The sequence below is a fragment of the Vallitalea sediminicola genome, from assembly GCF_054408565.1.
The window spans coordinates 1-57,671 of record NZ_BTPT01000025.1 but is presented as its reverse complement, the minus strand read 5'-3'; the positions used below and the strand labels follow the sequence as shown (position 1 = coordinate 57,671).

At 30.6% G+C, this 57,671-nt stretch carries 58 protein-coding genes and 1 pseudogene (1 of these 59 running past the window's edge); 4 read left to right on the top strand and 55 right to left on the bottom strand.

The window, feature by feature from the left end; translation table 11 throughout:
* From dxs to spoIIIAA, 16 genes are all read right to left on the bottom strand, one after another.
* Nucleotides 1-1,244: the 5' portion of a 1-deoxy-D-xylulose-5-phosphate synthase gene (dxs, locus tag ACX6CF_RS10960; protein ID WP_458785366.1), read on the bottom strand. 625 nt of this gene lie to the left of the window's left edge; the window shows 1,244 of its 1,869 coding nt (coding positions 1-1,244); it begins with the start codon at nucleotides 1,242-1,244; the stop codon falls past the left edge of the window.
* A gap of 74 nt (nucleotides 1,245-1,318) precedes the next feature.
* The gene (locus ACX6CF_RS10955) at nucleotides 1,319-1,906 is read right to left on the bottom strand and encodes a hypothetical protein (protein WP_458785365.1); all 588 of its coding nucleotides are present in this window, start codon (nucleotides 1,904-1,906) and stop codon (nucleotides 1,319-1,321) included.
* 762 nt (nucleotides 1,907-2,668) lie between these two features.
* A complete protein-coding gene (locus ACX6CF_RS10950) occupies nucleotides 2,669-3,112 on the bottom strand; it encodes a divergent PAP2 family protein (protein WP_458785364.1) in 444 nt (147 codons plus the stop codon).
* 10 nt (nucleotides 3,113-3,122) lie between these two features.
* Nucleotides 3,123-4,019: a polyprenyl synthetase family protein gene (locus ACX6CF_RS10945; RefSeq protein ID WP_458785363.1), complete on the bottom strand. Its 897-nt coding sequence runs from the start codon at nucleotides 4,017-4,019 to the stop codon at nucleotides 3,123-3,125.
* A gap of 41 nt (nucleotides 4,020-4,060) precedes the next feature.
* Nucleotides 4,061-4,270 carry an exodeoxyribonuclease VII small subunit gene (xseB, locus tag ACX6CF_RS10940; RefSeq protein ID WP_458785449.1) on the bottom strand — a complete coding sequence of 70 codons (210 nt, stop codon included), beginning with the start codon at nucleotides 4,268-4,270 and terminating at the stop codon, nucleotides 4,061-4,063.
* Nucleotides 4,245-5,465 (bottom strand): exodeoxyribonuclease VII large subunit, encoded by a 1,221-nt coding sequence (xseA, locus tag ACX6CF_RS10935; protein ID WP_458785362.1) that lies wholly within the window; start codon nucleotides 5,463-5,465, stop codon nucleotides 4,245-4,247. Before xseA ends, xseB begins: the two co-directional genes overlap by 26 nt.
* 20 nt (nucleotides 5,466-5,485) lie before the next feature.
* A complete protein-coding gene (gene nusB, locus ACX6CF_RS10930; protein ID WP_458785361.1) occupies nucleotides 5,486-5,881 on the bottom strand; it encodes a transcription antitermination factor NusB in 396 nt (131 codons plus the stop codon).
* Between the two features lie 170 nt (nucleotides 5,882-6,051).
* The gene (locus ACX6CF_RS10925; RefSeq protein ID WP_458785360.1) at nucleotides 6,052-6,426 is read right to left on the bottom strand and encodes an Asp23/Gls24 family envelope stress response protein; all 375 of its coding nucleotides are present in this window, start codon (nucleotides 6,424-6,426) and stop codon (nucleotides 6,052-6,054) included.
* A gap of 179 nt (nucleotides 6,427-6,605) precedes the next feature.
* On the bottom strand, nucleotides 6,606-7,391 hold the full coding sequence (locus ACX6CF_RS10920; RefSeq protein WP_458785359.1) for a SpoIIIAH-like family protein: 786 nt from the start codon (nucleotides 7,389-7,391) through the stop codon (nucleotides 6,606-6,608).
* Nucleotides 7,392-7,393: 2 nt separating this feature from the next.
* Entirely contained in the window at nucleotides 7,394-8,008 is a 615-nt protein-coding gene (locus ACX6CF_RS10915; RefSeq protein WP_458785358.1) for a hypothetical protein, read from the bottom strand.
* Nucleotides 8,009-8,160: 152 nt separating this feature from the next.
* Complete coding sequence (locus ACX6CF_RS10910; protein WP_458785357.1) at nucleotides 8,161-8,778, bottom strand: stage III sporulation protein AF; 618 nt, start codon at nucleotides 8,776-8,778, stop codon at nucleotides 8,161-8,163.
* 27 nt (nucleotides 8,779-8,805) lie between these two features.
* Nucleotides 8,806-9,966, bottom strand: a complete 1,161-nt coding sequence (locus ACX6CF_RS10905; protein WP_458785356.1) for a stage III sporulation protein AE — start codon at nucleotides 9,964-9,966, stop codon at nucleotides 8,806-8,808.
* Between the two features lie 49 nt (nucleotides 9,967-10,015).
* Nucleotides 10,016-10,402, bottom strand: coding sequence for a stage III sporulation protein AD (gene spoIIIAD, locus ACX6CF_RS10900; protein WP_458785355.1), 387 nt, complete (start codon nucleotides 10,400-10,402; stop codon nucleotides 10,016-10,018).
* Between the two features lie 52 nt (nucleotides 10,403-10,454).
* Entirely contained in the window at nucleotides 10,455-10,649 is a 195-nt protein-coding gene (spoIIIAC, locus tag ACX6CF_RS10895) for a stage III sporulation protein AC (RefSeq protein ID WP_458785354.1), read from the bottom strand.
* Nucleotides 10,650-10,693: 44 nt separating this feature from the next.
* Nucleotides 10,694-11,215: a hypothetical protein gene (locus ACX6CF_RS10890; RefSeq protein WP_458785353.1), complete on the bottom strand. Its 522-nt coding sequence runs from the start codon at nucleotides 11,213-11,215 to the stop codon at nucleotides 10,694-10,696.
* A 16-nt stretch (nucleotides 11,216-11,231) separates the two neighbouring features.
* Complete coding sequence (spoIIIAA, locus tag ACX6CF_RS10885) at nucleotides 11,232-12,188, bottom strand: stage III sporulation protein AA (RefSeq protein ID WP_458785352.1); 957 nt, start codon at nucleotides 12,186-12,188, stop codon at nucleotides 11,232-11,234.
* A gap of 243 nt (nucleotides 12,189-12,431) precedes the next feature.
* Between spoIIIAA and ACX6CF_RS10880 the strand changes: the two genes are divergently transcribed.
* Nucleotides 12,432-13,562, top strand: a complete 1,131-nt coding sequence (locus ACX6CF_RS10880; RefSeq protein WP_458785351.1) for a YibE/F family protein — start codon at nucleotides 12,432-12,434, stop codon at nucleotides 13,560-13,562.
* 111 nt (nucleotides 13,563-13,673) lie between these two features.
* On the opposite strand, the gene ACX6CF_RS10875 is transcribed toward ACX6CF_RS10880, so the two are convergent.
* The 18 genes from ACX6CF_RS10875 to ACX6CF_RS10790 all read right to left on the bottom strand — a co-directional run bounded on the left by ACX6CF_RS10875 (nucleotide 13,674) and on the right by ACX6CF_RS10790 (nucleotide 31,002).
* Nucleotides 13,674-14,282, bottom strand: coding sequence for an HD-GYP domain-containing protein (locus tag ACX6CF_RS10875; protein WP_458785350.1), 609 nt, complete (start codon nucleotides 14,280-14,282; stop codon nucleotides 13,674-13,676).
* Between the two features lie 146 nt (nucleotides 14,283-14,428).
* Nucleotides 14,429-14,986, bottom strand: a complete 558-nt coding sequence (efp, locus tag ACX6CF_RS10870; RefSeq protein WP_458785349.1) for an elongation factor P — start codon at nucleotides 14,984-14,986, stop codon at nucleotides 14,429-14,431.
* Between the two features lie 147 nt (nucleotides 14,987-15,133).
* Nucleotides 15,134-16,204: a M24 family metallopeptidase gene (locus ACX6CF_RS10865; protein WP_458785348.1), complete on the bottom strand. Its 1,071-nt coding sequence runs from the start codon at nucleotides 16,202-16,204 to the stop codon at nucleotides 15,134-15,136.
* A gap of 50 nt (nucleotides 16,205-16,254) precedes the next feature.
* Entirely contained in the window at nucleotides 16,255-16,683 is a 429-nt protein-coding gene (gene aroQ / locus ACX6CF_RS10860; protein ID WP_458785347.1) for a type II 3-dehydroquinate dehydratase, read from the bottom strand.
* A gap of 24 nt (nucleotides 16,684-16,707) precedes the next feature.
* Nucleotides 16,708-17,211 (bottom strand): shikimate kinase, encoded by a 504-nt coding sequence (locus ACX6CF_RS10855; protein ID WP_458785346.1) that lies wholly within the window; start codon nucleotides 17,209-17,211, stop codon nucleotides 16,708-16,710.
* A 14-nt stretch (nucleotides 17,212-17,225) separates the two neighbouring features.
* Nucleotides 17,226-18,089: a shikimate dehydrogenase gene (locus tag ACX6CF_RS10850; RefSeq protein WP_458785345.1), complete on the bottom strand. Its 864-nt coding sequence runs from the start codon at nucleotides 18,087-18,089 to the stop codon at nucleotides 17,226-17,228.
* The gene (locus tag ACX6CF_RS10845; protein ID WP_458785344.1) at nucleotides 18,073-18,591 is read right to left on the bottom strand and encodes a YqeG family HAD IIIA-type phosphatase; all 519 of its coding nucleotides are present in this window, start codon (nucleotides 18,589-18,591) and stop codon (nucleotides 18,073-18,075) included. Before ACX6CF_RS10845 ends, ACX6CF_RS10850 begins: the two co-directional genes overlap by 17 nt.
* 135 nt (nucleotides 18,592-18,726) lie before the next feature.
* A complete protein-coding gene (locus ACX6CF_RS10840; RefSeq protein WP_458785343.1) occupies nucleotides 18,727-19,197 on the bottom strand; it encodes a hypothetical protein in 471 nt (156 codons plus the stop codon).
* A 27-nt stretch (nucleotides 19,198-19,224) separates the two neighbouring features.
* Nucleotides 19,225-19,788 (bottom strand): cysteine hydrolase family protein, encoded by a 564-nt coding sequence (locus ACX6CF_RS10835; protein WP_458785342.1) that lies wholly within the window; start codon nucleotides 19,786-19,788, stop codon nucleotides 19,225-19,227.
* A gap of 18 nt (nucleotides 19,789-19,806) precedes the next feature.
* Nucleotides 19,807-20,259, bottom strand: coding sequence for a hypothetical protein (locus tag ACX6CF_RS10830; RefSeq protein ID WP_458785341.1), 453 nt, complete (start codon nucleotides 20,257-20,259; stop codon nucleotides 19,807-19,809).
* Between the two features lie 489 nt (nucleotides 20,260-20,748).
* The gene (locus ACX6CF_RS10825) at nucleotides 20,749-20,955 is read right to left on the bottom strand and encodes a hypothetical protein (protein ID WP_458785340.1); all 207 of its coding nucleotides are present in this window, start codon (nucleotides 20,953-20,955) and stop codon (nucleotides 20,749-20,751) included.
* A 145-nt stretch (nucleotides 20,956-21,100) separates the two neighbouring features.
* Nucleotides 21,101-26,020: a DNA repair ATPase gene (locus ACX6CF_RS10820; protein WP_458785339.1), complete on the bottom strand. Its 4,920-nt coding sequence runs from the start codon at nucleotides 26,018-26,020 to the stop codon at nucleotides 21,101-21,103.
* A gap of 11 nt (nucleotides 26,021-26,031) precedes the next feature.
* Entirely contained in the window at nucleotides 26,032-28,053 is a 2,022-nt protein-coding gene (locus ACX6CF_RS10815; RefSeq protein WP_458785338.1) for a flotillin family protein, read from the bottom strand.
* A gap of 106 nt (nucleotides 28,054-28,159) precedes the next feature.
* Nucleotides 28,160-28,765, bottom strand: coding sequence for a hypothetical protein (locus ACX6CF_RS10810; RefSeq protein WP_458785337.1), 606 nt, complete (start codon nucleotides 28,763-28,765; stop codon nucleotides 28,160-28,162).
* A 314-nt stretch (nucleotides 28,766-29,079) separates the two neighbouring features.
* Nucleotides 29,080-29,871 carry a class I SAM-dependent methyltransferase gene (locus ACX6CF_RS10805; RefSeq protein ID WP_458785336.1) on the bottom strand — a complete coding sequence of 264 codons (792 nt, stop codon included), beginning with the start codon at nucleotides 29,869-29,871 and terminating at the stop codon, nucleotides 29,080-29,082.
* Between the two features lie 239 nt (nucleotides 29,872-30,110).
* A complete protein-coding gene (locus tag ACX6CF_RS10800; protein WP_458785335.1) occupies nucleotides 30,111-30,284 on the bottom strand; it encodes a hypothetical protein in 174 nt (57 codons plus the stop codon).
* A 104-nt stretch (nucleotides 30,285-30,388) separates the two neighbouring features.
* A complete protein-coding gene (locus ACX6CF_RS10795; RefSeq protein ID WP_458785448.1) occupies nucleotides 30,389-30,523 on the bottom strand; it encodes a DUF4291 family protein in 135 nt (44 codons plus the stop codon).
* Entirely contained in the window at nucleotides 30,520-31,002 is a 483-nt protein-coding gene (locus ACX6CF_RS10790; protein ID WP_458785334.1) for a methyltransferase family protein, read from the bottom strand. Before ACX6CF_RS10790 ends, ACX6CF_RS10795 begins: the two co-directional genes overlap by 4 nt.
* 325 nt (nucleotides 31,003-31,327) lie before the next feature.
* On the opposite strand from ACX6CF_RS10790, the gene ACX6CF_RS10785 reads away from it, so the two are divergent.
* Nucleotides 31,328-32,884, top strand: coding sequence for a hypothetical protein (locus ACX6CF_RS10785; RefSeq protein ID WP_458785333.1), 1,557 nt, complete (start codon nucleotides 31,328-31,330; stop codon nucleotides 32,882-32,884).
* A 130-nt stretch (nucleotides 32,885-33,014) separates the two neighbouring features.
* Here the strand turns inward: ACX6CF_RS10785 and ACX6CF_RS10780 are convergent, their stop codons facing one another.
* The 17 genes from ACX6CF_RS10780 to ACX6CF_RS10700 all read right to left on the bottom strand — a co-directional run bounded on the left by ACX6CF_RS10780 (nucleotide 33,015) and on the right by ACX6CF_RS10700 (nucleotide 53,930).
* On the bottom strand, nucleotides 33,015-35,639 hold the full coding sequence (locus ACX6CF_RS10780) for an S-layer homology domain-containing protein (RefSeq protein ID WP_458785332.1): 2,625 nt from the start codon (nucleotides 35,637-35,639) through the stop codon (nucleotides 33,015-33,017).
* Between the two features lie 11 nt (nucleotides 35,640-35,650).
* The gene (locus ACX6CF_RS10775; protein WP_458785331.1) at nucleotides 35,651-36,529 is read right to left on the bottom strand and encodes a hypothetical protein; all 879 of its coding nucleotides are present in this window, start codon (nucleotides 36,527-36,529) and stop codon (nucleotides 35,651-35,653) included.
* Between the two features lie 66 nt (nucleotides 36,530-36,595).
* Nucleotides 36,596-37,408, bottom strand: a complete 813-nt coding sequence (locus ACX6CF_RS10770) for a TIGR00266 family protein (RefSeq protein ID WP_458785330.1) — start codon at nucleotides 37,406-37,408, stop codon at nucleotides 36,596-36,598.
* A 214-nt stretch (nucleotides 37,409-37,622) separates the two neighbouring features.
* Nucleotides 37,623-40,781, bottom strand: coding sequence for an AAA family ATPase (locus tag ACX6CF_RS10765; protein ID WP_458785329.1), 3,159 nt, complete (start codon nucleotides 40,779-40,781; stop codon nucleotides 37,623-37,625).
* Nucleotides 40,781-41,947: an exonuclease SbcCD subunit D gene (locus ACX6CF_RS10760; RefSeq protein WP_458785328.1), complete on the bottom strand. Its 1,167-nt coding sequence runs from the start codon at nucleotides 41,945-41,947 to the stop codon at nucleotides 40,781-40,783. Before ACX6CF_RS10760 ends, ACX6CF_RS10765 begins: the two co-directional genes overlap by 1 nt.
* 162 nt (nucleotides 41,948-42,109) lie before the next feature.
* Entirely contained in the window at nucleotides 42,110-42,526 is a 417-nt protein-coding gene (locus ACX6CF_RS10755; RefSeq protein ID WP_458785327.1) for a hypothetical protein, read from the bottom strand.
* Nucleotides 42,520-42,726, bottom strand: coding sequence for a helix-turn-helix transcriptional regulator (locus ACX6CF_RS10750; RefSeq protein ID WP_458785326.1), 207 nt, complete (start codon nucleotides 42,724-42,726; stop codon nucleotides 42,520-42,522). Before ACX6CF_RS10750 ends, ACX6CF_RS10755 begins: the two co-directional genes overlap by 7 nt.
* Before the next feature lie 220 nt (nucleotides 42,727-42,946).
* Nucleotides 42,947-43,216: a hypothetical protein gene (locus tag ACX6CF_RS10745; RefSeq protein WP_458785325.1), complete on the bottom strand. Its 270-nt coding sequence runs from the start codon at nucleotides 43,214-43,216 to the stop codon at nucleotides 42,947-42,949.
* Entirely contained in the window at nucleotides 43,213-43,524 is a 312-nt protein-coding gene (locus tag ACX6CF_RS10740) for a hypothetical protein (RefSeq protein WP_458785324.1), read from the bottom strand. Before ACX6CF_RS10740 ends, ACX6CF_RS10745 begins: the two co-directional genes overlap by 4 nt.
* Before the next feature lie 208 nt (nucleotides 43,525-43,732).
* Complete coding sequence (locus tag ACX6CF_RS10735) at nucleotides 43,733-44,257, bottom strand: hypothetical protein (RefSeq protein ID WP_458785323.1); 525 nt, start codon at nucleotides 44,255-44,257, stop codon at nucleotides 43,733-43,735.
* 140 nt (nucleotides 44,258-44,397) lie between these two features.
* A complete protein-coding gene (locus tag ACX6CF_RS10730) occupies nucleotides 44,398-44,922 on the bottom strand; it encodes a GNAT family N-acetyltransferase (RefSeq protein WP_458785322.1) in 525 nt (174 codons plus the stop codon).
* A 301-nt stretch (nucleotides 44,923-45,223) separates the two neighbouring features.
* Entirely contained in the window at nucleotides 45,224-48,589 is a 3,366-nt protein-coding gene (locus ACX6CF_RS10725; RefSeq protein WP_458785321.1) for a leucine-rich repeat protein, read from the bottom strand.
* 234 nt (nucleotides 48,590-48,823) lie between these two features.
* Nucleotides 48,824-49,441 carry a CPBP family intramembrane glutamic endopeptidase gene (locus ACX6CF_RS10720; protein WP_458785320.1) on the bottom strand — a complete coding sequence of 206 codons (618 nt, stop codon included), beginning with the start codon at nucleotides 49,439-49,441 and terminating at the stop codon, nucleotides 48,824-48,826.
* Nucleotides 49,442-49,489: 48 nt separating this feature from the next.
* Nucleotides 49,490-50,164, bottom strand: a complete 675-nt coding sequence (locus ACX6CF_RS10715; protein ID WP_458785319.1) for a class I SAM-dependent methyltransferase — start codon at nucleotides 50,162-50,164, stop codon at nucleotides 49,490-49,492.
* A 22-nt stretch (nucleotides 50,165-50,186) separates the two neighbouring features.
* On the bottom strand, nucleotides 50,187-51,797 hold the full coding sequence (locus tag ACX6CF_RS10710) for a S41 family peptidase (protein WP_458785318.1): 1,611 nt from the start codon (nucleotides 51,795-51,797) through the stop codon (nucleotides 50,187-50,189).
* A gap of 196 nt (nucleotides 51,798-51,993) precedes the next feature.
* Nucleotides 51,994-52,620 carry a DUF6273 domain-containing protein gene (locus ACX6CF_RS10705; RefSeq protein ID WP_458785317.1) on the bottom strand — a complete coding sequence of 209 codons (627 nt, stop codon included), beginning with the start codon at nucleotides 52,618-52,620 and terminating at the stop codon, nucleotides 51,994-51,996.
* A 575-nt stretch (nucleotides 52,621-53,195) separates the two neighbouring features.
* On the bottom strand, nucleotides 53,196-53,930 hold the full coding sequence (locus tag ACX6CF_RS10700; RefSeq protein WP_458785316.1) for a Fic family protein: 735 nt from the start codon (nucleotides 53,928-53,930) through the stop codon (nucleotides 53,196-53,198).
* A gap of 225 nt (nucleotides 53,931-54,155) precedes the next feature.
* On the opposite strand from ACX6CF_RS10700, the gene ACX6CF_RS10695 reads away from it, so the two are divergent.
* A complete protein-coding gene (locus ACX6CF_RS10695; RefSeq protein WP_458785315.1) occupies nucleotides 54,156-54,368 on the top strand; it encodes a hypothetical protein in 213 nt (70 codons plus the stop codon).
* Nucleotides 54,369-54,415: 47 nt separating this feature from the next.
* On the opposite strand, the gene ACX6CF_RS10690 is transcribed toward ACX6CF_RS10695, so the two are convergent.
* A complete protein-coding gene (locus ACX6CF_RS10690) occupies nucleotides 54,416-54,907 on the bottom strand; it encodes an NUDIX hydrolase (RefSeq protein WP_458785314.1) in 492 nt (163 codons plus the stop codon).
* A 224-nt stretch (nucleotides 54,908-55,131) separates the two neighbouring features.
* Nucleotides 55,132-55,254 (bottom strand): hypothetical protein, encoded by a 123-nt coding sequence (locus ACX6CF_RS10685; protein ID WP_458785313.1) that lies wholly within the window; start codon nucleotides 55,252-55,254, stop codon nucleotides 55,132-55,134.
* Nucleotides 55,255-56,221: 967 nt separating this feature from the next.
* Here ACX6CF_RS10685 and truA point away from each other — a divergent pair.
* On the top strand, nucleotides 56,222-56,971 hold the full coding sequence (truA, locus tag ACX6CF_RS10680; RefSeq protein WP_458785312.1) for a tRNA pseudouridine(38-40) synthase TruA: 750 nt from the start codon (nucleotides 56,222-56,224) through the stop codon (nucleotides 56,969-56,971).
* A gap of 79 nt (nucleotides 56,972-57,050) precedes the next feature.
* Here truA and ACX6CF_RS10675 read toward each other — a convergent pair.
* A pseudogene (locus tag ACX6CF_RS10675) lies at nucleotides 57,051-57,192 on the bottom strand (IS256 family transposase); the annotation flags it as partial.
* Nucleotides 57,193-57,336: 144 nt separating this feature from the next.
* Nucleotides 57,337-57,671, bottom strand: a 335-nt coding sequence (locus tag ACX6CF_RS10670) for a hypothetical protein (protein WP_458785311.1), incomplete at its 5' end; no start/stop codon positions are given.

Here is a 57,671-nt window from a genome sequence, read left to right as displayed (position 1 = left end):
ATTGCGAATATTACAGGAAGACGTTGCATACATACATCATGTAATATCTGATCATAAGCTCTCTGTAAGAATGATGAATATAATGCCACTACAGGTTTAATTCCGCTAGCAGCCAATCCAGCTGCATAAGTTACAGCATGTTGTTCTGCTATTCCAACATCTATAAATTTATCAGGAAATTTTCTTGCGAATTTGTCTAGTCCTGTACCTTCAGGCATTGCAGCAGATATAGCCACCAACTTTTTCTTATCATTAAGTAAATCTATCAATGTATCACCAAGTACTCTAGAGTAAGTGTCTGTACAGGATACGCTCTTGGGTCTACCATTTTTAATGTAAAATGGATTGGTTCCATGATATTTGGTAGGGTTCAATTCTGCTGGCTTAAATCCCTTACCTTTTATTGTATTAACATGTATGAGTACTGGTTCATTTAGTCTTTTAGCTTGATTGAATGTTTTAATTAGTGCAGATATGTTATGTCCATCTATTGGACCTAGATAAGTAAATCCTAATTCTTCAAATAGCATTCCAGGTATGACCAACTGTTTAATACCAGATTTGACATCTCTAATTACCTTAACAACTTCCTTACCTATTTTAGGAATTTTAGTGAGAGCTTTTTCAACTTCTTCTTTCATTTCTTTATATACTGTACCTGTTCTTATTGTATCTAAATAAGACGATAATCCACCTACATTTCTTGAAATGGACATTTGATTATCATTAAGTATCACAATAAAATTAGAATCAAGTCTTCCAGCATTGTTTAATGCTTCAAAAGCCATTCCTCCTGTCATAGAACCATCGCCTATTATAGGTACTACATAATTATTTTCATTCAATAATTCTCTAGCTTTTGCAAAACCAAGAGCCGCTGATATAGATGTTGAGCTATGTCCTGTTTCAAATACATCATGCTCACTTTCTGCTCTTTTAGGGAATCCACTTAGCCCATGAAATTTTCTAACAGTCTTTATTTCTTCTTTTCTACCAGTAATCATCTTATGAATATACGTCTGATGACCTACATCCCATACCAACTTATCGTATGGTGAATTAAAGCAATAATGCAGAGCTAATGTTAGTTCTACGACTCCTAGATTAGAACTTAGATGTCCACCAGTATTACTTACCACTTTTATTAAATATTCTCTAAGTTCTTTTGCTAGTAGATTCAGTTGGTCAATTTCCAAAGCTTTAATATCACTAGGACCATTAATCCCATCTAATATTTCATTCACTTTTTTTCAACACCTTTACTTATCTTTTAAAATACAACTAATTTTCTAATATATATAAGTTCAATATATATACCTTATGATTTATTGTTCTTATTTTGTTTCCTGACCAAACTATAGATTACACCTAATTTATAAACTATTAAGTTAGAGTGCCTTAGTGCAATTTCTTTACCTATAGCTTTCCCCCCTACTGTAATTGCAGCAATCATTCCAGTAAGAAGTACATTTATAATAGTATTTTGTATCTCAAATTTAGATATTAATTTGATAACAATGACTCCAGTAGCAAGTCCTGATATAATCCCCGATATATCTCCTATTACATCATTAAAGAAGTTAGCTACAGCTCCAGCATTCCTAATAATAGTTATACTCTCTTTTGATCCTCTTACCTTGCTAGCAGCCATAGAATGAAACGGCGTTTCTTCTGCTGCAGTAACCGCAATACCTAGCAAATCAAAAAATACACCTAACAACACTATTAATAATACAATAAAAATAGCACCATATAGGCTTACCTTATCCATAAGTACTAGTGAAATATATCCAAGTATTATGGCTGTTATAAATGTAATGATGGTTATTATCAAAATCCATAAAGTATTTATTTTTTTATGGGTATATAAACTTCTAAACTTTACTTTAGCTTTATTTTTACTCAAATTATTTTACCTCGATTTGTATTCAATAAAATCTTTTTATGTAATTAAATATTAACATGAATTAATACTAAAGATAGCAAATTTAGTAAATTTTGCGGCTTATAGTCCAGCAGGTTTTCCCGAATTAATACTTTCTTGTCGCCAAAAAAGTGGTTCCCCATTAAATTAATTCCTACTATGTCACCATAAGTAGCGCTAGATCACCTTACAACCACACTGTAATCCTAAATGAGCTTCATAAAAATGAACAGCCTAGGAGTTTTCCTCAGCGATATCATTTAATCCCTAGCCTCTTTAGCGAAAAAAAGTTTCAAGTAACAATATCTGCTCAACTTTTGGCCAAAAGTTTTGCTCTTAATTTACTATTCCCTTTATTCCACGCAAGGCAGGCTACTCTGTCCACAGCTTTCGCCGCATGACAGGTTTACTCCCGCGCCGTAGATAGCTGTATCTAACAGTTTCCACATACGCAGGTCTCCACGACAAAAGGGTCCACGCCCACATGCCATTGTGGATCGCCCTTATGTCTTAACTCCCAGCATAAGCCCGCGACTGGGCGTCACCAGCCAACACCAGGAACTTCATCGATATGCCCTTTTACGGATTTTTAGGCCCGTCTTCGAGATTAGTGATACCAACTAGGATACCGCATCTTTAGTATATCCAATAATATATCATATTTCAAAATAAATCAAGTATCATTAATTAACAAATTTACATATTTATATTTTATATTAACATTTTTTACACAATAGGTATAATTTAATTGATCAAAAGGGCTATAACAACACCTAGAGCAGCTCCAACTAATACTTCCATATATGTATGTCCAAGCAATTCCTTTAACTGCCCGTCAATCTTTACTCTATAAGTTCCCAAGGCTTCAACTATATTGTTAATTGCTCTTGCTTGTTTTCCTGCCGCCATTCTAACTCCAGCAGCATCATACATAACAATAAAAGATATTATCATCAATCCTCCGAATATAGGATTCCCATATCCTAAGATTTCCCCAACTGAAAAAGTGGCTGCCATCACAGAGGCTGTATGTGAACTAGGCATACCCCCAGAGCCCATAATTCTATCCATTCTAATTTTCTTTGTTTTAATTAGACAAGTAAAAAATTTAATACCCTGTGAAACAAACCAAGCAACAACTGCAGCTAATAAAACTCTATTCTCTGTAATAGTATAAAAGTTTTCCACCAAATACACCTCATTTTTTTCTGTTTCTCAGATATAAAATAAATTCTTCTAAAAATTCTTTATCGTTACTTTCAAAACTATTCAAACTATCTAATGCTTTTTCAATTAATTCATTCACTATCTGTCTTGATTCATCTATCTCTTTTATAGTGACATAAGTATTTTTGCCATTCTTATTATCACTACCAACTTGTTTTCCTAGTTCTTCTGTTGTACTAACAATATCAAGTATATCATCTTGAATCTGGAATGCTAATCCAATGCATCTGCCAATTTTTCTAAAAGTTTCTACTTTTTGCCCACTAGCATTAGCAAGTATTGCACCCGCAGTCAATGACGCTTCTATTATAGCAGAAGTTTTATGGATATGAATATAGTTTATTACATCCATAGTAATTTCACTTTGGATAACATCCACTACTTGTCCGCCTATCATTCCTTTTACTCCAGCAGCTTTTCCTATCTCTTTACAAGCTGTCAATTTTTGCTTAGACTTGGATTTATTTTCTTTCATACAAGCATCAATCATTATTTCATATGCACTATTAAGAAGAGCATCTCCCGCTAGAATAGCAATATCTTCACCATATTTTTTATGGCAAGTTAAAATACCTCTTCTATAATCATCATTATCCATGGCAGGTAAATCATCATGAATCAAGGAATATGTATGAATCATTTCCATTGCTGCCATAAAAGGCTCTATCTCTCTTATATCATTACCGCCACATATTTTATATGCTTCTAACATTAATACAGGACGTATTCTCTTACCTTTTGCCATTAGACTATACTTCATTGCATTATAAACTACTTGGTCATATAATGAAGTGCTTTCTGGCATATATTTTAATAAAATTTCTTTTACTGTTTTCTGTTTTTCATTTAGTTCCTTACTACAATTCATTATTCTGTTCATTTCCTTCCGTAAATAACATTACACAATCTTTAGTTTTCATCTTGTACGATTTCTATTTCTTTTTGGGTTTTATCTATTTTATTATTACATTCTTTTAAAAACAACATACCTCGTTTGTATAACTCAAGGCTTTCTTCAAGAGTTGTTTCTCCTGACTCTAGTTGTTCAACTATTTTCTCCAAACTATCTAAGTTTTCTTGAAAAGTTAATTTATTACTCATAGCTACCCCACTTTCCACTTTCAATCTTTTTAACCTGAGCCTCTACTTTTCCATCATGTAATTGTATTAATAGAGTCTCTCCCATATTAACATCAGTTATACTTTTCACCTGACCATCCACATTTTCTATATAAGAATAACCTTTTTCTAAATTAGTTACAGGAGATAATACACTTAATTTGTTTTGTAGTAAACTAACATAGTTTTTATTATTATTAATCAATTCCTTTATTCTTCTATTTAATCTGTCTTCAAGTTCTGCCAGGTATTGTCTTTCCTTTAATACTCTCATCGAAGGACTATTAAAATCAAGCTTAACCTTATTAAGTTCAATAGCCTTTATACAGGATTCAATCTTCTGATTTATGCTGTTTGTCAACTTGTAATTATATTTTTCTAATATGCTGTCTATTTCATCAAAAGCTGGAATAGCAAGTTCAGCGGCAGATGAAGGGGTTGGTGCTCTAAGGTCAGATGTAAAATCTGATATTGTAAAATCTGTTTCATGACCAACTGCTGATATTATGGGGGTATCAGCTTCATAGATAGCTTTTGCAACTATTTCTTCGTTAAAACACCAGAGATCCTCTATAGAACCTCCACCTCTACCAATAATAATAACGTCAACATCTGCAATACCATCTAGATATTCAATTCCTCTTACAATATTACTTGCCGCTCCCTCTCCTTGTACGAGGGAAGGATATAATACAAGACCTATATACGGGTTTCGTCGTTTTGATACATTGATAATATCACGAACAGCCGCTCCTGTATCAGAAGTTACTATACCTACTTTTCTTGGGTATCTAGGAATTAACTTCTTATTATCCAAGTCAAAATATCCTTTTCTTTGGAGATCTTCTTTTAATATCTCGAATTTCTTATACAATTCTCCCATACCATCTGATTTTATTTGCTGTACATAAAGTTGAAATGTTCCTGCTCTTTCATATACAGAAATATAACCTCTAGCAGTAATGTTAATTCCATCTCTTAATTCACATTCTACAAAGTCACGATAGTTCTTAAATACAACACAGGACATTGCACTATTATTATCCTTCAAAGTAAAATAAACGTGTCCTGAACGATGTATTTTACAATTGGAAATCTCACCTTTTATCCAAATATCATTTATAACATAATCATTTACAAATATTTTCTTAATATAGGCATTAACCTGTGATACTGAAAAAATGCTTTTTTTCATTAATATCCCCTCTTATGGTTTTAGTTCACAACTTTAGCAAGTATTCCGTTTACAAAAGATGATGAATGGTCTCCACCATACTTTTTAGCAATCTCAACTGCCTCATTTATTGCTACATTAGTAGGTATCTCTTCGTCAAATTTTATTTCGAAAATAGCTACTCTAAGTATACTTACATCCACTTTGGACATTCTACTTATGGACCAATTCTCAGCACACCCGTTAATCATTTCATCTATAGTCTCTAATTTTTCATATATAGATATAGCTTTATCTTTTATATATTCCTTTGCAGTATCACTTGTTTCTAACTCATTAATGTATACCTCTACTCTATCAGTAAATCTTTCTTCTTCATTAAATTCCATGGCAAATATTAGTTTAAAAATATGCTCTCTCATGATCCTTCTATTCATAATGTACCTCCTGGGATTAAATATATATTGAATAAATATTTTCATTACATTTTAATACCCTTAAATATAAATATCTAAGGGTATCTTTATTATACTATATTTAGTTAATTGTACAAGCAAATATTAAAAAAATTAAGGTTATAGCCTATTTTTCAAGTTATAAACTACATCTAATTGCTTTTTTCAACGTTAACACCAGCTACTCTTATGTTAATTTCATCAACATCAAGCCCTGTCATAGTCTCAACAGCATTCTTTACTTTTTCTTGAACACTGTTAGTTACTTCAGGAATACTACTTCCAAAATCAACAATTAGAGACAGTTCTAGTGAAACATCTTTTTCTCCAACATCAACTAAAACACCTTTTGCCAAATTCTTTTTACCAAGCATTTCAACTAAATCGCCAGTAAAATTACCTACCATACCAGCTACTCCTTCTACTTCAGTAGCAGCTAATCCAGCTATTATTGCTATAACTTCATCAGCAATATGGACTTCTCCGACTTTATCCTTTTCATGTATTTTAACGGTTTGTCTATCCATTTAATAAATCCTCCTATCTCAGCTATTATTTTATTATATGAATTCATTCATGCTATTTTAATAAAACCATTTCTAGGTTAATTATAACAAATCTCATAGCTTTTGCAAATTATTTTTTCTATAATTTTAGGCTTCTATGTAATAGTATTCTTTACATAAAAGCCTAATTTTATATTTATTTATTGTGATTTGGTAACATCCAATAATGTAATCACAATATTTTCTGCATTGACTCCTGTTTGTCTTCTTACAACATCTTCTACTTTTGCAAGATCTGCTTGAGATAATTCTTTTGCATTTATAACAACATCTACTTTATCATCAATCATTCTAACAAAGACATCTTTAAATCCTTTAGCCTCTAATATTGATTCTGCAGCAGCTTCTTTTTCAATTCTATCTTGAAGATCAATCATTTCTTTAACTGCTTCTACTTTATTTTCATCTTTTAGATTCTGGTTATCAATAACTGATAGATATCCTTCTTTTAATTTTGAATAATCTTGTTCTCTATCAATTTTAGCTTGTAAGAAATAACCTGCCTGTATTGTATTACCACTTGTTAAAACAGCTTCTCCTACATTATTATCATTTTCTTCTGAAGAAGTTTCTTTTACTTCTTCCTTCTTATCCACTTTATTTTCTGGAGCAGTTGAAGCTGGTTCTGTTGATTTATTTTCTCCTTCTGGTTGTTTTTGCTCTGGTTGAGCCACATTATCTTTTGATGGTTCTTGTTTTGATACATCATCTGCATTTTCGTCAACTTTTATATCCGTATTCGCATTATCACTATTAGGTACCAGCGCTGTTGGTGTTGTAATATTATCTTCCTTTTGTTCTTCACTCTGATTATTTGCTACTTCTTGTATAGGAGTACCATCCTTTGTAAAACTAAGATATCCTGCTATCGCAATCATAATAACCAAAGCAGTAATTATAATTTGATTCTTTTTAAAAGTTTGCATAATTATTCCCCCTTATTTTGAACCATTTTCATTACTTCTATTTTATGCATAGGAACGTCTAATAATACTTTAGCCGCATTAATTAAGTTTTTTTTAACAAGTATATCATCACCGCCTTCAGCTATTATTACAACGCCACTAATCTCTGGTTCAAGTTCTTTTAATATGATTGGTTTAGTAGAACCATCGGAGTTATTAATAAGTACAGTGGCTTCTCTAGAATCTGTTTGAATATTTTGTCTTGTTCCACCTTCACTATCTACTTCATCAGATTGTGTTTTTGAATTTGGGATATCTTTATTTATGACTATTTCACCGCTTGTTTTTAGCATAATTATTACTTCAATTTTACCCACACCATCAATATTGGCAAATTCCTTCTCAAGCCTTTTTTCAAGTTTTTCCTCATATGTTTGAGGATCACTCGCTTTATATGTATTAGGTGCTATGATACTATTATCTACCTTTGCATTATTACCTTGTTTTATAAAATTCTTGGAAACCATTAGAAGCAATAGTCCTGTCAAAAACATAATGAAGAGAAAGCTTATTCTTTTTTTATCCTTTTCACTCTTATTCCCTTTTGTAAAAAAATCCAATTTCATTTTTGCAAACATGCATCAAGCACATAAATCAATGTACTCGGCACTTTCTCCTTTCAATTTTCTTTTGTGCATTTATTTATGTATTTGATGCACAAATCAAGGTTGAAAGTTTGTTTCGACCTTATCTCCTGTATTTTTAGGTTAAAAACAAAGTGTAAAAACAGTTAACATGTCTCTATAGTAATATGTATATTATTAGAGGACAATTTATAGAAGTTTTTAATTATTTTTTTTATTTTTTTTTCTAATAAAATATCTTCTGATGATCTTAATGTTTGATTATTATTCGAATCCCCTATAAGAACCTTCTCAATTTTTATTCTTTCTATTTCAGAATCTTTTTTTCCAATATATTCACTATTCACTGTTAAATATACCTCTCTTATGGTTCCATATTCCTCATTGTTGATATCTTCTTCTACCTCTACTGACGCATTTATTATAGAAATGTTTTCATCATCTAGTAGTCCTTTTATATGACTTGCAATTTTATTCTTATAAATTTTTAGTGTTATCCCATTTTGAACATCCAAATATTCATTATCAATTCCTTGTGTATTAGAAGAGTTAATTTTAAATTCATTTTTAATAACATCCAGATTAAATTTTTCTATTATCCCATTATATTTAATAATTGGATTTATTATAATAATCATTAAAATAATTCCAGAAAACAATCTAAAATACTTCTTCATGTTTCCACCAGGTATCAAATATTCTAATATCTTGGCTAACAATAAAAAAATGACTATGTTTTTTATAAAACCATAGAACCAATCCATATTTTCATTCCTTCTTCAGTTGATATTTTATCTTAAGTAAGCTGTGACATTTGTTGCATTCAAAATTATCGTAATTGTTATAATGAATAAAAAAGCAGTGATAATAACTATTCCCAGTAGTATAAAACATATGTCTCCTACGTTAGACAAGCAATTAACTATACGCTTATCCGATATGGGTTGAATTATTGCAGAAGCAAATTTATAGAGTAAAGTTACAACAAGTATTTTTATTATTGGTATCAAGCATATTATAATGATTATTATCAATGCAACTATACCTATCCCATTTTTTATCAGAACAGCACATCCTAACACTGTATCGGCTACGCCACTTAATGTAGTACCCACAAAAGGAATAGCTGATACTGCAACTTTCACGGATTTATTAGCTATACCGTCTATAACAGGTGTTGTGAAACTCTGCATTGTAAGAACTGCTGCAAAAACAATAACTAGAATCTTTATTCCCCAATTGACAATATTCTTGAACAGCTCCACCATCTTTGATAAAATACTTTCTTCTGTGATACTATTAATAATCTCAAGAACAATAATTACATACACAAAAGGTATAACATATCTTAGAATAATACTTTCTACTACATTGATTATTATGAGCATTATCTGGCTATAAAGAAAAGTGGAAGTATAATTTCCCGATAATGCCGTAGCTGCAAATAAGCTAGGTATCAATGTTTTAATAAATGTTTGCAGATTAGATATTACATTCAACGCTATATTATTTAATATATTATAAGACTTCAGTATAATAGTTGACATTAATAGAAAAACTACGAAATAGCCAACTTCACCTACATATTTATTATTAAAAGCAGTAGTGAAATTAGTGAATACTGCTGCAATTAAAGCAATTGCTATAAGTTCTATTATTAATTTTATATTTCCTTTTACCTCTATGAAGATATTATCTATAACTAGTACAAACATATCATTGAAATCCAAGTCCAAGTCTCCGGTAATAACCTTATTCAATGTCTCTCTAAAATCTATTTTCAACCCACTATTATTATTAAGTATTTCATCTACTGCTGATTGAATATCATCATATTCAATAACTTTTTCCTGCTCTGATAATATACTATCAATCTCTGATGAAGCAAACACACTTATAGATGATATTTTTAAAACTATAACTATCACTAATAACCATCTAATTCTTCTCATAGTATTCTCCTAATTCACTTATAACTAATTGACCTTATAACTTATATACCTATACTAAGATATTAGTTATCATATTAATAATTGATAGTATTACGGGCATTGATATAATTAATATCATTATCTTCCCCACCATCTCTATTTTACTTGCAATTGCTTGTTGCCCCGCATCTTTACATAATTGAGCTCCAAATTCTGTTATAAAAGCAATCCCCAGTATTTGCAGCAGTATCTTGATATATATATCATTTATATTAATTAAGCCAGTAATTCTGGATATTAGATCTAATATTACTCCTAACTTATCGATAATAATAAAGAATATAACTATACTAGCTGCAATACCTATATAAATGCCAAATTCAGCATTACTTTTTTTTAGTACGACTATTAATATTGTTGATACAATACCGATAATGACAACTTGTACAGCTTCCATCAAAACATTCCTTTCAAATTAATACTTATTTATCTATAAATATTGAACTGGGTCATAACTGAAATAACGTCTGTATCTTTTCAAAAAGTTCACTAATATATTCCACAATCCAATAAAGGACAACAACTAATCCTGCTAAAGTAGTTAACATAGCCTGTTCGTCTTTTCCCGCTTTTTTTAATAATTGGTTTAATACCGCAACCACTATTCCAACTGCAGCTATTCTAAAAACAATAGATATATCCATTATTACCCTCCCCTCAGAATAAGGCCGTTAAAAATTATCTTTTGCTATATAAAAAGTACAATAACCAATATCCCACCGAGAACACCAAGGCTCCTATATAATTTGTTGTATTTGGTATCGTTTTCCATAGTAACTTTTATTTCTTCACCTATTTGTTCTAGAAGTAAATTGATATTATTATTTTGCATTTCTTTATCTAGATAACCTATGTTTTCACTGAATATCATTATGTTTTTAATATCTACAGGACTCAAATAAGTTTTTTTCAATATTTCTTCAGCTTTTTTTTTCCATACTTCTGTCAATGTTTTTCCTGAGTTAAGTTTTAGTTCTTCTGCTATGGACCTAAAAAAATCAGCTATCTCGTGGTCAAATCTTTTACTGATATCCTCTAACGCTTCAGGCATAGGAGATAATGAGTAATTGATTTCACCTCTTAATAATATCAATGCTTTTTTTAATGTTCTAAGATCATTGCTTCTTCTCATGTAACTTTTACTATAATATAAACCTATAAGTGATGATGATATGAGTATTAGAGTAGCACCTAATATTTTTGAAATCATAACCTAACCTCCTCACTTAATGATCAACAACAATACTTATCATTTTGCCTTGCTTATCATATATTTTTTTTATATCACCAACTCCATTTTTACTTTCCAATACTATAAAACGTTCAATTATATTTTTATCTATTAATTTTTCAAGAATAGGTTTGTTTTTAACTTCAATAAGTGATGATCCATGTACGGTACATATCATCTTGCATCCAGCATTAATAACAAAATCAATAGCCTCTATATCGTTACTGCTACCTATTTCATCTACAGCAATGACTTCTGGTGACATTGACCTTATAAGCATAAGCATTCCTTCGGTTTTTGGGCATCCGTCAAGTATATCTGTTCTGATTCCTACATCATTTTGTGGTATACCCCTATAACAACCTCCTATCTCGGATCTTTCATCAACTACACCTATAGTTATTCCTACACTATTATTGACACCATTGGAAAGTTGCCTTACTATATCTCTTAACAACGTTGTTTTACCACATCTAGGTGGAGATATTATCAATGTATGATATACTTTATTATCTTCTAATATGTATGGTATAACTTTATTAGCACAACCTTTTATTTCATGTGAAATCCTAATATTAATACAGGTTATATTTTTTATCGTTTTCACTCTATTATTTTCTACTACTACTTTTCCTGCCAGCCCCACACGATGTCCTCCATCTACGGTTATATAACCATTACGCAACTCATCCTCAAAAGCATATAAAGAATAATTGCTAATGAATTCCATAGTATCCTTTAAATCTTTTTCAGTTATTATATGCGCTTTTTTACTACTTGTTACCAACTTATTCTGGTCCAGAAAGTATTCTTTATTATCCATTCTAATAATAAGAGGTTTATTAACTCTTAATCTAATTTCTTGTAATAAATCCAACTGTTCATTTTTTAATGAACCAAACCATCCTCGAAGGTTAGTTGTTAATATTTTTTCAACCGTTTCTTTCTTCATCACTTGTCCACCTTTCTTAAAACAATATATGCCTTGACCAACTTTTTTATGATAAGAATTTTGTATTAATCATAAACAAACTTAGTAACTCATATATTGTATAAATCAAATTAACAATGATGTTGAATTAAGCATTTTACATGGTTAATATATGATACATTCAAAATCAACTATATCCTTTTGACACTATAACCATATATGTAACTATAAACAATAAACTTTTGGACAAGGAGCAAGTATGTTATGAGAATAATTTATTTATTGATTTTATGTTTTTTTATTATAAGACCTATTAATGTTAATTGTACTGAAGAAATAAACTATGAATGGAAATACATACACGGAAAAGTCATATCTATACTGGAAGATACTGTAGATGAGGAAAATTGTATGAGATATCAGAAAGTACAAGTGGAACTAACAGAACGAGATTTGACAGGTCAAGCAGAAGTTGAAAACGTTATTAACACAGCTTCGATATATAAAATTGTTGTTAATCAAGGAGATGAAATAATTATAGTCTGCAATCAGACAGGTAATACAATAGAAAATGGCAGAGTATATTCTTATGCACGTGATAAGTATCTTATTTACCTTTTATTAGTTTTTATGGGTGCATTATTACTCTTCGGGGGTAAGAATGGATTCTATTCCATTATAAGTTTGACAATATGTGTTTCTTTGATACTTTTCGCCTTCTTTCCGCTAATAATGAAATCATATAATCCAATATTAGTGGTTAGTGTAATAAGTGTAGTCTCTACTCTAATTACATTATCAGTAATCGGGGGGCTGAACATTAAAACCTATGCTGCTATTATAGGTACCATTGGTGGAGTAATTACAGCAGGCCTGTTGACCTTTTATTTTGGAGCTCTGACACACATTCAAGGAATCGGAGATGAAGATGTAGAATTATTGTCATATTTTGCAGAAGGGTATAATCTTAATTTCAGAGACCTGTTATATGCTGGTATCATTATAGGAGCTCTAGGAGCTATTATGGATGTTAGTATGTCCATTGCATCTTCTATGGGGGAGCTATATGAAAACAACCCTAGAATCGGTAAGGATAAACTTTTTAAAGCAGGTATGAGAATAGGTAAAGATATAATGGGAACTATGTCCAATACACTTATTTTGGCTTATGCTGGTAATTCAATAAGCATGATCCTAGTATTCTTCTTATACGACAGGTCATTAGTACAATTTATTAATTCTGACCAAATAACCGGAGAGATATTAAGGGCTTTGTGCGGTAGTATCGGATTGATATTCAGTATTCCTATAACTTCTATAGCCTTTATATCCATTAGTAAAAGACATAATAATTATGTTCGACCAAGAGGGGTTTATAAAAATAACGCTCATTAGAAAAATAGCTGATTTAGTGAAACAAACTCTGTTTAAGCTATCCTTCCAATATAAATGAAAAACCATACCATTTATCAACTTGAATGGTAGATAGCTAAACAGAGTACTAATTTATAAGGTTTCCATCCATTTATTCCATAAACTCTCAATAATATTAACTAAGTTTGGATCGAATTGTATACCTTTGTTATCTTGTACTTCTTTATGACATTCATCCCAAGATAAACTTTTTTTATATGATCTTTCGGATATCATGGCATCTATAGAATCGCTTATAGCAATTATTCTTGATGCTAGAGGTATTTCTTTTTCTTTTAAACCTTCAGGATAACCTTTTCCATCCCATCTTTCGTGATGATATAGTACAATGATAGCTATATCTTTTAGATTCTTAGATTTCATCAATATGTCATATCCCATTTTACTATGATTTTTTACAATATTATATTCATGTGGTTGTAATTTACTGGGTTTATTAAGTATATTATCTGGAATACCAATCTTTCCTATATCATGTAAATGTCCCGCAAGATGTAAATCTTCTAATTCTTTTTTTTTAAGTCCATATTTCTTTCCTATATCATATGCCATATGTGCAACTCTGTCAGAATGACCACTTGTATATGTATCTTTTGCCTCTAATGCACCTATTAGACACTCTATAATATCATGATAACGATGAAATCTTTTATGCCTTAATCTATCAAAAATATTAATCACTTCTTTCTATATATTGAACTTAAGTATCTACAATTGATAATGATTAGCAATATCAATATAAGTATAATTTATATTATAAAATATGTCAATAAATACCAAAAAAAGCAAAAAAATAAAAGCCATAGTGGCTTTTATCATTGTATGACTTATGCTCTTGATAAGTATTCACCTGTTCTTGTATCAATCTTTATCTTATCTCCAATATTAACAAATAAAGGAACGTTAACATTAGCACCAGTTTCAACTTCTGCTGGTTTAGTAGCTCCAGTAGCTGTATCACCTTTTACTCCTGGTTCTGTATGAATTATCTCTAACTCTGCAAATAATGGAGGTTCGATTCCAAAAACTTCTTCTTCATGACTTAGTATTTTAACCATGTCATTTTCTTTAACAAATTTTAATGTATCGCCTATTTGATCACTATTAATTGCTATTTGGTCATATGTTTCACTATCCATGAAATGGAATAAATCACCATCGGAATATAAGTATTGCATATCCTTCTTTTCAATATGCGCTTTTGGCATTTTTTCTGAAGGTCTAAATGTTTTTTCAATAACTGAACCTGTTTTCAAGTTTTTAAGCTTTGTTCTAACGAACGCTGCTCCTTTACCAGGTTTTACATGTTGAAATTCAATAACAGTATATATTTGATTTTCATATTGAATTGTTAGACCATTCCTAAATTCTCCAGCTGATACCATATATAATTTCCTCCCTAACTTTTATCTTTTATAGTGTAAACTAATACAGAATTTTTTTCAATAGTTTTATAACAAATATTAAGATTAATCCGCAAAAAGTACTTAGTATAACTCTATATAACTTATTATAGATAGTCCCGAGTATAATTATACTAATTCAATCAATTGTTTTGGTGATGAAACGAAGTTAATTATGCCATCTTTGGTCACACTTACTAGATCTTCTATCCTTACACCACCGAATCCAGGTACATAGATCCCTGGTTCTACAGTAACTACCATGTTTTCGGTAAATACATTCTCGTCACTATATGAAAATCTTGGTTCTTCATGTATAAATAATCCTACGCTATGACCTAATCCATGACCGAAGTTATCTCCGTATCCTTTATCTGTTATAATGTCACGAGCAATTTTATCTATATCCTTACCTATACATCCAGCTTTTACAGCTTCTAAAGCTTTTAGCTGTGCATCCAGCACTATATTATATATTTCCTTTTGTTTTTCACTAGCTTTACCTACAACAAAAGTTCTAGTCATATCAGAACAGTAACCTTTATAGACACAACCAAAATCAAGAGTTACGAAATCTCCTTCTTCTATCTTTTTATCGGAAGGCTCAGCATGAGGTTTTGATGAATTAAGACCCGAAGCTACTATTGTATCAAATGATAAGTTTTCAGCACCATTTTTTTTCATACAAGTTTCTATTTCTAATGCTACTTCCTTTTCTGTGACACCTGGTTTCACAAATTTCAGTATATGCTCATAAGCAAGATCTCCAATGGAAGCTGCTTTTTGAATACACTTCAATTCCTCTTCATCTTTAATCATTCTAATCTTTTCTACTGTATCACCAATAGGTAGTAACTCTACATCATCAAGTCCTTTTTCATATGTACTAAACTCCTTATATGATATTGTTTCGTCTTCAAATCCTATAATTTTTGCATTATCTTTTATTATAATATCATTCAATATCTCTAGCAAACCATTTTTAGTATAATCTATTACTTCAAAATCAGGGCATTGTTTATTTGCTTGCTCTGTATATCTGAAATCCGTCAATAGTTTTTTCACATTTCTTGATATGTATAGATATGCATTAGAACCTGTAAATCCACTGAGATATCTTCGATTATAACTGTCTCTTATAAGGACTGCATCTATTTTTAGTTCGTCTAGGCTGTTTTCTAATTTTTGTAATCTCATCATTTCATCTTCCTTTCTACATTTTACTTATCTGATAAAATCAAAGTAACTTATTATGATATAATCTTTTCTAATGCAATTTTATAGCCATCAAGCCCTTTACCATATATTTGCTGTGCACATACTGGTTCAATAACAGATACATGACGAAATTCTTCTCTCTCATAGATGTTGGAAATATGTATCTCTATAGTTTTTATATTAACTGATGCGATTGCATCTCTTATTGCATAACTATAATGTGTGTAAGCTCCAGGATTAATAACAATACCATCAACTTTATCAAAATAGCATTGTTGTATTCTATCAATAATCTCTCCTTCTGAATTAGATTGAAATACGTCTACATTAACATTTAATGAATCAGCAGTTTCTTTAATCATATCCACCAAATCATTATAGTCTTTATTACCATATATACTTTTTTCTCTAATTCCAAGAAAGTTGAGATTAGGACCATTAATAACTGTAATTTTCTTCATAGTATTTTCCTCATTTTTAATTAATTATAATAGTGATATTATCTCTTCAGCAATACTTTCCACTTCTTTACCTGAAGTTTGAATAATTATATCTGCTGTACTGAGATATTTATCTTCTCTAGATTCTAACATCTCTGATATTGTTTTAACATAATCTTCCGTCTGTAATAAAGGTCTTGTATCATCATTTTCAACGTTATTAAGAATATGCTCAACATCTGCATGTAAAAAAATAACTTTACCTATTTTTTTCAACATTTCTCTATTACTTTCTTTTAGTACAATGCCTCCACCCGTAGATATAATATGATTACTCTTATCTACTAATGTTTCTAGATATCTTGATTCAAGATTCCTAAAATATTCTTCACCATCATCATTAAAAATATCTTTAATGCTTCTTTCTTCTTCTTTTTCTATTTCAGTATCAGTATCTATGAAATTTCTATTAAGTATTTTAGAAAGTTTTTCTCCTACAACAGATTTACCACTGCCCATAAAACCTACTAACAAAATATTTTCTACCATTGATACACTCCTTTTTATCCATATTGATTATTTAAATCAGTCATAACTTCTTTTAATATCTCTTCTGGAATATCCATATCATTCCAAATTTCATATGCTTTAACACCTTGATAGAATAACATCTGAAAACCATTCAAAATTTTTATTCCACTTCTCTCAGCTTCTTCTAGAAATTTAGTTTTACTTGGGTTATAAATCAAATCTACAGCTATATGAAATTTATTGTAGAAATCATTATCTTTAACTGGATTATCATGTACATTTGGAGACATTCCTATAGGTGTTGTCTGAATCGCAATATCAAAAGGTGCTATTTCCCTTATTCTATCTAATCCTAGTACTTCAGTTTCAACATCATAATATTGTCTTATATTATTAGCAAGTATTTCAGCTTTTATAACAGTTCTATTAATAATAGTTATTTTTTTGCATTTTTCTCTAGCACAAAGCATCCCAACAGCTTTAGCAGCTCCACCTGCTCCTATTATAACAACTTCACTATTTTTTAGCTGTACTTTGTTTTTTATTAAAGATATATTGAGACCTTCAGCATCTGTGTTGTATCCAATATACCCATTCTCTGTGAATTTTAATGTATTAACTGCTCCTATTTGTTTAGCGAGAGGTGTAATTTCTATCAAACTATTCATTACTTGTTCCTTGTATGGAACTGTTATATTGAGTCCTTGTATATTAAGTGCTCTTGCACCTTCAATTGCATCCTCCAACATACCCTCATTAACTTTGAATGGCACATATACATAATTCATATTTAATTTGTCCGCTATAAGATTATGGATACTAGGTGAGATAGTATGTTCTATAGGATTACCTATTAATCCTAATACTTTAGTATTTCCATTAATGTTTTGATTCATTTTTTTTTACCCTCTTTAAGTAAGCTTTTATGATTTTCTTTTCTGTGTTTCTTTTTATTTTAGTTATCCATTCTTCCTTTTCAGCTATAGGTACAACTAATATCGTTTTCAATTTTATACGATTACCACCATATATATCAGTAAATATCTGATCTCCTACTAATACAGTGTTTTTCTTATTGGTCTTGATAGCTTGCATAGCTCTCTTAAGATTTCTAGTCATTGGTTTTAATGCTTTATGAACAGCAACTAATTTCAACTTTTCGTTAAAAGTAGTTACTCTTAGTTTATTGTTATTTGAAACCAATGCTATCTTAAACCCAATTTTTTTTATATCTTCAAATAAATCTATTATCTCTTGGTTTGGATGCTCCATGTCATACGGAACAAGTGTATTATCTATATCAAATAATATTCCTCTATAACCTTCATCATATAATTTTCTATAATTTATTTGTCTAATTGAATCAGTATACTCTGATGGAAAGAATCTCTCTAACAATTATATCACCCTTAAGCTTAATCGAATTTTTGTGTTATGTTATATCATTTTGATTATAACAATATAAATACTACAATACAAGTTTTTTAAATGATAAGGTGGTCTATGCAAGAAAAGTGTGCAAATAGCACACATTTAGTTTTCGTATTTATTTGGATACAATTGCAAATCTTTTGTATCATCGCCATTATCGGCATAAACATATACATTATCATTATCTATACTTATACTAAAATGAGTATAACCACCTTTTTTCATTTTTAGTATAGGTAATTTATTAATTTTAAAACCTTCTAATTCTTTTATTAATGCATTAATAAAATTATCGTCTATAACATTAGAATTTATATCCACTTCTTTATTAATATTTAATTTCCCTATAGAATAATTTTTATATTTATTGTTATTATTAATTATATTTTCAGTAGCATGACCTAACAGTGTTGCGTTAGATATATCAGTTTCTCTTTTTAATCTGTCAATTTTGCTAATCTGTCTTGGAACAAAAATAGCAATAAGTACAGTCAATAGAATTATTATAAATGCTACTTCCACATAAAAATACTTACTTTTATTCTTCAGATAATCAACTATCCGGTTCTTCATGTGTAATGTCCTCCATTAAAAAGAATATTAACCTTTTAGTATCTCATTACTGGTTACAATCGTTGCTCCTAATGTATTCTTAAAATGATTAATAGCAAATTCATGTCCTTCATCTGTTAGTCCACAACAACAATCCTCTATTACAGTGATCTTATATCCCATATTGTAAGCATCTATGGCTGTGTGTAAAACACATATATCTGTACAGACCCCCATTAATACTAGTTCTTTAATATCGTGTTGCCTTAAAACTAAATCCAGTTCAGTTCCATTGAATGAAGAATACATGATTTTTGATATATTATATGTTTTTTCAGGTTTTATTTGTTGGAACATTTCTTCGTCAATAGCTAATTTGCTTCCATTTTTACAACAATGCAACGGAAATAGCTTAGCTTCTGGAGAAAATTTATAGCTATCTTTTTCATGGTTATCATTGCATATATATAATATGTTTTTATCTTCTTTTATTTTGTTTACGATTTTTATTATATTATCTTTTATAGCTTGCCCACGCTTACTCAGAGATAAAATACCTTTGTCATCAATAAAATCGTATACATAATCTATTAATAAGTAAGCTTTATTCATTTAATTTTCCTCCTTATACTATTCTTCTGTAAGTGATATTTTAAATTCTTCAGATTTTCTTCCTAATTCATTATTATATACCACTACCCATAAATATCCAAGACCATCTGAAAATTCTTTATGCTTTAATATAAATTTCGCTTTATCATTCTCTATAGATCCTGAAGTCACTAACTGTTTATATTCACTGTTATCACTTCCTGATGGAACAAAATACACTTCTGCTTCAGTTGAATTACCTTTCACTGATGCTGTTAATTTCGTATTATCATAAATAGCTATGAAGCCTGATTCATCTTCCAATAGTTTTCTTCCTGACTCATCTTCAAATATTATGCTTTCGATAACTGGGGGTTGCTGTTCTAGTAACTCTTTATATAATGTCATATATTTGTCGTCATTACTAGATGAACATGCTGTCAACGATAATACCATAGCTCCTAAAACAACTATTTTTTTAAATGTATTCATGTACTTTCCTCCTAATAATTCTCCTGTATTTCTTAATAACCTATAAATATTGAACTAAAACATCTATATACCCATTTTAATAAGTTCAATAGACTTTCCCTGATATGTAATTTATTAAACTCCCAGTATACTTAAGATTATATTATTAAGCACTTATAAATATAGTTTAGCCAGTTGTTCCTTATTTAACATTAACTTCATAATTATTCTAATGGATAATATACCACATTTTATAATAATATAGTAAATGTGTCAAATTATGGTTTGGAATTTGTATATTCAATTAAGTAATTATCCATCAATAGAATAAATTATTTCAATTATTATTCTATTAACTTTAATGATTATTAGTAGTTTTGACTCCTATATTATAATACATTTTCCAATTTTTGTAAAATAAAAAGGCCAATTTATGACCTCTTCAACCGTTATTATATTTAATTCGATTCAGTCATGCACCAATAATATTTACTAAAAATTACTACAAATCTAATAATTTTTTGATTCATTAAATTTTAGTAACTTTTTTATACCAGCAATAGAATCTACAATTTTATCTTCTGACACATTCTCTTTCAATTTGTTAATTATAGCTTCAGAATAGATTTCAGTTAATACATTGTCTATATTTTTTATACAATCATTTTCTTTATTATCAGGAAATTTCATTATGATCTTAATATCATCCTTGTTCAAATTAAAACTCCTTATTATATCTATTAATAAATATATATGTAAGAACTTGTAATCTAATTAATATAAAATAAAGTAGACCCTGTTTAGTCATAATTAAGTTAAACAGAGTCTATCTTATAATGAGTTTTCTCATAACAATTGTTAATTATTTATTACTTCTTGATAAGATATCTTTAATCATTTCTATGTTATCAGTAAGATTACTTAAAACACTTACAGCCTGCCCTAATTTGTCATCACCTTTTATCATCTTGTTCTTGAGGAATATATCTTTAATTTCATTAAGACGCTTTTGTTCTTCGCTATTTAGGCAACCAACAATTTCTTTCCACTTAAGCATATTTGCTTCTGCACCAGTTGTCAGTGTCTGTGAATCATTTTCATAGCTTGCAAGAATTTGATGAGTCAATTCTTCGTCATTCATTATAGAAACTACTTTTTCAGCAATCTTATTCATGTTTCTATAAGAACCTTGAAGTTTAAAAGGTGGTTCATTTCTATATTCATCAGCTTGAGCAGCAGAATATATATATTCCATATTAACTTTTAATACTACATCTCTTACTCTAGATAGTTTTTCTATAACGCTAATATACTCGTTAAGCTCATCTATTGAATAATTACTCTCAAGATTGACACTTTCTCTTTCTGCTCCATTAGCCATTTCAATAAGACCATATATATCCTTTTGGCTTCTACTTGTCAACTTACTAAGAACAGGATTAGAGGTTAAGCTGTTTTCAATATAACTAAGTTTGAACGCTTCTTCATTTTCCCTAAGCATATCTCCAAGATTATATACATCCGCTCTATTAGAAAGCATATCTGGTATCTTGAACTTTTCACCACTTTCGGTATAAGGATTACCGGCCATAACTACAGCCACCTTCTTACCTCGTAGATCATATGTCTGTCCCTTACCATTATATACCCCTTCAATCTTTCGCTGTCCATCACATAATGATATGAATTTCTGCAAAAATTCTGGGTTACAATGTTGAATATCGTCAACGTATATCATGACATTATTTCCCATCTTAAGTGCAAGATTAAGTTTTTTGAGTTCCTCTCTCGCACTAGTATTATTTGCTTTTCCTGGATCTAATGATGTTACGTCATTTCCCAGAGAAGGTCCATTGATTTTTACTAGAATAATACCAAGTCTACTTGCTATATATTCCATCAAAGTTGTTTTACCATAACCTGGAGGAGATACCAATAGTAGCATACCCATTAGGTCTGTTCGTTTATTTTCTCCCACAACACCAATTTGTTTAGCTAGATTATCTCCTATCAAAGGTAAATAAACTTTATCAATGAGCATGTTTCTGACAAATGATGAAAGAACCTTTGGTTTGAATTCATCAAGGTCAAGTTCTGTTTTAAACTCCTTAATAAGTTCCTTTTTAATATCTTGGAATTTGATATAGTCATCAACAACAACATCACTATAATATTTTAATTTATTATTGAATTTAGTATAATTCAATTTATATATTCCATTATCAATTACAGAGTGACTTCCTACTAATTCAGTTATAGTTATTTGGGAATCTACATTAATGACTCTACCCAAATTAGCATCATTCTCAATTAGCATAACGATAACCTCGTCAAGTAGACCTTCCAGCTCATCTTCATCCACGTTTACAAAAATATCAGTATCAGTCCCATAGGCATTTACCCATTCTTTGATGAGATAGAAAAGACCTTCTATGTCTTCTATACCATTTTTTATTGATAGTTCAAAAGTTTCTAAAGCATTTTTATCTCGTAGATAACTAATAAAACCATCATATATTTTTTTAGCTTCCCTGCTAACTACAAAATCTTTGTTTTTCATGATTTCTTTACAAAGATATTCTGCAGCATCAGAAATATTTTTGTTATCGAATAGGTCTATTTTGCTGTATGTATCTTCAAGTTTTCCAACTACATAAGGGATATAACTTGTCAAATTAGGTGATGTATTAAAATATATGTTAACCTTAGCTAATTCTCTTAATCTGGATGATAATAATTTTTTCGTATCACTATCAATCAATCTATTCCAGAATAATCTAGCCAATGCCCTAACCTGGCTATTATATATTAATAAGTCTATATTCTGATTAAGTTCAAGTAATGACTTTAATATCTTAGCTCCATCACTATCATGTACCCCTTTTGTGTAACCTTCTTGATATCTAGGTTCCATATATTTTTGAACCATTTCAACCAACTGAGTTTCAGACTTAGAATATAATGCATCCAAACTTTCAAATTCTTTATTACTTGCTGCTCTGAAAATCAAATAAGCAAGGTATTCACCTCTATATACATCCCTATTCTCCGATACTATACTCTGCCCAAAGACATGCTCATATAAGCTAATATCCTTATGAACTACTTTATCCCAAAAATCAGTTCCTGTTATATGATAATATAATTCATCATCTTTTTGTACAATAGATAAGTCAATGGCTTTTGTATTAACTGAGAATTGATGTCTTCCTAATTTTATGACATTCTCACCATTAACATAGAGGTCTTCTTTATCTTTCAACTGACGAATAGCATCTTCTTTTAATTTTTTAAGCCTGGAACTAATTTCATCAGCCTTAACATTATCTCCTAATTCTCTTAGACTAGAAATAATATCTCTGACTTTTTCAGCCATAATATCAGTAGCAAGATAACCATTAATCTTTTCAATAGAATCATAACCATTAAGTCTATTAGTTATCCCTTTTATAATACGCTCTGAAGAATTAACTAATCCTAATATACGTTTATTCATCTTGTCTATCAATGCTTGTTTCTTACTCTCAAAAGCAGTGTAGAGTTCTTCTCTTTTTTCACCAAGTTTATCTACATAATCATCAAATTCAGCGAATTTGCCTTCTAATTCTTGAATCTGTACCATTACTTTATTAAGATATTGTTCACATTTTTCTATGGTATCAGAAACATCTAAATAGTTAACAACAGCTTGGCTAAGTAATTTCATCTGTGAGTTAAACTGAGTAGTCATTTCACTTTTAGTGAATTGCTCCACCCTTGTTTTCAATCTTGCCTTAGCATTATTTATTAGTGAAAACAATGATGATATTTTGTCTATAATTTCTGTAGTCATCGTAGGATCTTCAATCTTAAAATTACTGACAATATCTATAAGAAGCTCTAACTCAGCACATGTATCATCTATTTTTGCCCATAATTCTTTACCTTCTTTTGATTTATCAACCTTATCTACGCCATCTTGTAATTCTTTTACTTTATCGGCATATGGTTTTAATCCTTCAGGTTGCATTATAAACTCTACACACTTCTTAGAAAACTCCTCGTTCTTTTCTCTAACTTTAGTATCCAATGAGTCAACAAATGCTATATCTGTGTATCTTAGGTCTCTAAGGGAAACAATTTTACCACGAAGATTTCGTATGTCCGCCAGAACCTTCACATATTCATTAATACTATCAAATGTTCCATATTGTAGTTTTTTAAGAAGTTCCTCTGATTCATTTCCTACATTATCTATTTGCTTCTTTGTAGACTTTTTAATCCTCACAACTTTTTCGAACTCACCAATTGCAAAAGTTGATGTATCTTTTATAGATATAAGTATTTCTTTTAAGTTGTAAACCTCTTTTTTATCAAGCCAGAAATAAGAATCTATTATTTGTTCGGATTCTTTTACAATGTCAATATATATACTTTGATAGCTTTCACCTTTTTGAATGAGTTTGTATACTATCTTACATTCAGCCATGCAATTTACGATATCCTTATTACCGATATTAAATAATATGGAATCGCTTTTACCCTCATTTACGTAATTTTTCCCAACATAAGGTGTTTGCCATATCTGTATCATATGATTTTTTCTAGGTTCATCTTCGTTTTTGAATACTATCATCTCACCATTATTAAAATGTGAGTATCCACTACAGACAATTGGTGTATCAATTGTCTGCTCAATAATATTATATGAATATACTAAATATATACCGCTATCAATATTATAGAAAATATACTGATAATCCTCTCCATTAGATGAACTAATCATCTGATCAAAAACAGAATTATCTGCTGGAACGTCAAATACTTTACATTCTCCATTTTGCAGATAATAGCCTTTGGGGAAAATTAGTCCATGATTACCAGGCAAGAGCATACAAGTATCTTTTATGGCATCGATTCTTATAACATTCTTTAACTTATTATTAAATATAAAATACCTGTAATCATTTTCCTTGTATGGCTTAATCTTAAGTATTATTATTTGATCTAGGTCCGCATAGAATATCTCAGCATCATCAAGATTCTGGTCTTTATCTTCAACATCTTCTGAATATATTCCCTTACCGATTTCAGTATTATCTTCTACTTTTATTGTTAAATCTCCACCAATAGTTTCAACAAAGACTTTATCAAGAATTGAAACATGAGGGTGAATACCTGTTCTTTGGTCATCTCTCGATGCTTTAACAAATTTGAATTCGTTCTTATTTGTAAATTTAACTTCATGATCGCTTCTACAATCTACATATGTAAGCTTACCAGCTTCTATCAACCATTTGAATACTTTGATATCTGCAGCATTTTTTCCTGTCTGGAAAATCATATAGAAGTAAGGTTCAGTTATAGTGAACTTAGCAAAAAATGTATTCTTATAATACTTATACAGTTCATCAAAGTCTCTCAGAAACTGCTCATTATTAATTAAGTCAAGTGTCTGCTTTTGGAATGTACAATCCTTATATTGATAAATTGAAAATACATCGCTAAGTTCAACTTTAGATTTCAGTCCTATATGAACATTGTAACCAAAGATAAAGTAATCGTCTACTGGTGCCATATCTCTAGGTATACAATTATTTTCAGTTAAAATACGTTCACTTCCAAGAAGCTTCGTTTCAATAGAACCAAAAACATCTTTTCTCATTGAGTTAAGCTTGTGTACACGTTCCTTTAAATCATTTCCTTGTTTAATAAGCCTATTCTTGATAACTTCATACGTACCATTTTCCATATCATTATTATCGTTTTTTGTTTTTATATTTTTATTATCTTTAACATCCAATATCATCTACCTCATTTACGTGTAGTTTCCATCATTTTTGCTGGTAAATCAGCAATACCTGCCTTATTAACAGTATTTAATAGTTTACCTAACATTGTTTTGTCTTCACCATTAGCATTCTTCATCATTTTATTAACAGCACCCGTAATTGATAGATTTTTTAGATCTTCTGATGTTAAATTAAATCTATCAGTTAAATCTTGTAATTGTTTCTTGAAGTAATCTGGGTCTCCTGTAATAAATGTTTCTTTTATATCACTAAGTACTTCACTATTATCTACTAAGCGGTCATAAGATTTACCTCTGGTAATTGAACCCACGATTTTATCAAAGAACATAGTTTCTCCACCAACAATATCAATCTTAGCTGATTTAAGTGCTTCTGTGATAACAGCAGCTTGTGAACTCGCTATATCTTTTTGGATATTGATATCTGCAAGTGCAATTTCTTTATCTTTTTCTAGTTTTAATTTGAACTCTTCATGTTCTTTTCCTACTTCATCTAATGCTTTCATGCTAGTAGCTTTTTCTTTAATTCCCTCTGCTTCTGCTAAATATTTTTTCTTCAAGATATCTGCTTCAACATTTCCTTCTTTTTCTTTTACATCTATCTTAGCAATTTCACCTTTTGCTTCTGCTATAGCTTTTGCTTCAATGACTTTTGCTTCTGCTATACCACTAGTAGATTCTTCAAGTATCTTAGCATCAACAATTACTTTTATGGATTCAGCTTCTTTTTGTGAAGCTTTTAATTTAGCATCTGCATCTATTACTGTCTTTTCAGCAATTCTCTCAGCAGCTTGTTTTGAAGCTTCTGCTGTCTTGACTTTTATGATAAGATCCTTCTGGGATTGTTCTTCTGCCTTTTTGATAGCTACAGTTTTATAACGATCCGCTTCAGCTATTGCACGTGTATCTTTTATCTTCTCTTCTTCAACAACAGTATCTTTTTCTACTGCTACTCTTTCTCTTATAACTGATTGTATATCTTTCTTTTGAACCTCTACTTCTTTTTCTTTTTCTATAGTAGCAAGTTCAACTAATTTTTCTTTCTCGGTTCTTTCGAGTAATCTTTTTCTATCAACTCTCTCAGTTTCAACCGCTTCTGTGCTTTCTTTTGCTTTCATAGCAACAATTACTTGTCTTGATTTATTTTGTTCAGCAACTTCTATTTCTTCTTCAGTCTTAACTCTTGCCATTTCTGACTTGAATCTTTCTTCCTGAGCTACTTTCTCTGATTCCGCTGTCTCTCTTGAATTAATAATCGATATTTCTCTTTTTTGTTTAGCCTCTGCTTCAGCATTTTGTTTTTCAAGTTCTAGTATAGCTTCTCTTGCAGATACATCCTGTTGTTTTATAGTCTTTTGTTTATCTCTTTCTATCTGATTAGCTAGTATTCTCTGTTCTGATGTAAGTTCAGTTATTTTCTTGATACCTTCTGAATCTAAGATGTTATTAGCATTTAGAAGACCAACATCAGTCTGCTCTAAGTAATCAATTGCTGCATCATCCATAACATAACCATTTAAGTCTGTTCCAATGATCTGAAGGATTTCATTTTTGAAAGTCTCTCTTTCAGTGTATAATTGAACAAAATCGAACTTCTTACCAACTGTTTTTAGAGCTTCTGAAAACTTAGCATCAAAAAATTCCATCAAAGTCGTACGATCTGATGCTTTTTGACAACCTAACAATTGAGCAACTTTTAATACGTCTTCTCTTGTTTGATTAACTCTAACAAAAAAGGCAACCCTAATATCAGCTCTTAGATTGTCTTTACAAATCAAACCATCTTTACCTTCTCTAGCTATCTCTACTCTTTTAACAGAGATATCCATTACTTCATATCTATGTATTATTGGCACTACGAAAATACCACCAAAACATACTATTGAACCACCTACACCATTTCTTACTATGACTTTTCCCTGTTCAACCTTGTGATAGAATCTTGAAAATAGTGCAAGTAATCCGCCAATTACAATTACTACTACACCTATTGCAACTAATACAATCTGAATTGAATAATCCATTTTAACACTCCTTATTTTTACTGAGATAATTTCATTGTTGTAACTATTTCCTTGATATAGAATTTGTAAATTCTTTTGCATTAAATAAATTTTAGGTAAAATGCAATCATAAATCTAACTTGACAATGTAATATATATCTTTATCTGTGTCTTTTCTGCTAACAAATGCGACTTCATCCTTATCAAATGACTCTTTATCGTACTCAGATTTGACATTAATTATTAATGAAGCACCATCTCTTTTGATTCTAGCTTGACCTAGACGTCCATCTTTCATTTCGCACATAAGTATGCATAGTTGTTCAATTACCTGATTACCTCTGTTATCTTGCATATTACTATACTTGAAAATACCTTTTAGAGGAATGGTTTCACATTTAGTAAAGAGTACACTAATTATCATAACAGGTATTAGTAGTATTCCATTTAACAGACCTCCTACAACAACAAAGGGTAAGTAATACATCAACATGGATATAATCCAAAAATTCAGTGCAAATATGCTGAATACTAACATAAAAGGTAATTCACCTACATTTAGAAACGCTAAAATTGCATAGAATGGACCTGAATTATCAGCACCTACATCAATATCAATATCTAAGAAATCAAAATCAAAAGCACCGATAATAACAATAATCCAGTACAATAATACCACTCCTAATAAAGCAGTAGGTATAATATTTGCTCCTGTAACAGCATTTTTTAGCAACTCCGTAATAATAACCCCCTTAATATAAAAATCATGGTAATTAACTTGTAATCTTTTCCTATTTTTTTATTTTTTTACAACACATGCCCAATTCGAAATATTAAAAAATATGTACGTGAAGAACTAAACACTAATAATATATATTATACATGTAATTTTATTACCAAATGTGTAGATAGTCAAGATATAATAGTGAGTTAAAACTCTGTTTAACATATTATTATTGATATTTAATTATTGGAATTTTTGCATTAAGTTAGTTTTAGTATAAAAAATGAGTTCATCATATGATTATTCAATTATAATATTACGTATTATATTTTAATATGAACTATTTTATTAACAAAGTTATTCTTAAAAAATGGTATTAACATTAACACTCTAACACCTTTCCATCTTTTTTTATGATAATCAAAATAGTTCCACTCGTCAACAAATTTTATCGCAGTGTTTATCTTTTCCATTTCTTTTCCTGATTTAATTCCCCATTTGAATGTTGCACCTGTTTTATTTACTGTCTCATGTTTTTTACCATTTCTAGCTACTAAAGGCGTCATCATTTCAAATAGCATATTAGCTCCTGAAAAATGTTCTGATAATACATTCATTAAATTTTCTATTTGTTGTTTTGTAAAATACATTAAAATTCCCTCTGCTATTATTAAGATTGGTCCTTCTTTCTGTATATCATCAATCCAAGTAAAATCAAAAACTGATTTACCTATCATCCTATGTCTCTTAGTTTCCTTAAAGAATTTTTTCCTTAATCTTATGGGTTCTGGTAAATCAATGTCATACCAGCATATTTGTCCATTATCAACTCTAAAATATCTAGTATCCAAACCGCATCCAATATTAATAATTGTAGCATTCTGATATTTATTTATAAAAGTTCTTACTTCTCGGTCAAGTATTTCTGTTCTAACTGCCACTCCTGTTTGGGTCATCCATGCACCTTCAAATTTTGTAAAATCATAATCTATCTGCTCCATCATTTCTAGTGCTTTATCATCAACTACTATAGGATTATCAATTTTTGATTCTGCCGCTCTTGCCCAAAGAGGAATAAGTAATGTTTCTGGTACATCCGTTAAGTACTGCTCCATATTTAATCCTTCTCTCTAATTATTATTATCACTATATTATATAATAGAATTTTAATGTTGTAAATGATAATAATAATCATAATCATAATATGTCTAGTAATTAATATACTTTTGTACAAACAGACGGAAGTTTGAAGCTATACTGCAAAATATTATAAATGTGGATTCAATTCAATAAGTTGATGTAATTGTCTTTTCTCCTTGGTACATTTACAACAGTAAAATGTGATTTTCACCCTTTACGAAATACCTAATCTACATTTAACTGTTTCACTTACTTCAAAAACTTTTTCTTGAGGCAGTACAATTTCATAGGGTTTACCCCCATCTATCAATGAATCATATTCATGTACCAGCTCTGTTATATCTGTAATAGAAACAATATAATCATTCACATACTTTTCAATATCCATGCTTCTTTCGTAGAATAAATGTTACTATCATATGATGTAAGCACACAATTATCTAAGATATCTCTAAACCCTTCACAGGTCATATCTATGGCTAGAATTCTTTCTTAATCTGGTTTCTTAGCCCATCCCGAGCGATACATCATCCATAAAAAAGAAGGTTTTACCCATGTCATCCTATTCAACTTAAAAGAACTACCAAAAGATTTAAGTAGCTTCAATACTATCTCAATCAAAATCATTTGGGAAACCATGGAATGCAACGATTCACCTTTGACTTATATCTTAAATATTCTTGTCCAAATGTATTTTCCAAAATAATTTCTTCTTTTTTTACAACTATACTCAAGAGCAACCAATAAATGAAAGGAAAAACTAAAAGCAGTAGATTATTTTGCAACAATAGTATTCCTGTGAACACAATTAAAAATGCTGAATATATAGGATTTCGTACCCACGCATAAGCACCTGTAGTTACCAATTTATTATCTGCAATATTTTTATCTATTCTTGATATAATAACTGCTTGTACCCACAAAATAATTCCTATAACAATTAATACAATTCCTATAATAAATAATGGGATTTTCATTATATGTACTACTCCAACCGAAAAACATTTCAACTTTCCTATGTATACTGCGACACAAGTTAATATAAATATTAGTATCACATAAATAGGTCCAACTCCAAAATATGACATATGCTTTTTTTTATTCATTATATTAGCTCCTTCTATTCACAATATATATTTTATATGCTTGTGTTATCATATAATATTTTTCAAACTTTCAAACCAACCTAAATACTTTTTCCATATTCTCTATCAATTTATCAAACCAAAATAAATATCTGTCTTTATTAATTATTATTATTATACTAATTATTATCCTTTTTTACTACCTCATCTTTTTAGAAATAAAATTAATTTATTTTCTATCGTACATTATATTCATGTTACATTTATATTTTATGAATTGAAGAGAGATAACTGATATGATATAATACATATGTTATAAAATATAGTTACAAAAAGGAGTAAGATTATGAAAAAAACCACAAAATTATTAAGCTGTATATTGACACTACTATTTATGACATATCCTTTGACACAAAGTTATGCAGAAACATCAATATCTAATCAGAATAATAAACAACTGTATATTTATAACCCTAAGCTAGAAAAATTTATTCCTGAAAATGAATATAAGCAAAACATGCTATCAATACCAAATAAGATACCTAATTGGAGATATTTGACTATTGATGGCAAAAAATATTCAATAAAAATATTAAGTGCACAAATAAATAATACAGATTCTAATAACATGCCATTAACTCAGATGGATAAAGTTATGACCATAGCAAATGGACAAACTCAATCAGTTAAGAGTGTTAATGGCTATACTACAACTCATATGACATCCCATGTGAAGAAACATAACAATTCATTTTCTTTTGGTATTGCTACTGATGGAGCATTTACTGAAAAATTAGCTCAAAAAACCGGAGGATTTAATTTTGGTGTTTCTTCTGAATTTACTAACAATTATGAAACAACTGATACTAAACGAACTGTTGAAAAAGAGGTAATAACAGAAACAAGTACTTATTATATTCCCAGTTGGGCAACAAATTGCAATGGGATGGATTGGTATACTTTTAGTAAGATGGAAGTCTATGATATGGTTATTGAATTGAGAGAAGAATTCACTACAGACGATCCTGTGAAAGGATATACCGAGTTAATTGAAACTGATTTTTATGTTGATTATGATATATGCCCTAATGGAAGATTAAGGTGTAGTCATTGCAATCAAATAGTTGATGTTGGTCCAGGTTTGAAAGGCTATCATGTGAAATTTGCAAATGGAAGATGTGAACATTATGAAAAATTATGTTTTAGAATGGAATCCCTTGATAAAGGATATAAGCCTTATAATTCAAATAGATCTACTACGATATCATTTAAATATTATAAGCCTATAAAAATAGGTGGACCTTATGAGTGGCATATTGACCAGCCTAATAATTTAAATTTTAAATATCCTGTAGAACTAATACCAAAAGGAACAGAAGAAACTATCGTTTGTGGAGATAAAACATATTTATACCGAGTATTAGAGTCAAATTTACAACAACCTTATTATAGCAATTTACCAGGAACTCAAACTGGGATGGTAATGGATGGAACCGAAACAACTAAAATTGTGTTCAATGAAAAAACTTATAAATCATCTTTTAAAAAAATACACTCCCAATCCAATAAAATTTCATGGGAAGCTAAAGGTAAACTTTTCAAATGGCTAAGTTTAAGTGCAGGTGGAAGTCATTCCAGCGAAACTATAAATACTACATATAATGACGAAGAAAGAGACAAACAACTATATACAGAAACAAGTTTCAAATTTCCTAAAGAATATCAACAAACATATAAATGTATAGAAATATATGATACAGTAGATGTATTTGTATTCAAAGTCAAGTGTGAAGTTATTCCATATAATAGTAATGGAAAGTTAGATTTAGCTAATAAAGATATTATTACACTAGACTTAGAAAAAGAATTCCCTAAACGTTATAGTAAACCTAGCAAATTATAATTAGATAGATCTATGATAATCCAATTAACAGTCTTTTAATATAGAGACTGTTAATTGGATTTTGAGAGTATTATTTATCCGCTTTCTGCAACCTCTACATCACCTAAAACAACAATAGGAATTTGCCTATTTAATCATAATAATTTACATTAACACCATTCATACCAACCTCTGGTTTTGTAGTCATATAGTCATTTACTATTATGATTACTAACTCACCATTTATTGTTCCATCTATAGATGTTCTTCCGTCCTGTACAAAAAGTGAATAGTCATCAGTTCCTTCAAGCAAATCAGTAAAATACGCTACTAATAATTCATAACTAACATCAGAATAATATAATACTTGACGCATCATTCCTTCAAGACCAGCCTCATCATTAGCTATAGTTTTTACTTCGTATAATAGTAGACTTCTTGTATCTCCTTTAATTTCTTTATCACCATAATAATCATCAGCATTACCCTCACTCATAGTTCCATTACTATTAATCTTAAATAAATCCATATCTACTTTTGATTCACTGATAAATTTAACTGCCCAGTTAATTTCTGCTGTTGTACCATCATCATACAAATCAATTTGTCTAAATTTTATAGGTGCAATATATTTTAGTGAATACCAGAACTCCATAGTAACTCCACTAGTATAAATAGTTTTAATATAAAGCGTTTTCTCTCCATTCAGCATTTCATAATTAGCAGTAAAAGTACCTTCACCATCAATGACCTCTAATTCTTCGACAAATTCTATATTAAGAAGTCTGATAGGTAGCATATTACCATCAATAACCTCAGCATAGTTAGTATAGTTCATATGCTCCGTAGTTGTTTTATCTTCTATTGAATTATATATTGCTTTTGTAATCTTTTTTCCAGCCCAGTATGTATCTATTCTCACATTATCATCTTTATAATAAACATCATATTTAAGCACGTTGTTAGAATCAATATCTACCGAAGTTCCTTCAATTAGCATAGTAAAATCAGTAGGTCTAGAATTAGTTTTAACTATAGATTTAATATCATCTATAGTTAACTCGGATTTATCTGTAGGAATTTTAACCTCTGTAGAGATATCACTTGATACCTCTACATTACTTGGGTTAACTGCATCTATTGATTTCCAAATTCTATACATGGTCATAAATGCTTGTTGTCTTTGGTAGCTACCTTGTGGATCGAACTTATTGGCTCCAACACCCTTCATAACATTTATATCATAAACATAACCAGTATAAGGTTTTGCCCAAGAAGCAATCTTATTTATATCAGCATAATCAGGTGTGTTAAGAGTCACATCTCTACCACATGCCATTGCAGTTGTTGTCAAGAACTTAGCTGCTTGCTCACGAGTAAGAAAATTATCAGGTGAAAATTCAGTGGGTGATGTACCATCTGTTATCCCCAATGCTTTTGCTGCTCTGACTTCTTTGGTATCACAATCAGTAAAAATTTTCATTGGCGCTATTTCTGTACCCACTTCATTTAGATACTCGTCAATGCTCATATCAGATTTTACTTCTATCATTCTAATAGCAAGTATACAAAACTCTTCACGAGTGATTGATTTGGTGTAATTACCTTGCATTTCTTCTGGAATCAACTGTTCCCCTATTGCCTTTTCTACTTCTTCCATTGCCCAGCTTGCAGGCGCATCTTGGACGTTATCCACTATCTTGGTCAGTGGTGTATACCACACTTCACTACTCTCATAACCTAGACCTTTTCTATAGTTACCACCCATTGTCCATAGTGTATTATCTTTCATAACTACTGCTGCATGACGCTCTCCATTAGAAACATAGGATACATTATCAGCATATTTGTATGGAGTCATTTGATCCCCTTCATCATTCCACTGATTATTCCATCCCCATAATGTACTATCTGTTTTTACAATAAGCACACCACTTCCATTGTTACAAGCTGTTATAGTTCGTACATCATCCATCACTTTATATGGCGAACCTGCATCTTCTACCCAACCGTTTTCTGTGTATATGCCATCATTCATTCCATGTCCCCAGCTATAAAGTGAGTCATCTGTTCTAATTGCAAATACTGTACTACCGTGCAAACGAATTAGCTTGACATCATCAAGTATTTTTACTGGCACAAGTGAATCTTCAAGGCTCATATTACCAAGCTCACCATCAGAATTGTCTCCCCATCCCCATAGCGTGTTATCATTTTTTATAACATAAGTAGTACCCCAACCATTAAAAACATCACGTACATCACTCATTACTTTTACAAATCCATTACTACCATTAGCCTGTGTATTTGTCCCATCACCTATATACACATCTCCACACAGCCAAAGTGAATTATCATTTTTTATTACTGCTATACTAAATTTTCCCATAGAAGCAAGTTTTACATCGTCCATTATCTTTTGAGGATACAGATAATCTGGGTTAACTTTGCCATCAGTTCCAGGATAACCTTCGAGACTACCCCATGCCCAAAGCGTATCATCTTTTTTCACTGCTACACCACCAAAACCATTTGCAGAAACTGCTTTTACATTCTCAAGTATTTTTGCAGGTGTTATTTGCACTTGTTTATGTCCATTGCCATTACCAGTATAACTACCACCCCATCCCCATAATGAGCCATCATTCTTTATTACATATGTGCTACCATGCCCAGAGGATACAATGCTACTTGTTTCACCTTCAGCAAAGGCTGTCATACAAAGAGATATTGTTAATACTAAAATCGAAGTTAAAATCATACTTATTCTTTTCATTCTACATCCTCCTATTTTTTAGTTGATAAGTCAATATAAGTTGAAACTGTAGCCATACCACCTTGTGACTGATCAATCTCTACATATACCATTGTTTCATTAATCATTCCTTGATAAATCACAGCCATAGTCGTAGGTGTTCCTATTTTCATATATTCTTGTGTATTTACTAGCAAATCATCAAAATGCTCTACCAGCTCATCAATATCCACATCAGATACATAATCAAATACTATGGAATAATCGTCTGTATACTCCTGTGTAGCTTTTGATACTTCATATGCAAATGCTTCTTTTAATTCTTCATCACTCATAGTTACTACTCTTATTTCACCTGAATCATTTCCTTCAATCCCTAACATTTTTTCTACATCTACAGCTCCTTCAGCTGGTAAATCACCAAGCTCAGCTTCTGCTAGTTTTAGTGCCTCATTCATGCCTTGCATTGTCTGTTTTTGCTCATCTGTCAGGTTATTTCCTCTTGCTTTTTCATACTGATATATATCGGTTATACTCATTCCCATATTTTCAGAAGCCAGTTGCCACTCACTTAATACTGTTTCACCTCTATCCTTCGTTTGAGTGATATATTCTTCTGTTGTCATTCCATATTTTTCTGCACTCAACTTCGCAAGTCCATCAAGTGTCTTTTGTAATTCTTTTACTGATACACCTTCTTTTTTTGCTTGTTTTTTTATATCATTTGAAACCTCGGTTACAGGTTCTATTTCTTTTTCTGATTTTTCCACTTCAGTTTTTCCTGTTGTTTTTTCAGTAGTTTTCGCAGATGGATTAATCGCCTCATCTACTTTATCTTTTACACCACAGCCAATAAGCGAAGTGCTTAATATAATCATTAGAACCAACAATAAACTCAATTTATTTTTCATGTCTATCTCCTTGTTTAATTAATTTATACTTACTTATTAGTAATACTATTATTAGTTTCTTTCTACTTAATCTCTCCCAAATAAATTAGCAAGTCCTGAGAGTTCTTTTATACCGCTAGATGTAGCATTTTTTGTTTCACCTTTACTTTTACCTGCTGCACTCATAACTCTATCAGCCATTCTGCTGAATGGAAGTGATTGTAACCATACTTCACCCTCACCACTTAATGTACCGAGGAACAATCCTTCGCCACCAAATATTCCACTTTTGATATCACCTGCAAACTGAACATCAAAGTTAACATCTTTAGTCATAGCAACTAAGCAACCAGTATCTATTTTAAGTATTTGTCCATGTGTAATTCTCTTTTTGATTATTGTTCCACCAGCATGTAGGAATGCCAATCCATCGCCATCTAATCTCTGCATAATAAAACCTTCTCCGCCAAAGAAACCTGCACCAATTTTCTTTTGCAGATGTATCCCTACAGATACTCCCTTTGCTGCACATAAAAAGGCATCTTTTTGACAGATAATAGTTCCATTCATTTCAGTCAAATCAACTGGAATAATACTACCTGGGTATGGTGCACCAAAAGCAACGTGTGCTTTCCCATCCTGTACATTAGTGAATGTCGTCATAAAAAGACCTTCTCCTGTTATAAGTCTTTTCCCGGCACCCATCAATTTACCCATTAGCCCTTTACCTTTATCACTTCCACTACCATCACCGAAGATAGTTTCCATCTTGATTTTTTCATCCATATACATCATAGCTCCTGCTTCAGCTAAAACACTTTCTTCTCCGTCAAGTTCAATCTCAACGAATTGCATATCATCACCATACAATTTGTAATCAACTTCGTGCGCCTTTGTCATAACAGAATCCTCCTTGATTTTTAGTGAATACTAATATACATTTTATTTTATTGAAAGCTAAAGTTATTTACAATATAGCTAAAGTCATAGATTCATACACGTGAGTCATTTGAATTTGTATAAAAAAATGACCTGCGTCACTTTGCGTGTACGTAGGCCATTACTTTTAAATTTTATGTATTTATCTTTTGTCTTCTATTCTTTAATACTTCTATTATCCCATCACTACAAATTTTGTCTCACTACCAGTATTTGTACTATGAACTTCTAACCTTGTATCAATTCTTTCTTTCAGCTCTTGTACATGTGAAATAATACCAACCAATCTTCCTGACTTCTGAAGATCTATTAGGCAACTAATAGCACTATCTAATGATTCTTGATCTAACGTACCGAAACCTTCATCAATAAACATAGTATCCAGTTGTACCCCTCCCGAATACGATTGAACAACATCTGATAGTCCAAGTGCCATAGATAAAGATGCCTTAAAGCTTTCACCACCTGAAAGGGTTTTGACATGACGTGACTTACCCGTATAATTGTCATACACTTCTAATTCAAGACCACTTTGTTTGTTCTTTCTTTGAAGCTCATCTGTTCTTGATAGTAAATATCTGCCTTGAGTCATCTTATTTAATCTCATGTTTGCAGCCTTTAATATATCTTCTAAAAAAGCTGCCAAAACATACCGTTCAAAAGTAATCATCGCTCTATTGTTCCCTTGTGTCACACGTGAAAGGTTACCTATGATTTTATACTCTTTTTCTTTATTCCCTATTTCCGCATTAATCTCTTTCACTTCATCTACTATCTTCGCATTATTATCTATTCTGCCTTTTATTGCACCATTCTTATTATTGAGTTCGATATTTTCATTATTCAGAACATCGAGTTGCTCCTCAAACTCAAAAATATCCTCTACTCTAAGCTCTTTAGTTATGACAACTAAGTCTTTAAATTGTTGTCTCAAAGAATGTAGTTCCTTCGCATAGACGTCCAGCTTTCTTTTATATTCTTGTATTTGTTCTTTTGATAGTTTGGCAATACGATAAGTTTCATAATCTATAAATTCAGCCTCTTGTAATCTAGATTTAAAATCCAGCTTAACAGTTTCAAGCTTTTCACTATCACTAAATATAACTTTAATTAATTGTTCCTTACTAGTTTTAAACGTTACTAAATTAGTCTTAGCTTCATCAAAATTTTTACGTGCTTCTTCAAGTTTTTCTAAAGATTCTTTTCTCGCCCTTTCCTTTTTACTAGTCGCTTTCTTAAGTGCTATAGTGGTTCTAATATCTGTAGGGACATCTCTATAAATACTTTCTAAATCCGCTTTATCTTCTGTAAGTTTTTTATTTATTTTTCTATATTTAATCTCTATCTCTTCTTTTTGCTTCTCAGCACTCCTAATTATATTATCCAATTTTTGTATATCCAGTGATATTCTTTCCTGATCTTTACTTAATTTTTCTAATTCAAGAATTTTTTTATCTAGCTCTTGTTGCATAATTTTATTTTCACTTATTAGATTTCTGAAGTATATACTCTGCTGTTCTTCTGACAGCTCATTTATTTGAATTGGCATATCACAAGATAATTCATTAATGATTTCACTACGATCATCCATTAATTTATCCATTCTTTCTTTTAGAATTGCCAAATTTTTATTTTCTTTGTTATATCTATCATCAAATTCTTTCACATTTTCTTCTAATAGCGTCAATTCATCTTCTGTCACAACATGCTCAGAGAATTCTGCTAATTTTTTGTGATTAGTTGATCCACACACTGGACATGGGCTTCCCTCATCTAAATCTTTAGCTAAAAATGCCGCTTGATTCATTAGAAAATCAATTTTACTTTTCTTGTATTCATTATTAAGTGACTTAAGTTTCATCTGCACTTTATCTATTTCAGATTCTTTTTTCTTATATTTATTGGTAGTACTATCAATCTCAGCATAATTATCTAATAGTCTTTTTAGCTTTTTACCAATATCTTTTATCTTAATAGAAGCTTCTCGTTTTTTTAAACATTCAATACTTGCTTCATTGACTTGATCCTTTTTAACTCTAAGTATCTCAATATTTTTCTTTGAATTTTCAATAACATCTATATTAATTTGCTTATCTTTATCAAGCTTTTCATAGTTCTTTTCGTTAATGTCTATGGATTGTTTCACTTCTTCAATTCGATTAACTTTTCCTTCAAGAGATCTAAGCTTCATCAATTCCTCTTGTAGCTCTTCTCTTTGTTTCTCAACTTCCGTTGATGTCTCTTTTTGAAAATTAATCTTTGCTGTTTTAACTTTGTCTTCAGCGGCTTCTATTTTGATAGATATATCTTGTTCATCAATTTTTTTCTTAGCTAATTCTTTTTTCCTTACAAGAAAGTTCTCTTCTAATGGTACAATCGCTAACGCTTTCTCAGCATTATCAACCTTATTGGTTAATACTAATATTTCATCTGAATGTAATTCTTTTTCTTTTATCTTGTTATTTAAAATTTCTTTCTGTCTTAACTTTTCATTGTTTTCTTTGGCTTTTTCTCTTGCCTCAATATGCTTTTCTATTTTTTTACTCATTTTAGTCATAGCACTCAGTAAAGAATCTGATTTTTTTTCATCCTCTTCAATTAAGGATTCAGTCAATCTAATGATTTCAGCATCATTTTTTTCATCTGCTTTAATTAACCCTGGTAACTCATTATCCTCTTCACAATCTATTCTAGTAATTTCGTGATCTCTTATGTTTTTCTTTTTCTTTATTTCACCATATATACTCTTTGCTTGGTCTTCAAGTCTAAGTTGGAACTTTCTATAGAGATTTGTATCAAATAGTTGTCGTAGAACTTTTTCTCTATCCTGACTATCAGAGGTTAGTAATTTCCTGAATTCACCTTGAGGAATCATCATAATCTGTCTAAATTGTTCAGCATTTATGCCAACAACAGACTCAATTTTAAGATTAACATTTTTCACACCAGTGATTACCGTTTTGGGTTCACCATCATAAATGATTAATTCTGCATCTGATTTTTGTTCTGTATAACCTGTTCCTCTTGACTTTAGTTTGTTTTGTTTTGGTATTCGATGAATATGATACCTGATTCCTTTTAATTCAAATTCTAATTCTACCTCTGTTAATAACTCATCAGGTGAAAACTGGCTTCTTAGACTCTCTGCTGTACGCATATTTCCATTTGTTTCACCATACATTGCAAAACTTATTGCATCAAAAACAGTGGTTTTACCTGATCCTGTAGGTCCCGTTATTAGGAAAAGATTTCTGTCCTTTAATTTTGTAAAATCAATTACTTCAACATTGCTGTAAGGACCAAACGCAATCATCTTAAGTTTTATTGGACGCATTATGAAATCCTCTCCTTCTGAATCAATTTATCAAATATTGACGCTATCTCAACTCTTTTTTCAGTGCCAAATTCTTCACCAGATACATTCTCGTAAAACTCTGAAAATAAGTCTACTGGATTCTTCTTTGCAAAATCACCACTTGCTGATGTTGTATTTTCTCCTGCTTCCCTATCCAATTGTTCTTTTTCAAGCCTTAATATATTAGGATAAATACCTCTTAGCACCCCTATTGGATCTATAAGTTCACCTCTATCAGTTATTGTAGCCATTATATAATCATCTGTATTGGTCGACGAATAAATATCTTTGTCTGTAAGATTCTCTAATTTACCTTTTATGATTCTCATATCTCTAATAGGATTTAATTCTCTTAAATCAAGTGATACATTTCCTTCTGAATCCATAGAAATTAATGTTATCGACTTATTTTGTGTTGTTTCTGAAAAAGAATACTTAAGTAGTGACCCAGAATATCTAATATGGTCATGCTTTACCTTTTGTGGTCTATGCAGATGACCTAAAGCAACATAATTGAATTTCTCAAAGTAATCAACGTTGACATATTCTGATCCTCCAATTGATAGAGGTCGCTCTGATTCACTTGTCTCAAGCATCTCTGTCCCCATTACAAAAGCATGAGCCACACAAATATTTCTTGAATTATTTTCTAATCCTTCGTTTACACGACTTAGAATAGCTTTCATTGCCATATCATGATTTTTAATACTCTCATCATTATATAGTTCTCTAACTATAGCCGGTTCAACAAAAGGAATTGGATAAAAATTAACTTCTCCAAACTCATCTTCAATACTTATTGGTTCTATTTTCTCTGTTAAATTCCCACTAATATATAGACCATTATCACGAAGTAGCTTATTACCAAACCCTACTCTATCAGGGCTATCATGATTCCCCGCAATAGCTATTATCTTAGTTTTATGTTTCATAACTATATCTGATAATACTTCATCAAGTAAGTCCACAGCCTCTATTGGTGGAACCGATCTATCATATATATCTCCCGCAATGATTAAAACATCGGGTTTCTCTTGATCAATCAACTCTACAAGTTGTTTTAATATGTATTTTTGATCTTCTGTCATGTGAATTCCATGAACTAATTTACCTATGTGCCAATCTCCAGTATGTAATATTTTCATAACATTTACCCCCATAACATTATTGATATACTTATATTTTTCTTTATATCATATATTTCTTTAGCATATAATATTTTACAGTATTTAATTGAAGTTTTCAATAATTTATAAGAACTGTTCAACATGGAAACTGAACATGCAGATATACACTTTTAATAGAGATCACATTTCTTTTTGATACTTAGCCATAAGATATACACCTATTACATTATATAGTAGAAAAACACAAACTGTAGCAAGTGTTACCCATAAAGGAGCATTAATAATAATCGTTAAATATGCAATTCCCATGATAAACCATTGACTAATATCTCCAGCCTTTGCCTTTGCTCGATAACGAATCATAGTGTTTCTTTCATCTTTAAATTCAATTTCATTTAGTTTCATTTTTTCTGGGTTCTTTTGCTCCAAGTTTTTCATAAATATATTTGCAACACTCATCCCGAATAAACCTGAACCAATTCCCATACACATTCCTGAAATTGATTTTAACTCTTCACCTTTGAAGAAAAAGCTTACACCTATTAAGATAATTCCAAGTATCAAAGTAACTATATAAAATAATTTTTTCTTTAACATGATTTTTCCTCCTCATAAATAAAAATTTCTTCTATTGACATATTAAAATAATGTGAAATTTTGAATGCTAAAATAATTGATGGATTATATCGCCCATTTTCTAATGAGCCAATAGTTTGTCTAGATACTTCCAACTCAGCAGCAAGGTCTTCCTGTTTAATCCCTCTTTGCTTTCTAATTTCTTCTAATCTATTTTTCACTACTTTGCTCCTTTCGTTATTTTATGTAAAGTTAACTTTCCATTATTAATATATCATTATCATTTCCTAATGTCAAGTTAACTTTCCATAAAAACATACAAAAGAAACATTATTAACTGTTTCTTTTGTATATTTGTTGATTATAATATTTAAAGGCTACAGTTCATCACTGTAACCTTTTTGTATATATCAGTAATTGACAATCTTGAATAAAATAATTCTATGCACCTCTTGGCTTACCCACAATGCGGTTTAAACCTTTTGTATCAACATCATCAAGGATTTTTTCTTCGTCAGTTGAAGGGGTATATTTTATCCAATGATATCCTATTGCAGTATCATCTGATTTTTGAAAATATATACTTTCATCATCATGATATATTATAACAGTATCTTCTCCATCCCATAATTCTTTTTCATTATAATCCTCCATAGAATCAAGAAGTTTATGATGTTTCATAGTTTCATTTTCATATACATAAAACTTCATTCCATACATATAACCTGCATCGACAATATCTCACCGACACATTCTATTATTCCTATTACACTTGGTACTTTATCCTCTTTAAATGTTCTATTAAATATTAAATTACTTATTTTGCTAATATTGTTTGTCCCAAAACCAATCTGGTCTAAGATAAGAAAGTTTTTGTCACATACATATAAATTTTTAGTATTTGATTTATCAATACCTATTAATAAGTATGTGTTATATTGTTCGCTAATATATTCCAAGGATACTGGTATTTCATATATACTTTGTATCTCTTTCTTATTGATATCATATCTAATCAATTTGCTTTAATCCATATTACTATAATTAAAAAACACATCAAAAGAATTATATGTACTGATTGCTAATCCTTTATATTCCATACCTTCTTCTAGATTATAATCACTAGCCCATTTAGTTGGTATTTATAATTTATTACTTTTAGTCTAACTTTATTATCGTCCAATTTAATAACAACTACAAAATCATTATTAGATAATTTTTTAATATCTAAAATATTGGGTAACTATATACTCTATCAAAATTAGCATCATAGTACATCAAACTTAATCCTTTATTAGAATTAATGCCTATTATTCTATCACTAACACAAAATACCTTTTCATTATCTTTTAATGGTTGAGTATGTATAACTTTTTTGTCAGTACTATAAATTTCATTTATAAAATCTATTCCATTATTCTTTACATCAAATGATTTCATTGATTGGTCATCGAAACTAATCATTCTGATATCTTTATTAATTTTAAAATATTCATTAATCCTTGTGTTATCACTAATTTCATATTTCTTTTTAGGGTGGTTATCTATTTTATTAGCTTCATTATCTACTAGTGCGCTACTTTTAGTTGGTTGTGGATTGTCATTTCCATCTTCTTCATGTATTTCTTGATTAACCTGTGTTTGATTAACTTCTTTAGTATTATTTGCTTCATTGTTAGTAGAACATGCTACTAAACTAAATACTATCATTATAATTATTATGCTACTAATATATCGAGTTCGTTGCTGCATATATAACTACCTCCCATCTTTATACCATACATATAATTAATATTGCATATATCCTATTCTAACCATTTTAATCTAACATCGGTTATTTTACAATGAGGAATAAAATCATCCTATTAGCCCCTTTTACATATAACATACCTTTATTTGATAAAGTTCAATTTGCTTCTTTCATCTATTCGTCTCACTAGACTATATGTATATGGTGTAAAATATTTCAACCAAAATTTATTTGCATTTGGATTAATACTTTCAAAATCCACACCACAACGCTTATACTTTTCTTTCTTTAATTTTTCTATCATAAAGGCTATCAAATTATTATATATCCCTGTTCCTCTATATTCAGGGTATATATATGCACCACAGATATGCATTGTCTCAGTATCATCATCTACAAAGGTTTCACCTGATGGTTTAATCTCTAAATATCCAATTATCTTATCTTGAATATTAGCAGTAAAAAATCTTGATTTTCTACTTATTGATTGTTCTTGGTTCAACCCATATTTTATATTGCTAACCATATCTGATAACATCCCGCAAAATAAATCTTTATAATCTTTCTTTGGTAACTCAAGTACTTTACTACATTCTTCTTCATATTCTCCAAGTGTAATATCTGCCATTTCATCAATGTGATTACTATTAATTTTCTCAAATATCATTTATTATTTTTCCCTTTTCTACCTAGTCTTTTTTCACCTCTATATACGACTTGTTTTTATAATAAACTAGACTTTTCATCACAATCACTCCTTTCTAGCATTGATATACAGAATCAATCTATGCTCAATTATATACCCTTCATTTACCATTTTCAATAAATTAGTATATTACTTACATGTGAAATATTGCATATTAAAAACAAACCCATCTATGACGATCATTGCACCTTTATTTTGATATAAGAATAGAGGGCATACTTTTTTACGTATGCCCTCCCACAACTCATTAATCTTTCTTTATTTAGTTTTTCTTACTGATAATCATATTGCACAGCATTTGAGCTACTTCTGCTCTAGTAGAAGTGCCAGTAGGATTAATCATATTGTTATCACTACCATTGATTATATCTCTACTTATTAGATAGTTAGCTCCTTTTATGGCATAACTTGACATCTCATTATTATCAGTAAAATCTTCTAGCTTATCACCTTCGTCATCAAAGTTATCTAGTCTTTCTGTAACTTCAAGGGATTTGTAAAGTATATACATCATTTCTTCCCGTGTTATTTCTTTACTTGGCTCAAATGTGTTACCATATACCTCAGGTAAAATATTATTATTCTTTGCAATAGATATGTAATCTGTATACCACTTATCCCCATCTATATCACTATAGTTATCTTCACTCTGTGATGTAAAATCAAAAAATCTAACTATAAGAGCTGTAAATTCTGCTCTAGTTATTTCGCCATTAGGATCAAAGATAGTTTCACTTTTTCCGTTAATCACTTCTCTACTAGCAAGTGTCTCAATAGCTATTTTGCCCCAATATGTAGTGACATCATCAAAGGTTTTATCAACATACATTAGTGCATAATTACTTAAATGATTTGTAGTAAATCTCATTACTCCATTGACTACAATGCCTTCCATCATCTCTATATTTCCTGTTTCATCAATATATACTGCAACTACTTTATGGTTTTCATAGTCCCCATTGATTGGTATCTCAATTATTATAGGCTTTTCAGATTCAAAATTAGTTTTCTTACCATCTACAAATATTGATATATCAAATATTGGTAAATCTCCAACTTGTTCTTCTAGTTCTTTGGAAAGTTTCAAGTCTTTTTTATCTACTTGGTCAATCTTAGCTTGAACATTCTTCTTTTTTAAACCCTCAAATGCTGTACCATTAAAACTCACTTCAATATCTTCCTGCTTTATGGTAAAAGTTGTATCTTTGCCTTTTTTGCTTAATGATATTGTTTTTGCACCTGCTACTGACTTTGGCTCTGAATTATCACTATCACTAGAAAACGATTCACTACCAGTTGATGGTCTAGCTGTTGTAGATATTGTTATGCTATCACTCTCTACGGATTGATATGTGCTATCTGTTTCTTTAATTCTTTGTGTAAATACATACTCTGTGCTTGCATTTAGCCCTGTGAATACATTACTATCTTGCCATGTACCAGTTCCCATTTTGTACTCATAGCAATTTGTAGGTGTAAGAGTAATACGGCTATAACTTCTTGACTGCATTGATAGTGCTATTGGTGTATTTGTATTGTCATTTTTCATAGTAGTAAACAAAATATGCTCTAACACATAATTGTTATTACTATCAGCTACACGTACACATATTGCATATTCAGTCCCTACTGACAAGTTAGCATTTAATTCTCCCAAAGTTCTATCTACTGTCAGTGTTACTTCGTCTCCTGCTGCTATGCTGCCTGTCTGCTTTCCATCTGATATAATCCAATAAGGACCTTCATATGACGGACGTGGCATAAGTACTATCACTTCATATGTACAATCTTTATCTACCGAAAATATAACTTTAGCATCCATTTTCGTGATATCAGTTACTGATAGAGCAGTAAAAACAGGCGGTTTTATCACACTTATTTCAAATGTATCTGATGTTTCTTCTTCGCCTTCATCAGTAACAGTTATAGTTACACTTACAGTGTCTTCGGTAGTTGGTGTATATATAAGAGTTCTTGTATCTCCATCAAAAATTATAGCTGAATTTGTTGTAGACATAGAATATGTTAAAGTATCATTCTCAGCATCTGTAAAAGTATTTTCAGGTATTACATATGTAAACGCTTTGCCAACTGTTGCTGTTTGATCTGGTATTTCGTTAGCTACTGTTGGTGCTGTATTGTCTGAATTATTAACAGTTAGATTAAAAGTATCAGTGATACTATTATTACCATCACTTACTGTTACGGTTACCATATATAGATCAGCAACTGTAGGAGTACCTGTGAATGTTTTAGAACTACCACTAAAAGTTATACCACTTGGCATTCCCTCAGCAGTATATGTAAATCCATCTACGTTTGTAAATGTACCAATAGGAATTGTATAACTAAATTCAACACCTACTTCTCCTTGTTGGTCTGGTATTTCACTAGATACTGTTGGAGATGTATTAGTCGCAGTTACAATTATAGTAAACGTATCACTTACACTATAACCTGCTTCTGTCATTGTAATTGTTACATCGTAGCTCCCTGTAGCTGTTGGCACACCTGAAAAAGTCTTTGAACTTTCATCAAATGTTATACCTGTTGGCATTCCAGTAGCTGTATACCCATAGGTATAATTGTATGTATCGTTGAATGTATCAGTAGGGACTTCATAATTAAAAGCAAACCCAACTGCGGCTGTCTGATTCGGTATCTCATTTTTCACTTCTGGTATAGGATGCCACGGTCTGTTACTACCATCAGCATCTGTCATTACATATGTTTTAGCAGTAGAGTCTTCATAACAATATACTACTACACGAAAGCTACCAGTATAAAGGTACATTCCTATATCTGCATTTGGGTTAAGTATTGTTAATTTAGTTAGCTTTGGACACTGGGAAAAAGCAGATCCACCAATATCTGTTACGCTTTCTGGAATTACTACATCAGTTAATTTTATACATTGGCAAAACACACTTAATCCTATAGTAGTTACATCATTATGTATTATTATATTTTCTAAAATACCACAATTGTAAAAGGATTTATCACCTAGAATAGTTGCATTACTTGGTATAGTGTAAGAAGTATCTAATTTTCCTTCAGGGTAACGTAGTAATTCTCTTCCATCCTTAGTAAATAGAACTCCATCTATAGATTTATAGTCATTATTATTTACATTTATATTGATGCTCTGTAAATTAGTGCAACGTTCAAAAGCATTATCTCCAAGACTAGTTATAGTACTAGGGATAGAGATAGTAGTAATGCCACTACACTGCTTAAAAGCACTGCCTCCAATTATTTCTACACCTTCTGGTATTAATAAACTTGTCAATGAAGAACATCCATGAAATGCACTTGGACCAATTTCTCTTACTGTATTTGGTATTGTTATACTAGTTAATGCATCTTCCCACTGGAAAGTAGCATACTGAATTTTCCTTACAGGAGTAGGCATACTACCATCATGAGAAAAACTCACATCTACCATAGCTGGTATATTAACTGTGGTATCACTACCATTATAATCTGTAATAATAACATATTTATTATTGCCACTATCATACGCAGTTTCGTAGTCAAATAATCCGTCGGTAGTTTCAATTGCATAACAAACTGCATTTATACTCATAAAACACACAATCACTATTATTAATATTATTATCTTTTTCATTAAAAATCCTCCTTTAATTTCTATTTTCACCTAGTCTTATCTTATTAAAAGCATAAGTTATTTACAATATAGCGGAAGTAACTTATCATAATCCTAGAGTTACTTATTTAGACATAAAAAAATGACTTTAGTCGCTCTAAAGTGACTTAAGTCATTCTGTTTGTTTTTAAATTCATTTCAAAAAGTGCGTTTATGTTATTTCATTAGCCAAATTCCACCCCTTGAAGTTTATTATCATATGTACGCTATTAGATTAAACATATCTAAAACTGCTACTATAATATTACCTATCCCATGCAATAACCAGCTTGATATAATAGATCCATCCGATTGTTTTTCATTCATCCACCCATGAAACCATCCTGCTATACCAGTTAATCCAGTTATCACTATTGCCCCTACTACTCCTACTACTGAAAAAAGAAATACTCCATGCATTAAACCAAATATTAGACTCTGAATACTATTACCTAATTCAAATCCAAATTTATTTATTAACCTTTTATTTAAGAAACCCCTAAAAAATATCTCTTCTGATAATCCAGTTTGTAAAAATGCCCATACCAATGCAGGGAGTAGAGCTGATATTCTTTGACCTTGAAACTGTGAAATAGCTATACCAGTTGCATCGACACTAATAAATAATCGAAAAATAATATACATAGGGATTAAAGACAATAATACAATAAGTATGAACGAAATAAAATATAACCTCTTATTTTTGATCTTTGGTACTTTTATACCTACCCACCTAAAGAAACTCACCTTTTTTCTACTGGTTATCAGCCACCAAAAAAATGGTATGATAGATAAAACTATTACTTGAATAATCGCACTTACTAATACATCCAAATACATTCACTCCCCATAATAATATAAAACTCTTTTCACTTTTTCAGTCTAATTTTTATGGATAACAAGAAAAACACTTGACTCATCTACTTCATGAATTTTGTAGTCATACCCTGATGAATCTCCAATCTCTTCTAAAACTTTCTGAGTATGCGTAATAGCTTTAAAACCATCTTTACAAATAATAACTCCATCCTTTGTTTTTTCATAATCAATCTCACCTAGTAACCCCTTATCAACTTGTTCTTGAAACCACATTAGCCTATACTTCCAAAATTTTTCACTATAAGTACTGAAAAAAACTTTCCCGCCACTCACAACCATTCTCAAAATCTTCTCAATCAAATCAGTTGATTTAATCTTCATTGCAGATAAACCATTTTGCAAACAAAGTATTACATCAAATTTTTCTTCAAACTGAAGATTATGTACGTCCATAGTCATAATCTTTGCATTGTAACTATCCTTCAAGTATTCTTTTCCTAACGCAACACTTTCTTCGGAAACATCAATACCAACAATTGATTTACAATCTCCTGCCAATTCCTTAATAATACGTCCATAACCTGCACCTAATTCCAAAACCCTTTCACTGCTTGTCAAGTTATCTCTGACAAAAGAGATTTCCGCATCCAAATACTGTTTTACTCTGGGTATATTAGTTTCGTATGCCTTGAACAACATTGTTGAATTTAATTTTTGTGCATAATAGTTATTTTTCATTAATAAACCTCACTCTCAAAAACTATAAAATCCTCTCCATGACTGAATCTATACCATTAAAATAATCATCCGCACTTGGCTGAACAATAATATCTGGTATCAATGAGTCTATATCTTCCTTTGATGTGGTAATGTATTTTGTTGAATAACTTATCATAATATTATTATTGCTTAAATTTAAATAAAGGATTTCTCCAAAATGATTTGGCTTACCTCCTGTAGGTTCCCCCAAAATTATTGCATTAGTATTATTCTTAAATGTTAATGCATTGATAACCGCTGATGAAAATGTCTCTCTCCCCACTATAACAAACAGTTTATTTGACTGGTCTAAATTTTCCCTTTTCTTAAGTTCCACAAAAAATGGATCTAATATGGGTGACTTTCCACCCCCATTATTTCTTAAGTCAACTACCAATTTATTAATATCATGACTATCAATGAAGTCAAAAAGTTCCTTATTAAAATCTTCGAAAGATTTTTCTTTCATATTAAAACAAGAATTATAATTAAAATACAATATTCTTTTATCCTCCATAAATTCATACCAATAATTCTTATCCGTGTTCTTTAAGTACAGCATGGTTTGAGATGCCTCTGTGTTTAAATTCTTCATAGCTGAATTTTTAAATCCTGTAGCAACTGCTTGAATATTCTTCTCATCTCCATTTTTATCTATAAAGACAAATTCCGCTGTTTCGGAATTGATAACCTTTAACCCCTTCAAAAATTGGGAAATCACAATTTGCTTTACAACCATTTCCTTAAATCTAGCTTCATTATCATAAGAAAAAATTGGACGAAATAAGCTAATAATTTCCTCAACACTTTTGCTATTAATGCTTTTGAGCTTGCAGCCTATATATTCACTATACTCAGGTACCGAACTTAAAAGATAAATTCCATCTTCAAAATAATAAAATCTAAAGGGATATCGCAATTGATCTTTCAAAACAAATTGAGTATGCTCATCACTTACAGATGCAATCAGTTTACTTACTTCCACAATTATTTCATCATCAGTTAGTGTAGGGATTTTTTCTTTTATAAGCTCTATGTTGTTGTAAAAATCTTCTTCCTCTAACTCATAGAATAAATTAATATGATTCTTAGGCAGTTCTTTTGTAATAAATTCAATATCAGCCAACCATTTATCTTCTCGGTTTCCCCTCACTTTTGGACTGTAGGTATACTGATTGTCTCCACTTAATTCCTTGGCAGATCCAAAATCATCGAACTCTAAGCTATCTACTATCTTTTCCATAGAGGCTTGATAGATACTATAATCATCAGTGCTGCATTCAAACTTAAACTCAATAAGCATATCTTTTTTTTCGCCATAATATAAAGTATTTATTATCTTTTCATTCTTATTGATGCTAAGTTTACATCCTTTATTCCCACCAACAGTATACTCTTCCATGTTAAATTCATCTTTATTTTTATTCATAGCCTCTTCCAAATAATTTTCATAGTAACGCATAATCTTTACATTCAATTGGAGTTGACCATCATTCTGTGAAAAAAACACTGAATATGGACCCTCTACATGGGATATTAATTTTGGCACCAACCAATTTGATGGATATTGTATCGTATAGACTCCATTATAGTATGTATTATCATTACTCATGTCCTCGTCCTTAATTTGACATCCCACACATAAGTAAACTATGAATATTAAAAGGATTAACATGCACAGTTTTTTTGTAATTTTCATAATCTACTCCTCTCCTGTAAATAATGTATATAATAATGGTCATTATTTGATAAGGAAACTCTTTGATTCAGTAATAAGCACCCTCTATAAGGAAAAAGTGCCCCAAGGTTTATAATTCCAAGCTCAACCATAAAGCGGGACGAACTCCGCCGCTGTTATCGCCTGTTGAAGGGTGAATCGTCTTGCTACTGTAGCGAAAAGTACCGTTTCCCTGGATGCCTATATTGCCGTCGCCGTGGATATATACAGCTCTTCTATTGTCACGCCCTGGCGACCGAAGCCACCACCACCATACATACCCATCCAATGTAGATCCTCGCTTGTTGTTGTTTTTGTCTTTCCTTTGAAACCAGTATCGTTGTTTAGCACTGGGGTTTTCAAGATTTTTACTACTGTCACCGAAATATTTGCAAACTACTTCTTCAATGCTTAGAAGAAATATGTAATCCCGAGTATCTTCTCCGCCTCTTGAACCGTACCACTGATTGTCCTGGTTTTTGCTTAATACCGGAGTAATTCTTGACTGTTCGACCGTGGTGAATTTGTTGTAAAACTCACCATTAAGATATTTTCTTAGCGAGCAGTCAGCCCATGTCACATCACCAGCGCAATCATTATAGGGGTGTTGTTTAATCATGTTTTCAGTTATAATCAAGGCTGTATTACCTTGTATATCAAGAATACGCCAATGATAACCGCCGAATTGCAGGATAGAACCAATATTAAATTCTCTCATTCTCTTTCTCCTCTAGTATAATATTTTTCTGTAGTTCTGCTTCTAATCTTTTGTAAAACATACTTATACTTCCTCCCTATAAATTATTCAACATCCTCAAGTTTCCAGTATTCCTTTTAATATAAAAAGCTATTATTTCACTAAGTTCTTGCTCTTACATATCGGGTAATCAACCATACACTCAAATTACACATCTCTAAATTTGGACTTGTCTTTGGTTCATCAATACCTACCATTGGTTTCCAGCATTCATAATTACACTCATCGACATATATATTTTAGATTAGCATCTGAAAATAATAGTACTGTCCATGTTATTGTTTAGGTACAAACTCAATTTTTATTTTAAATAATGTTGTAGTACTTTCTTCACTAACAATTCTTCCCTATTCAAATTACCACCTCCAGTGAAATACTAATCAATTTATGTCGTCTAACTTATAAGCTCTCGAATATCTATATTAATATTTATAACTTACAACATATACATTATGCCCCTACTAATCCATACCTGTCTACTCTATTACTTTATTTTAAAAAAGTTTTAAAGAATAAAAGCCTCCTCAAGAAGGAGACTATTTATCTATCAAATTTAAATATATACTCAAACTATTTTCAACTTCCTGTTCAACAATAGCTATAAAGTCCGTATAATCACCCATCGTATGTGCTTTATCCAATGCTTCATAATACCTCATTCGTTCACTATTCTTAATGACTATTGGTGGATAGCCACTTTTCATTAATTCAAGATTTAATAATAGCCTTGCTGTCCGTCCATTTCCATCTATAAACGGATGAATCTTAACGAAATCACCATGTACTCTAGCAGCTCTCTCAATTGGATGCATCTCCTTGGCATCTTTGGACATATACCATTTTATAAATTTATTCATCTTATCCTTTAATACGAGATAATCTGGAGGTATATGCTTTGCTCCCGATATAATAACATTTTGTTTTCTGTATTGCCCAGCATTTGCATCATCTATACCCTTTAAAACTAAACGGTGTATATTCTTTATCTGCCACTCTGTTAAATCTTCTTTACTTTTCACAATTTCTTCTACATAAATTATGGCATCTTTATGATTGATAACTTCTAGATGTTCACTTAGCCTTTTTCCACCTATTGTTATACCTTCTAGTACAACTTTGGTTTCAATCAATGTAAGGGTATTTCCCTCTATAGCATTTGAATTATAAGTCCAATCTAATAGTAACTTGTCTCTTATACTTTGAACAGTATATGATGGCAATGGTCTCAATGTATCCAATTTTTCTTTCATTTTTGTAGCTTTTTCGAACATATTTTTCACCACCACTATCTTTTTCCTTTATTCTAACTCATATAGTTCTCTCTGTCTATGATTTTTCCAACCAATATTTAATACCTTAAAACTATTTATTAAAATATATCTTCAAAATTCCAAACAACAGTCAATTGCCCTCTATGATCTATTTCAATATGGTCAATAGACTATCTACTAATCCTAAAATATTGTTTCAATCTATCTGTGAGGGTATGATTACTTGTGCTAAAATACTTGCTATCAAAAATGGAACTTATCAAACAATTAGAACCGAAATGCCCCATCCTAGATGATGAACTAAGTGATGTGGAAGTACTTGAAACTGGTACTCCTGAATTTAATACAGCTCTGCTAAATACGAATAAAATGCACGTTATAAATATAGAGATTGGGTTGCAGAGGATATTGTATATTCTTCTAATAATTTATTCATAACTTCTATGTCACCTTTTTTACGTCTTATATAGCCCTGTTTCTGAAGCTTATTTATGAACATAAACAAAATGCTTTACATTTTCAGGAATTGATATAATATCTTCTTTGATATTTGTGGGATAAAGCTTTAAATCATAAAGCTCATTAAGGTATATCCAACAAAAATCTAAATCAAATCGCTCATTCCCTATCTCATCTATTGCTTTAAACTTTCCACTTAGCGGAATTTGGCTATTGTCACACAATGCAATCGTATAATATAGTGAAATCTGATGACATAATCTTTTACCCCATGGAAAAAAGTTCTCTCCCACTAGAATCAACCTATCCACTTTAATATCCGCATTAATCTCTTCTTTAAACTCCCGTATCAAAGCTTCTTCTGATTTCTCTCCAAAATTAACATGCCCCCCTGGTATGGAATAACCATCATCATTAATGGGCTTCTGCAATAAAACTTTATCATTATTAATCAATATGCCACCTACTCTATATGAAAAAATACTTTCCTCAGTTCTATAAAGTATATCACTACTCAATCTACACCCCTCCTACATAATTTTCTGTATTCAATAACGCACCCTTTCCCATCTCCAAGAAATTAGGGAAAAATCAACTAAGACATCCTCTGGTGTCCATTACTCTAATCTGCAATCTATTATAATTTCTGTTTTATTTCATGCAATAAATTAATGATCTTAGCTATAACCTTTTTCAGCTGTATGAAGTATATCATACTTAGATTAAAAGCCTTAAAAGGAGGCTATTTATCAATTAAATCTAAATATATACTTAAACTATTTTCTACTTCTTGTGGAGCTATAGCTATAAAATCTGCATAGTCACCTGTTGTATGTGCTTTATCTAATGTTACATAATATTTCATTCGTTCCTCATTTTATATAACTATAGGTGGACAACCATAGTCTCCCTACGCATCCTGTCCCGTAGGGTTGGCGTCGATATTGTTCACCAGGGCACTACCCATTAATCAGCAATATCGGTGTCAAAAGGTTGTGTTGGGAACTGCTGTGTTAGGAGATGTATAGACCTACAATCCCCATACACTCTCATCATAATAATCTATACATACTATGTTGTTATCTTTATAGTTCATATACATGTCTAAATGTGCATGTTCATGATATCCAGGATATTTATTATAAAATTCTTCTCCATCTGCCCCTACTTTCTTAAAATCTTCTGCTATATATCTAAAGACAGGATAACTCCCTACAAGAAATAATGTGTTATAGTTACTACGAACCTTTAAAACATCTTTATTTGATGTATAACTAAATCTTCTATAGTCAAAAACTAATTTCTCTATTTGAAAAATATCCTCTACTATATTTTTCTGTTCACGTATTTTTTCCCATAAAATATCCTCTCAACTTACATTATATAAATTATACACCTACCAATTTATTCCTGTCTACATTATTTCCTATTAAAATTTTCCAAATTAAAAGCCTCGTATTGATTAGGAAACTCTAAAATATATCCTCAAAATTCCAAACAACACACAACTGATCTTTGGTCTATTTTAATACGATCAATAAATACCTCAACCACTATCTAGGCCATATTCAATGGTGTACCTCTTTCCTTATGTAGAACATTTTAAAGCCAAGTACCAATTAAGAGATATAATTTACATTACCAAAATAGGATGTGATACCATGCCATGAGTATAATTTAAAAGGTATATCATTCTCAAATAGATTTTTTCTTCGTTCTATGCTATCATTTAGTAAGAGGAAAAATAAGACCTAGACTTAGGATTCTATAAATAGGATGTTAATGGAAAAAGGCGTAACCAGTTAATCGATTGAATCAAAAGGAGATAAATGATGAATTACAAAATGATGATTGCATATGATGGTAAACGATATAAAGGATTTAAGAAGACAAAAGCGTATGATGACTTAACAATTCAAGGGAAATTTGAGACCATATTATTTAAACGCTACAATGAAAGTATTGAAGTAATCAGTGCTGTCAATACAGATGCAGGGGTACATGCTCATGAACTATTGATTAATTTTAAAGTACCAGAAACAGAAGATAAAGCTAGTGAAGTACGTGCTTATTGTGAAGAGTATTTACCTGATGATATTGTTATTTTATCCATTGAAACAGTGGATGAACGTTTTCATAGTCGTTATTTAACTAAAAGTGTGACCTATCAATATCGTTTATGGAAAAAGGATGCACTCAACCGTCCACTTTTCGAAAGACATTATGTAAATGTCATGAAAGAAGAGTTAGACGTAAAACTTATGCAAAAAGCGGCTTCCACATTAGTAGGTGAACATAATTATATGGCATTTACAACAAGAAACAAAGTAAAAAATGCAACTAAAAACTTAATGGAGTTAAATGTAGAAGAAACACCTTATGAAATTATTATAACCATGACAGCGAATAGTTTTTTAGTGAATATGGAAAGAATAATTGTTGGGACATTGATTCAAATTGGTTCAGGACAGAAAAAAATTGGATGTGTCCAGAGAGCATTAGAAAGTAAAGAGAGAGAAGATGTAGGACATAAGGCAATGGCTGGAGCCTTGTCATTAGTGAAAGTAAATTACGAGATATAAGAAGTTGGAATAACTGTAGTCACACTGTTTTGAACAGTACTTAGTAATTGCGAAACTCAGCTCAAAAAATATAATTGGGTTCGTAAAGCTCATATCCCAGATGTTCATCGAATTTAGCTTCCATCATACTTTGGATAGTTCTACCGAAGTAGATTTTTGAGAGCATCTTGGACAGCCTCAGCTGACTTGATATCATACTCCTGTAGAAGTGCAGATATGATATTTTGTTTTCCTTCTTAAAATGCATTCTTTCTTTTTGCCATAATATAATAAAAAAATAGGGCTAAACAGTAAGCAACTCCTGTTTAGCCCTATTATATTCATTTAGCATACCCTACTATCAAGGAAGGGCTTAAAAATAAAAATTAAAGCCTCCTATAGGTCTTCGACCGTAAAATTATCGGATCGTTGATTTTCTGCCCCATCTTGTCTACCCTTTTGATAAGAATTATAATCAATCTGCTCTTGATTCCTTTACCTTTGAAGTCACCTGAGAATCCTTTTTCAATTTCATTATATTTTTTTATGATTGGTACTGGCATTACTGCGACTAGTACATATTCCTGTTTATTCTCATTCTTCATTTTTATTGATTGTTCTTTTAACTTCTTATCAAGTCCTTGGATGAAACCAATGGCATATGATTTTCTATCAAGCTTTTCTCTTGTACTGGATATAGTAATAATATTAACTACTTGTC

What these genes read in the sequence shown, in the direction of transcription:
- ACX6CF_RS10945 (WP_458785363.1), bottom strand. Translation starts at nt 4,019, where the DNA reads ATGAATTGTAGTAAGGAACTAAATGAAAAACAGAAAACAGTAAAAGAA.
- xseA (WP_458785362.1), bottom strand. Translation starts at nt 5,465, where the DNA reads ATGAAAAAAAGCATTTTTTCAGTATCACAGGTTAATGCCTATATTAAG.
- nusB (WP_458785361.1), bottom strand. Translation starts at nt 5,881, where the DNA reads ATGAATAGAAGGATCATGAGAGAGCATATTTTTAAACTAATATTTGCC.
- ACX6CF_RS10925 (WP_458785360.1), bottom strand. Translation starts at nt 6,426, where the DNA reads ATGGATAGACAAACCGTTAAAATACATGAAAAGGATAAAGTCGGAGAA.
- ACX6CF_RS10920 (WP_458785359.1), bottom strand. Translation starts at nt 7,391, where the DNA reads ATGCAAACTTTTAAAAAGAATCAAATTATAATTACTGCTTTGGTTATT.
- ACX6CF_RS10915 (WP_458785358.1), bottom strand. Translation starts at nt 8,008, where the DNA reads ATGTTTGCAAAAATGAAATTGGATTTTTTTACAAAAGGGAATAAGAGT.
- ACX6CF_RS10910 (WP_458785357.1), bottom strand. Translation starts at nt 8,778, where the DNA reads ATGGATTGGTTCTATGGTTTTATAAAAAACATAGTCATTTTTTTATTG.
- ACX6CF_RS10905 (WP_458785356.1), bottom strand. Translation starts at nt 9,966, where the DNA reads ATGAGAAGAATTAGATGGTTATTAGTGATAGTTATAGTTTTAAAAATA.
- spoIIIAD (WP_458785355.1), bottom strand. Translation starts at nt 10,402, where the DNA reads ATGGAAGCTGTACAAGTTGTCATTATCGGTATTGTATCAACAATATTA.
- spoIIIAC (WP_458785354.1), bottom strand. Translation starts at nt 10,649, where the DNA reads ATGGATATATCTATTGTTTTTAGAATAGCTGCAGTTGGAATAGTGGTT.
- ACX6CF_RS10890 (WP_458785353.1), bottom strand. Translation starts at nt 11,215, where the DNA reads ATGATTTCAAAAATATTAGGTGCTACTCTAATACTCATATCATCATCA.
- spoIIIAA (WP_458785352.1), bottom strand. Translation starts at nt 12,188, where the DNA reads ATGAAGAAAGAAACGGTTGAAAAAATATTAACAACTAACCTTCGAGGA.
- ACX6CF_RS10880 (WP_458785351.1), top strand. Translation starts at nt 12,432, where the DNA reads ATGAGAATAATTTATTTATTGATTTTATGTTTTTTTATTATAAGACCT.
- efp (WP_458785349.1), bottom strand. Translation starts at nt 14,986, where the DNA reads ATGGTATCAGCTGGAGAATTTAGGAATGGTCTAACAATTCAATATGAA.
- ACX6CF_RS10865 (WP_458785348.1), bottom strand. Translation starts at nt 16,204, where the DNA reads ATGATGAGATTACAAAAATTAGAAAACAGCCTAGACGAACTAAAAATA.
- aroQ (WP_458785347.1), bottom strand. Translation starts at nt 16,683, where the DNA reads ATGAAGAAAATTACAGTTATTAATGGTCCTAATCTCAACTTTCTTGGA.
- ACX6CF_RS10855 (WP_458785346.1), bottom strand. Translation starts at nt 17,211, where the DNA reads ATGGTAGAAAATATTTTGTTAGTAGGTTTTATGGGCAGTGGTAAATCT.
- ACX6CF_RS10850 (WP_458785345.1), bottom strand. Translation starts at nt 18,089, where the DNA reads ATGAATCAAAACATTAATGGAAATACTAAAGTATTAGGATTAATAGGT.
- ACX6CF_RS10840 (WP_458785343.1), bottom strand. Translation starts at nt 19,197, where the DNA reads ATGAAGAACCGGATAGTTGATTATCTGAAGAATAAAAGTAAGTATTTT.
- ACX6CF_RS10835 (WP_458785342.1), bottom strand. Translation starts at nt 19,788, where the DNA reads ATGAATAAAGCTTACTTATTAATAGATTATGTATACGATTTTATTGAT.
- ACX6CF_RS10830 (WP_458785341.1), bottom strand. Translation starts at nt 20,259, where the DNA reads ATGAATACATTTAAAAAAATAGTTGTTTTAGGAGCTATGGTATTATCG.
- ACX6CF_RS10815 (WP_458785338.1), bottom strand. Translation starts at nt 28,053, where the DNA reads ATGGATTATTCAATTCAGATTGTATTAGTTGCAATAGGTGTAGTAGTA.
- ACX6CF_RS10805 (WP_458785336.1), bottom strand. Translation starts at nt 29,871, where the DNA reads ATGGAGCAGTACTTAACGGATGTACCAGAAACATTACTTATTCCTCTT.
- ACX6CF_RS10800 (WP_458785335.1), bottom strand. Translation starts at nt 30,284, where the DNA reads ATGGATATTGAAAAGTATGTGAATGATTATATTGTTTCTATTACAGAT.
- ACX6CF_RS10795 (WP_458785448.1), bottom strand. Translation starts at nt 30,523, where the DNA reads ATGATTTTGATTGAGATAGTATTGAAGCTACTTAAATCTTTTGGTAGT.
- ACX6CF_RS10790 (WP_458785334.1), bottom strand. Translation starts at nt 31,002, where the DNA reads ATGAATAAAAAAAAGCATATGTCATATTTTGGAGTTGGACCTATTTAT.
- ACX6CF_RS10785 (WP_458785333.1), top strand. Translation starts at nt 31,328, where the DNA reads ATGAAAAAAACCACAAAATTATTAAGCTGTATATTGACACTACTATTT.
- ACX6CF_RS10780 (WP_458785332.1), bottom strand. Translation starts at nt 35,639, where the DNA reads ATGAAAAGAATAAGTATGATTTTAACTTCGATTTTAGTATTAACAATA.
- ACX6CF_RS10775 (WP_458785331.1), bottom strand. Translation starts at nt 36,529, where the DNA reads ATGAAAAATAAATTGAGTTTATTGTTGGTTCTAATGATTATATTAAGC.
- ACX6CF_RS10770 (WP_458785330.1), bottom strand. Translation starts at nt 37,408, where the DNA reads ATGACAAAGGCGCACGAAGTTGATTACAAATTGTATGGTGATGATATG.
- ACX6CF_RS10765 (WP_458785329.1), bottom strand. Translation starts at nt 40,781, where the DNA reads ATGCGTCCAATAAAACTTAAGATGATTGCGTTTGGTCCTTACAGCAAT.
- ACX6CF_RS10760 (WP_458785328.1), bottom strand. Translation starts at nt 41,947, where the DNA reads ATGAAAATATTACATACTGGAGATTGGCACATAGGTAAATTAGTTCAT.
- ACX6CF_RS10755 (WP_458785327.1), bottom strand. Translation starts at nt 42,526, where the DNA reads ATGTTAAAGAAAAAATTATTTTATATAGTTACTTTGATACTTGGAATT.
- ACX6CF_RS10745 (WP_458785325.1), bottom strand. Translation starts at nt 43,216, where the DNA reads ATGAAGTTTTATGTATATGAAAATGAAACTATGAAACATCATAAACTT.
- ACX6CF_RS10735 (WP_458785323.1), bottom strand. Translation starts at nt 44,257, where the DNA reads ATGCAGCAACGAACTCGATATATTAGTAGCATAATAATTATAATGATA.
- ACX6CF_RS10730 (WP_458785322.1), bottom strand. Translation starts at nt 44,922, where the DNA reads ATGATATTTGAGAAAATTAATAGTAATCACATTGATGAAATGGCAGAT.
- ACX6CF_RS10725 (WP_458785321.1), bottom strand. Translation starts at nt 48,589, where the DNA reads ATGAAAAAGATAATAATATTAATAATAGTGATTGTGTGTTTTATGAGT.
- ACX6CF_RS10715 (WP_458785319.1), bottom strand. Translation starts at nt 50,164, where the DNA reads ATGAAAAATAACTATTATGCACAAAAATTAAATTCAACAATGTTGTTC.
- ACX6CF_RS10710 (WP_458785318.1), bottom strand. Translation starts at nt 51,797, where the DNA reads ATGAGTAATGATAATACATACTATAATGGAGTCTATACGATACAATAT.
- ACX6CF_RS10705 (WP_458785317.1), bottom strand. Translation starts at nt 52,620, where the DNA reads ATGAGAGAATTTAATATTGGTTCTATCCTGCAATTCGGCGGTTATCAT.
- ACX6CF_RS10700 (WP_458785316.1), bottom strand. Translation starts at nt 53,930, where the DNA reads ATGTTCGAAAAAGCTACAAAAATGAAAGAAAAATTGGATACATTGAGA.
- ACX6CF_RS10685 (WP_458785313.1), bottom strand. Translation starts at nt 55,254, where the DNA reads ATGAAATATTATGTAACATTAGATAAAGCACATACAACAGGTGACTAT.
- truA (WP_458785312.1), top strand. Translation starts at nt 56,222, where the DNA reads ATGAATTACAAAATGATGATTGCATATGATGGTAAACGATATAAAGGA.